The organism is Halobacillus rhizosphaerae, from assembly GCF_046719735.1.
Classification (GTDB): Bacteria; Bacillota; Bacilli; order Bacillales; family Halobacillaceae; genus Halobacillus_B; species Halobacillus_B rhizosphaerae.
Window position 1 is genome coordinate 115,343 of record NZ_JAUTWQ010000014.1, and the last position, 54,356, is coordinate 169,698.

Annotated in this window: 48 protein-coding genes and 1 pseudogene (1 of these 49 cut by a window edge); 19 read left to right on the forward strand and 30 right to left on the reverse strand. The window is 41.7% G+C overall.

Features of this window, described 5'->3' with window-relative positions; translation table 11 throughout:
• The 6 genes from Q7A53_RS15360 to Q7A53_RS15385 form a co-directional block, all read right to left on the reverse strand.
• Positions 1-382, reverse strand: partial view of a response regulator transcription factor gene (locus tag Q7A53_RS15360; protein WP_411790064.1) — the 5' portion only. Its footprint begins 1,169 nt before the window's first position; the window shows 382 of its 1,551 coding nt (coding positions 1-382); its start codon is at positions 380-382; the stop codon falls past the left edge of the window.
• Positions 372-2,135, reverse strand: a complete 1,764-nt coding sequence (locus Q7A53_RS15365; protein ID WP_411790065.1) for a sensor histidine kinase — start codon at positions 2,133-2,135, stop codon at positions 372-374. The genes Q7A53_RS15360 and Q7A53_RS15365 overlap by 11 nt, the downstream gene beginning before the upstream one ends.
• A gap of 34 nt (positions 2,136-2,169) precedes the next feature.
• Positions 2,170-3,048 carry a carbohydrate ABC transporter permease gene (locus tag Q7A53_RS15370; RefSeq protein ID WP_411790066.1) on the reverse strand — a complete coding sequence of 293 codons (879 nt, stop codon included), beginning with the start codon at positions 3,046-3,048 and terminating at the stop codon, positions 2,170-2,172.
• A gap of 15 nt (positions 3,049-3,063) precedes the next feature.
• The gene (locus tag Q7A53_RS15375) at positions 3,064-3,936 is read right to left on the reverse strand and encodes a carbohydrate ABC transporter permease (protein ID WP_411790067.1); all 873 of its coding nucleotides are present in this window, start codon (positions 3,934-3,936) and stop codon (positions 3,064-3,066) included.
• Between the two features lie 59 nt (positions 3,937-3,995).
• Complete coding sequence (locus Q7A53_RS15380) at positions 3,996-5,270, reverse strand: extracellular solute-binding protein (RefSeq protein WP_411790068.1); 1,275 nt, start codon at positions 5,268-5,270, stop codon at positions 3,996-3,998.
• 225 nt (positions 5,271-5,495) lie between these two features.
• Positions 5,496-6,038 (reverse strand): PadR family transcriptional regulator, encoded by a 543-nt coding sequence (locus tag Q7A53_RS15385; protein WP_411790069.1) that lies wholly within the window; start codon positions 6,036-6,038, stop codon positions 5,496-5,498.
• A gap of 119 nt (positions 6,039-6,157) precedes the next feature.
• Between Q7A53_RS15385 and Q7A53_RS15390 the strand changes: the two genes are divergently transcribed.
• Entirely contained in the window at positions 6,158-7,369 is a 1,212-nt protein-coding gene (locus Q7A53_RS15390; RefSeq protein WP_411790070.1) for an MFS transporter, read from the forward strand.
• A 20-nt stretch (positions 7,370-7,389) separates the two neighbouring features.
• Positions 7,390-7,818, forward strand: coding sequence for a universal stress protein (locus Q7A53_RS15395; protein ID WP_411790071.1), 429 nt, complete (start codon positions 7,390-7,392; stop codon positions 7,816-7,818).
• Between the two features lie 854 nt (positions 7,819-8,672).
• Here the strand turns inward: Q7A53_RS15395 and Q7A53_RS15400 are convergent.
• Entirely contained in the window at positions 8,673-10,163 is a 1,491-nt protein-coding gene (locus Q7A53_RS15400; RefSeq protein WP_411790072.1) for a peptide MFS transporter, read from the reverse strand.
• A gap of 389 nt (positions 10,164-10,552) precedes the next feature.
• On the opposite strand from Q7A53_RS15400, the gene Q7A53_RS15405 reads away from it, so the two are divergent.
• Positions 10,553-11,011 (forward strand): YkvA family protein, encoded by a 459-nt coding sequence (locus tag Q7A53_RS15405; RefSeq protein WP_411790073.1) that lies wholly within the window; start codon positions 10,553-10,555, stop codon positions 11,009-11,011.
• Between the two features lie 266 nt (positions 11,012-11,277).
• Here the strand turns inward: Q7A53_RS15405 and Q7A53_RS15410 are convergent, their stop codons facing one another.
• Entirely contained in the window at positions 11,278-12,093 is an 816-nt protein-coding gene (locus Q7A53_RS15410; RefSeq protein ID WP_411790114.1) for a YitT family protein, read from the reverse strand.
• A gap of 805 nt (positions 12,094-12,898) precedes the next feature.
• Here Q7A53_RS15410 and Q7A53_RS15415 point away from each other — a divergent pair.
• From Q7A53_RS15415 to Q7A53_RS15460, 10 genes are all read left to right on the forward strand, one after another.
• Complete coding sequence (locus tag Q7A53_RS15415; protein ID WP_411790074.1) at positions 12,899-13,501, forward strand: hypothetical protein; 603 nt, start codon at positions 12,899-12,901, stop codon at positions 13,499-13,501.
• A gap of 337 nt (positions 13,502-13,838) precedes the next feature.
• On the forward strand, positions 13,839-14,663 hold the full coding sequence (locus tag Q7A53_RS15420) for a M55 family metallopeptidase (RefSeq protein ID WP_411790075.1): 825 nt from the start codon (positions 13,839-13,841) through the stop codon (positions 14,661-14,663).
• Positions 14,664-14,675: 12 nt separating this feature from the next.
• The gene (locus Q7A53_RS15425; RefSeq protein WP_411790076.1) at positions 14,676-15,608 is read left to right on the forward strand and encodes an ABC transporter permease; all 933 of its coding nucleotides are present in this window, start codon (positions 14,676-14,678) and stop codon (positions 15,606-15,608) included.
• A 1-nt stretch (position 15,609) separates the two neighbouring features.
• Positions 15,610-16,563, forward strand: coding sequence for an ABC transporter permease (locus Q7A53_RS15430; protein WP_411790077.1), 954 nt, complete (start codon positions 15,610-15,612; stop codon positions 16,561-16,563).
• Between the two features lie 6 nt (positions 16,564-16,569).
• The gene (locus Q7A53_RS15435; protein ID WP_411790078.1) at positions 16,570-17,568 is read left to right on the forward strand and encodes an ABC transporter ATP-binding protein; all 999 of its coding nucleotides are present in this window, start codon (positions 16,570-16,572) and stop codon (positions 17,566-17,568) included.
• Between the two features lie 16 nt (positions 17,569-17,584).
• Positions 17,585-19,216 carry a peptide ABC transporter substrate-binding protein gene (locus Q7A53_RS15440; RefSeq protein ID WP_411790079.1) on the forward strand — a complete coding sequence of 544 codons (1,632 nt, stop codon included), beginning with the start codon at positions 17,585-17,587 and terminating at the stop codon, positions 19,214-19,216.
• A gap of 72 nt (positions 19,217-19,288) precedes the next feature.
• A complete protein-coding gene (locus tag Q7A53_RS15445; protein WP_411790080.1) occupies positions 19,289-20,242 on the forward strand; it encodes a S66 peptidase family protein in 954 nt (317 codons plus the stop codon).
• The gene (locus Q7A53_RS15450; protein ID WP_411790081.1) at positions 20,223-21,317 is read left to right on the forward strand and encodes a dipeptide epimerase; all 1,095 of its coding nucleotides are present in this window, start codon (positions 20,223-20,225) and stop codon (positions 21,315-21,317) included. The genes Q7A53_RS15445 and Q7A53_RS15450 overlap by 20 nt, the downstream gene beginning before the upstream one ends.
• Before the next feature lie 21 nt (positions 21,318-21,338).
• Positions 21,339-22,274 (forward strand): C40 family peptidase, encoded by a 936-nt coding sequence (locus Q7A53_RS15455; protein WP_411790082.1) that lies wholly within the window; start codon positions 21,339-21,341, stop codon positions 22,272-22,274.
• Between the two features lies 1 nt (position 22,275).
• Positions 22,276-23,301, forward strand: coding sequence for an ABC transporter ATP-binding protein (locus tag Q7A53_RS15460; RefSeq protein WP_411790083.1), 1,026 nt, complete (start codon positions 22,276-22,278; stop codon positions 23,299-23,301).
• Between the two features lie 115 nt (positions 23,302-23,416).
• On the opposite strand, the gene Q7A53_RS15465 is transcribed toward Q7A53_RS15460, so the two are convergent.
• The 5 genes from Q7A53_RS15465 to Q7A53_RS15485 all read right to left on the reverse strand — a co-directional run bounded on the left by Q7A53_RS15465 (position 23,417) and on the right by Q7A53_RS15485 (position 29,024).
• Complete coding sequence (locus tag Q7A53_RS15465; protein WP_411790084.1) at positions 23,417-24,943, reverse strand: tripartite tricarboxylate transporter permease; 1,527 nt, start codon at positions 24,941-24,943, stop codon at positions 23,417-23,419.
• Between the two features lie 16 nt (positions 24,944-24,959).
• Positions 24,960-25,418 carry a tripartite tricarboxylate transporter TctB family protein gene (locus Q7A53_RS15470; RefSeq protein ID WP_411790085.1) on the reverse strand — a complete coding sequence of 153 codons (459 nt, stop codon included), beginning with the start codon at positions 25,416-25,418 and terminating at the stop codon, positions 24,960-24,962.
• A gap of 65 nt (positions 25,419-25,483) precedes the next feature.
• Positions 25,484-26,500, reverse strand: coding sequence for a tripartite tricarboxylate transporter substrate binding protein (locus Q7A53_RS15475; RefSeq protein ID WP_411790086.1), 1,017 nt, complete (start codon positions 26,498-26,500; stop codon positions 25,484-25,486).
• Positions 26,501-26,751: 251 nt separating this feature from the next.
• Entirely contained in the window at positions 26,752-27,429 is a 678-nt protein-coding gene (locus Q7A53_RS15480) for a response regulator (RefSeq protein WP_411790087.1), read from the reverse strand.
• Positions 27,426-29,024, reverse strand: coding sequence for an ATP-binding protein (locus Q7A53_RS15485; protein ID WP_411790088.1), 1,599 nt, complete (start codon positions 29,022-29,024; stop codon positions 27,426-27,428). Before Q7A53_RS15485 ends, Q7A53_RS15480 begins: the two co-directional genes overlap by 4 nt.
• Before the next feature lie 198 nt (positions 29,025-29,222).
• Here Q7A53_RS15485 and Q7A53_RS15490 point away from each other — a divergent pair, with 198 nt between their 5' ends.
• Positions 29,223-30,650: a hypothetical protein gene (locus tag Q7A53_RS15490; RefSeq protein WP_411790089.1), complete on the forward strand. Its 1,428-nt coding sequence runs from the start codon at positions 29,223-29,225 to the stop codon at positions 30,648-30,650.
• A 149-nt stretch (positions 30,651-30,799) separates the two neighbouring features.
• On the opposite strand, the gene Q7A53_RS15495 is transcribed toward Q7A53_RS15490, so the two are convergent.
• On the reverse strand, positions 30,800-31,765 hold the full coding sequence (locus Q7A53_RS15495) for an LCP family glycopolymer transferase (RefSeq protein WP_411790090.1): 966 nt from the start codon (positions 31,763-31,765) through the stop codon (positions 30,800-30,802).
• A 346-nt stretch (positions 31,766-32,111) separates the two neighbouring features.
• Here Q7A53_RS15495 and Q7A53_RS15500 point away from each other — a divergent pair, with 346 nt between their 5' ends.
• The 5 genes from Q7A53_RS15500 to Q7A53_RS15520 all read left to right on the forward strand — a co-directional run bounded on the left by Q7A53_RS15500 (position 32,112) and on the right by Q7A53_RS15520 (position 36,917).
• On the forward strand, positions 32,112-33,848 hold the full coding sequence (locus tag Q7A53_RS15500; protein ID WP_411790091.1) for a carbon starvation CstA family protein: 1,737 nt from the start codon (positions 32,112-32,114) through the stop codon (positions 33,846-33,848).
• Between the two features lie 149 nt (positions 33,849-33,997).
• The gene (locus tag Q7A53_RS15505) at positions 33,998-34,390 is read left to right on the forward strand and encodes a hypothetical protein (protein ID WP_411790092.1); all 393 of its coding nucleotides are present in this window, start codon (positions 33,998-34,000) and stop codon (positions 34,388-34,390) included.
• Positions 34,380-34,646, forward strand: coding sequence for a cory-CC-star protein (locus Q7A53_RS15510; protein WP_411790093.1), 267 nt, complete (start codon positions 34,380-34,382; stop codon positions 34,644-34,646). Before Q7A53_RS15505 ends, Q7A53_RS15510 begins: the two co-directional genes overlap by 11 nt.
• 14 nt (positions 34,647-34,660) lie before the next feature.
• Positions 34,661-35,614, forward strand: a complete 954-nt coding sequence (locus tag Q7A53_RS15515; protein WP_411790094.1) for an ArsA family ATPase — start codon at positions 34,661-34,663, stop codon at positions 35,612-35,614.
• A gap of 259 nt (positions 35,615-35,873) precedes the next feature.
• Positions 35,874-36,917, forward strand: a complete 1,044-nt coding sequence (locus Q7A53_RS15520; protein WP_411790095.1) for a HAMP domain-containing sensor histidine kinase — start codon at positions 35,874-35,876, stop codon at positions 36,915-36,917.
• 412 nt (positions 36,918-37,329) lie between these two features.
• On the opposite strand, the pseudogene Q7A53_RS15525 reads toward Q7A53_RS15520, so the two are convergent.
• The 16 genes and pseudogenes from Q7A53_RS15525 to Q7A53_RS15600 form a co-directional block, all read right to left on the reverse strand.
• Positions 37,330-38,199 (reverse strand): annotated as a pseudogene (locus Q7A53_RS15525) (NAD(P)-dependent oxidoreductase); the annotation flags it as partial.
• A 98-nt stretch (positions 38,200-38,297) separates the two neighbouring features.
• Positions 38,298-39,989: a cell wall-binding repeat-containing protein gene (locus tag Q7A53_RS15530; protein WP_411790096.1), complete on the reverse strand. Its 1,692-nt coding sequence runs from the start codon at positions 39,987-39,989 to the stop codon at positions 38,298-38,300.
• Positions 39,990-40,357: 368 nt separating this feature from the next.
• A complete protein-coding gene (locus Q7A53_RS15535; protein WP_411790097.1) occupies positions 40,358-41,326 on the reverse strand; it encodes a sugar phosphate isomerase/epimerase family protein in 969 nt (322 codons plus the stop codon).
• A 17-nt stretch (positions 41,327-41,343) separates the two neighbouring features.
• Complete coding sequence (locus Q7A53_RS15540; protein ID WP_411790098.1) at positions 41,344-42,381, reverse strand: Gfo/Idh/MocA family protein; 1,038 nt, start codon at positions 42,379-42,381, stop codon at positions 41,344-41,346.
• Positions 42,378-43,421: a Gfo/Idh/MocA family protein gene (locus tag Q7A53_RS15545; RefSeq protein ID WP_411790099.1), complete on the reverse strand. Its 1,044-nt coding sequence runs from the start codon at positions 43,419-43,421 to the stop codon at positions 42,378-42,380. Before Q7A53_RS15545 ends, Q7A53_RS15540 begins: the two co-directional genes overlap by 4 nt.
• Before the next feature lie 17 nt (positions 43,422-43,438).
• Positions 43,439-44,155, reverse strand: a complete 717-nt coding sequence (locus tag Q7A53_RS15550; protein WP_411790100.1) for a ThuA domain-containing protein — start codon at positions 44,153-44,155, stop codon at positions 43,439-43,441.
• A gap of 22 nt (positions 44,156-44,177) precedes the next feature.
• Positions 44,178-45,206, reverse strand: a complete 1,029-nt coding sequence (locus Q7A53_RS15555; protein ID WP_411790101.1) for a LacI family DNA-binding transcriptional regulator — start codon at positions 45,204-45,206, stop codon at positions 44,178-44,180.
• A gap of 338 nt (positions 45,207-45,544) precedes the next feature.
• Complete coding sequence (locus Q7A53_RS15560) at positions 45,545-47,239, reverse strand: CocE/NonD family hydrolase (RefSeq protein WP_411790102.1); 1,695 nt, start codon at positions 47,237-47,239, stop codon at positions 45,545-45,547.
• A gap of 122 nt (positions 47,240-47,361) precedes the next feature.
• Positions 47,362-48,243 carry a glycine betaine ABC transporter substrate-binding protein gene (locus Q7A53_RS15565; protein ID WP_411790103.1) on the reverse strand — a complete coding sequence of 294 codons (882 nt, stop codon included), beginning with the start codon at positions 48,241-48,243 and terminating at the stop codon, positions 47,362-47,364.
• A gap of 21 nt (positions 48,244-48,264) precedes the next feature.
• Positions 48,265-49,095 carry an ABC transporter permease gene (locus tag Q7A53_RS15570; protein WP_411790104.1) on the reverse strand — a complete coding sequence of 277 codons (831 nt, stop codon included), beginning with the start codon at positions 49,093-49,095 and terminating at the stop codon, positions 48,265-48,267.
• Positions 49,092-50,291 (reverse strand): quaternary amine ABC transporter ATP-binding protein, encoded by a 1,200-nt coding sequence (locus tag Q7A53_RS15575; protein WP_411790105.1) that lies wholly within the window; start codon positions 50,289-50,291, stop codon positions 49,092-49,094. Before Q7A53_RS15575 ends, Q7A53_RS15570 begins: the two co-directional genes overlap by 4 nt.
• A gap of 36 nt (positions 50,292-50,327) precedes the next feature.
• Positions 50,328-50,804, reverse strand: a complete 477-nt coding sequence (locus tag Q7A53_RS15580; protein ID WP_411790106.1) for a thioesterase family protein — start codon at positions 50,802-50,804, stop codon at positions 50,328-50,330.
• A gap of 19 nt (positions 50,805-50,823) precedes the next feature.
• Entirely contained in the window at positions 50,824-51,780 is a 957-nt protein-coding gene (locus Q7A53_RS15585; RefSeq protein WP_411790107.1) for an L-carnitine dehydrogenase, read from the reverse strand.
• Positions 51,780-52,676 carry a beta-keto acid cleavage family enzyme gene (locus tag Q7A53_RS15590; RefSeq protein ID WP_411790108.1) on the reverse strand — a complete coding sequence of 299 codons (897 nt, stop codon included), beginning with the start codon at positions 52,674-52,676 and terminating at the stop codon, positions 51,780-51,782. The genes Q7A53_RS15585 and Q7A53_RS15590 overlap by 1 nt, the downstream gene beginning before the upstream one ends.
• A 256-nt stretch (positions 52,677-52,932) precedes the next feature.
• On the reverse strand, positions 52,933-53,469 hold the full coding sequence (locus Q7A53_RS15595) for a TetR/AcrR family transcriptional regulator (protein WP_411790109.1): 537 nt from the start codon (positions 53,467-53,469) through the stop codon (positions 52,933-52,935).
• A 780-nt stretch (positions 53,470-54,249) separates the two neighbouring features.
• Positions 54,250-54,356 (reverse strand): IS3 family transposase (locus tag Q7A53_RS15600; protein ID WP_411790115.1); only part of this gene is annotated, 107 nt, incomplete at its 5' end.

The following is a 54,356-nucleotide window of genomic DNA, read 5'->3' on the forward strand; positions in this document are numbered from 1 at the left end:
CGATGGTGGTTTCATTTTTAATCTTAGTGACCACACGAAGCAGCTCTTCTATATCAACCGGTTTTAGCAAATAGTCTTGCACTCCCAGCTTTAGTGCTCTCTGAGCATACTTGAAGTCATCATATCCACTAATCATCAAGATTTTGATATTAGGATAATTTTCTGCTAGGTAACCAGCTAGCTCCAGACCATCCATGTTGGGCATCCGTACGTCCGTAACCACTAAATCAATGGCCTCGGATTCTCTGATTTTCTTAATAGCATCTTTACCGTCTTCCGCTGTCTCCATCACTTCGATTTGGTTTTCCTCCCATGGGATAGTGGCAGCTAGACCGCGTCTTATAATAGGTTCATCATCGACAATTATTATTTTAAGAGTCATTATTTTCACCTTGCTCTTTGTCTATGATTTTCATTTCTGTTTCCAGCTGGAGAGGCAGCTTCACCCTAATCCACGCACCTTTATCATAAGCCACATTTTCTATTCCAAAGCCTTCACCGAAAGCAATGTCCATTCTCTCTTGAAGGTTTTTAAGAGCAAATCCACTGCCTGACGTTTTCCCTTGACCCTTCACACCGTGACCATTATCGATTACATCGATCCAAACCAATTGGTCCGTTTGATAGCATTTGATTTGTATAACGCCTTTTCGGTCTAAATCTTTAAATCCATGTAAGATACTATTTTCCACGATCGGCTGCAAAAGCTGATTAAGAATGAAAGCTTCTTCAATTCCAGCTTCACAAAATATTGAAAAGTGTAGTCTGTCTCCTAACCTGCTCTTCTGAAGCTCTAAGTAATTTCGCAGGTAATCGAGCTCGTCTTCTAACCTCACCCACGTTTTCCCCTTCGTTAAATTCAGCCGGAAAATTTTAGAAAGCCTCTCAATTAATTGACCGGTTTCCATCGCATTTTCTAACCTGGCCGTCCAGCGGATCATATCCAGCGTGTTGTATAGAAAATGAGGATCCATTTGATTTTGTAATGATTTTAATTCCGATTCCTTTTGACGGATTTTCAATTTATATTCTGTATCGATGTGCCTTTGAATGGTTTTAACCATTCGATTAAAGCGACTTCCCAGCTCTCCAATTTCATCCTTAGAGTTCACATGAACATTTACGGAAAAATCCCCCGTTTCAAGCTGTTCCGTTTGATTTGTTAATTCAATGATCCGCTTAATATTGGAAAAATAAAATCCAATAAAAGCGATAATACCCAGGATTGCTAATAACAGAATCATTGCCACAATCAGACTGCGAACATTATAAAGTTCTTGAACCACTTCTCCTTTATCAACGATGGCTACTGAGTACCATCTGGTGCCTTCAATTTTCTTCTTCACGACTAAATATGTGGTGTTATCAGTGTGATAAGTTGTTGATGCTTGGTTATTATCTACTACTAAGTTGACAATTTTAGAGCTGGGGAACGGCTGGCCAACCTTGGATTCTTCACTGTCCAGTACCACTTCACCATTCTCTGACATTAAAAAATAGTCCCCTTGATTAGCAGATGTACCGGCAGAGTATGATTGATAGAGGTCTTTTTCATCTAATCGTATTCTTACCATTCCAATAGATTGATTAATATGATTCATACTATTAATAACTCTTGTTAAACTTACTATCTTCTTCTCTCCATCCCAGTCACTCGACATTTGATAAGCGTCACTCCAATAAATGCCGCCTTCAAGATCTTCAGCCGAGCGATTTAAGACTTCTTCGTTGCCTGTTACAGGATTACCAAACCTCAGTTCATGACCATCCTTCGCTCTTAAAAGAATGGAATCAATATAATTTTGAGAAGTGATCTGAAAGGTGAAGTAGCCGCGAATTCCGTCTTCTGCCTTTTTGTACTCGGGGGCAGCCATTTTATCCTCAGGTGTTTGGAAGAAAGTACGAAAATCTTCGTCATAGATCATATAGGACGACATACTTTCAATTCCTCGAATAACTGCTTTTAAGCTTTCTTCATTTTTCTCCAGAAGCTCGATGGTATTTTCTTCTGCCTGCTGCTTAAATATCTTCGTTGTTTGATAATAGATTAAACTCGCAAACAATATCGTAGGCAATGTAATCAATATGAAGAAAACGCTTGCAAATTGTTTTGTCAGACCCCAACTTCGAAACATGATGCATCCACCTTTAATGTGTGATACAGCAATTTTATCCCTTTACAGCCCCTGATGTCATGCCTTTTACAATTTCTTTCTCTAAGAACAAGTAGAAGATGACAATAGGAACTAAAGTCATGGTAAGACCTGCCATTTGTGCTCCATAATTGGTTGTAAACTGACCAGCAAAGCTAGCTAGTCCAAGCGGCAGCGTCTGCAACCCGGGATCATTAATTAGGACCAGCGCAAAGGAAAATTCATTCCAGTTATGAATAAAATTCAGTACCAGCACCGTGGCCACAGCGGGACGAGACATAGGTAGAATAATAGACCAAAAGATCCGGAATACCCCGCACCCATCCATGATTGCCGATTCTTCAATATCCTTTGGAAAAGCTTTCATGAAGCTTGTCAATATAAAAATAGTAATAGGAAGATTAAAGGCAATGTAAGGAAAGAGTAAAGTGACTGGAGTATTTAATAATCCTAAGTTTCGGATCAAGATGAACATAGGAACTAAGGTGGAATGAATCGGAATAATCATTCCAAAAATAAACAAAGTATAGATAAGTGTATTCATTTTAAATGAGAATCGGGCAAGGAAATAAGAAGCCAGCGCTCCAATCAATACAGTAATCACAGTTGCAGCTAAGCATATAAAGATGCTGTTCTTAAATAAGATGCCAAAGTTAGCAGCTTTCCAAGCATTCATGTAGTTTTCAAAAACAATTTGTTTTGGGAAACCAAACTGATTAACCGCAAATTCCTGCTCCGACTTAAAGGAGTTAATAACCATCCACAAAATGGGATAAGCATTAATGACTGCAAAAAGTGTTAATATAAGATAAATCATTGTCTTTTTAAAACTTTTTCTTTTATTTCCCTGGTATTTATCTTTCACTTTTGTTTTAGAACTCATGGTTGTTTCCATATGCAAACCTCCTTCCTACACCAGCTTTTGCCCCAGTGCTTTTCTGACGATCATAATTAAAATCAAGCTGAAGAAGAAAATAACTACTGATACCGCGCTGCCATATCCATATTGCAGGTTGGAGAATGTTTCATTAAACATATAAAGTGCCATTACATCGGTTGAATGCGAGGGACCACCATGTGTCATCACATAAATCAGGTCGAAGGTCCGCAAACTACCGGCGATACAAAGAACTATAGCAACAATAATCGTGTCCCAAATCATCGGAACCGTTATTTTCCAAGTGGTGACCCACTCAGATGCGCCGTCCATTCGAGCCGCTTCTAAAACTTCGTTTGGTACGTTCTGAAGAGCTGCCAGGAAAATAATTAAATAAAGCCCGACAAACTGCCAGATCACCGTTATACAAACAGCGATCATTGCCCATTGAGTATCCCCAAGCCAGTTTTGGGCGATCCCTCCTAACCCTATCGCTCGGAAGAATTCGTTAATCATGCCATCTTTTGAGTTGTAAATCAGACTCCAGGTTAATGAAATAACAACAGTAGACAACACAACAGGCAGGAATCCAATCGTTCGAAAGATCTTCGCTCCTTTGAGCTTTCTATTTAGTAATAGAGCGATAAATAATGCAATGGGAACCTGACCTAACACTGAGGCGACGACCACAAAGATATTGTTCTTAACAGAATTCCAAAAAAGCGGATCTTTAAATAGTTCTTTAAAATTATCAAGACCTACAAAAGTCATCGCTGAAAACCCATCCCAGCTCATAACCGAGTAGTAAAAAGACTGTAAGATCGGATAAATCGCAAACACCAGGTACAGTAATAATGCTGGAAGAAGTCCAATCAGGATCGAGCTTTTTTTTCTTGCTAAGTGCATAAACTCACCTCTTTATATAGGAACAGACAGCGTTTTTGTTGCCTGCTCCTTTATTTGCTCTACTCCTTCTCCAGCTCCTTTTGCATTTCTTCAGCTAATTCTTCAGCTGTTTTGTCACCTAAAGAGATTGATTGCAGACCATTGTTAATCGTGTCTGTTAATTCTGGGGTAAGTGTCGCGTCATACACTGGAGCAAGCCCGTTTTGCGCATAGCTATTTGCCTTTTGAAAGACTTGTGGTATTGAATCATCCATCTCTACATCTGCTGGAACAATGATATTAGCTTTGACTAGCTGTTTATACATGTCGTCTCCATAGAAGTACTTTAAGAATTCAAAGGCTGCTTCTTTTTTATCCTTGCTTAAATTACTGTTTAGAGCGATTCCTCCTCCAGCTACCCCAGCAATTTTAGATTGGTCTCCTTCTCCGCCTTCGAATTCAGGAAAAGGGGCAACCCCAATATTTTCTTTATTTTTCACACCGTCGAGGATAGGACCGATCGCCCAGGAACCCGCAAAATGCATCGCTGTTTCTCCACTATTAAATTCACTTCTAGCCTGAGCTTCATCTATGGTGTTCATATCTTCATTAAATGCCTTAAGATTCGTTAATTCATCTATGACTGAAAGTGACTGAACAAATTTATCATTCTCAAATGATCCTTCCCCATCAAGCGTATTCTCCAGGAAATCACTACCAGTATAGCGGTCCGCTATTGTAGAAATATATACGGACTGTAATGGCCACGCTGCTTTATTTCCAAGTGCTATCGGTGTAATCCCTTTATCATTTAAATCGGTTATCAAAGCCTTTAACTCTTTGTACGTCTTCGGAAATTCATCGTAACCTGCCGCTTTTACTTTTTCTTTATTATAGAAAATCAAACTAGTCTCACTGATATTTGCCGGAATTGCGTACTGTTCTCCATCTACAGCGTAGTCTTTCAATATGGCTTCCGGTATCACTCCATCCCACTGATCTTTTATAGAATTTAATGAAAGAAGTGCTCCGCCTTCAACCAATGGTTTGATTCGTGCACCTGGCCAAACACGAAACATATCCGGCAATTGCTTTCCAGCCGCCTGGGTCCGTAATTTCGTTTCATATTGATCATGAGGAATACTTTCAATTTTCACCTCAATATCATCGTGTTCGTTATTAAATTCCTTTATTAGATTCTTATATACAGTATTTTCAGGGCGATCTTCTGTCCAATCATTCCATACCGTCAATTCTGTAACACCATTTCCAGAAGCCTCATTATCTCCCCCGCTGCAAGCAGCTAAACTGATCGTTAATACCATTGCCATCAGCAGCCAACCAATCTTTTTCATATAAATCCTCCCCTTTTGTTAAAGCGCTTACATATAAGTCTAGCAGGTATGATTTTTTACACTATCCTAGAAATCTATAAAAACATCCGAAAAATTACGAAATATTTAAAATAATAACACATTTATTTGACAATCTATAAAAAAGTCCTCTCTTTAAAGGAGAGGACTTAGAAAAGCAAAGCTTATGTGTAAAACTTCGGTCCTTATTTACCGAGAATCGAAAATTTACTCTACCTGTTCTAAAAGTTCAAGCACCCACTCACACCAATCGATTTCTTCCTTATCCATCCGCAGCCTTCTTTTGAACAAAATAAACCTCCCAAACTGCGGTGAAGTTTTCTTCCGCAAGTCCCCTCCAAATTCTTCTTCCATCTCTTTCAGTACAGATTCGTGCTGACTAAGCAAACTCTTATATCTTTCCAGACGCTCCATAATTAATTTTTTCCCTTTCCTTTCATCCGTCAGCCAGATGGCGTAGGCCTTAATCAAAAATTCATCTCGCTGAATGGGCGGTTCTGGCTCGGTTTTCAACCAGTCTTTTAGGACATCCTTTCCACTATCGGTAATGGAGTATATTTTCTTATCGGGTCTTCCTTTTTGCTGAACTTGCTCAAAGGTTACCCAATCTTTATCTTTTAATTTAGTAAGTAATGGATAGATTTGACTGTGTTTGGCTGGCCATAAAACATCTAACAGCATCCTTAATTCGTAGCCGGAGCAGGGTTTTCTTACTAATAAGCTTAGCAGTGCATAACTGAGTGAATTCATATCAAGAGACCTCCTTATATAAATAATTATATATATAAATATTGACATAATAAAGGGTGGAATCCTATACTATGGAAAGATATTTATTAACTTCTATAATTGAAAGGAATGGATAAACATTGGCTTTACAAGAGAATATCCGTAAGCGTGGACGCTTCATTACCGTCCTTGCTACTTTTTTAGCGTTTATGGGAATCGGCGTCGTGGATCCGATTCTTCCCGTGATCGCGAAACAGATTGGAGCGAGCCATTGGCAAGTAGAAATGCTGTTTACTGCTTACATTTTTACTATGGCAATTATGATGATTCCCGCCAGTTTGCTTGCAGGTAAATTTGGTGATAAGAACATGATCAAGTTCGGGCTTGCTGTGGTTACGATTTTCGCCATTTTATGTGGTTTTTCCGGAACGGTGGCTGAATTATCGTTCTTTCGGGCAGGCTGGGGATTTGGAAATGCTATGTTTTTCGCAACAGCCATGACATTATTAATTACCTTATCGAAGGAAATTAGTTCAGCTGTAGGTTTGTATGAAGCAGCGATCGGTCTCGGAATGGCCGGTGGGCCGCTCTTAGGCGGCCTAATTGGTGAAATTTCCTGGCGCTATCCATTTTTCGCAACGGGCGGATTAATATTTATTGCCTTACTTCTTGTCATCTTCTTTGTTCAAGAACCAGAAAAACAAGAAAAACGCAAGGCACCCGGAGTGAAAGAAATGGGCCGCTTACTTAAATATAAACCATTTTCCCAAGGCGCTATAGCAGGAATGCTTTATTACTACGGTTTTTTCACGGTTCTCGCTTATTCACCACTCGTCATAAATTTAACAGCCATTCATCTTGGCTTTATATTCTTCGGTTGGGGGATTTGTCTGGCTTATGGATCAGCAGTACTTTCCCACCAACTGGAAAGAAAGTGGCATCCCATCACATTAATTAAGTTTGGACTTGCAGCTTTTGTTATTCTGCTTGCCCTACTATTATTTGTTGATATTATTTGGCTGGAGATCGTGCTGATCATCTTATCAGGTCTCGTTTCTGGACTAAACAATGCTTTATTTACCAGCTACGTGATGGATATTTCCCCTTATGCGAGAAACGTAACCTCAGGGGTATATAACTTTGTCCGCTGGTTTGGTGCAGCTCTAGCACCACTGCTCTCTGGAATTGTTGGCGAGAGTCTATCAGCTCATGCACCTTTTGGTGTGTCAGCAGCAGTAGTTCTCGTTGGACTACTGCTCATGCTAATCCCAGTTAGCAAGCAAGTAAAGACTCATGAAAATGACACGGAAACAACGATTTTATCTCGAGAAATTGTTCGTGCTCATAAATAAAATAACGGGAGGGAAAGACGATGAATAAATTTCTTGTCCCCATTGACGGTTCCGATCAATCAAAACGAGGATTGAAATCGGCATTAAAACTTATCGAAGGTAAAGAGTCTCAGACAAGATTAATCCTGATTCACGTATCCATAGATAGTGAACAGTACGCCGAAGCAGGGGCTGCGCTAAATGTAAATATCAATCAATCAGCAAAAGCGGAAGGAGAAGAGCTGCTTCAACATGCCCTTCACTCCATTCCTGACGGTGACTTAGAAGTAGAGATCGTTCATTTAGAAGGGCTGATCTCGCAGTCTATCATTGATTTTTCCAATCAGGAAAAGGTAGATTTTATTGTTATGGGAGGAGCCGGAGCGGGATCGATCAGTGAATCGATTCTCGGCAGCGTGAGCCACCAGGTCCTGCATCATGCCGATGCTCCTGTGGTTATCGTAAAATAGTGACTATAACCGGGTAAACTTCCTGCCTATTGAAAAAGAGCGTGTTATCAGATAAACCTGATGCACGCTCTTTTTTTCTATTTCGATTTTGTAACGGCAGATCCCATTAAGATCCGTGAAACCGCCACTGTCTATTTATATATGTAATACACTTGCGCCCTATAATTCGCAAGTAATAAATCCCAATAATCCTATACCTAGGTTTCTCTATATTTTACTTAGAATTAAAATACCAAAAGACTTCTTTAATCGGTAAGGTCCAAATAATTCTATTGGAGTTCTCGAATCTCTGGTGTTTACTTTTACCTTTTGGATCAAGGTATGATAAGTAACAAATCGCTTTAAAGCGTCTTCGGTCATCTGTCTGATTGGTTCAATTACTACAGTGTTATCGATCCGGATACTTACAGACCCTTCCATATTAAGCTGCCAATCATCTAATGTGAGACTGGTTAATTGTGCAATTTTGTCTTCATCCTTTCCTTGATGTCTACGTCAAATTTCAGAAATACTCCACTCTTTTTATCTTTATTTTTCTTTCAGAGGAAGATATTTCCTTTATAATAAACACTTACTCCATCATTTTATCATGCTATGATTTTCCATGCTATTTTGAATCAATTGAAAATACCAGAATAGTTCTTTTGTCTCTCCCTCCTTTAATAGGTTAACCGTTGACTTTTTTATAGGGATAAGCAAGGGTAAATTTGCTATAATCTATTATTCCAAACGGTCATACTGAAAGCGTTTTAAGGGAATAAAACGCTCACTTCTAAACACAGAAAACCCGAACCATTGTAAGTGAATGATTCGGGTTTTCTGATAAACTCTATTCATTTATACCTGTCTTGCAATTAGTGGATCCCTCTCATTAACTTTTGAATTTTTGGAGATAAGACAAGAAGGATAACACCAAGTGCGACTGCAACTCCACCAAGTATGCCGAAGTAAACTACTTCGGTATCAGCATTGTAAAACTTAACAATTTGAGCATTCATCGCCTGACCGCCAGCACTCGTTAAGAACCAAAGGCTCATGGTCTGCGAGGCAAACGCAGCAGGGGCTAATTTAGTTGTAGTAGACAATCCAACTGGTGACAGCAGCAATTCACCTACGACAACTAGGAAGAAACTGAGCAGCAGCCATAAAGGACTTGCCAAATTTTCTCCGCTTGTAATTGCTGGGATCATCATAATCAAGAATGAGAATCCTGCAAAAATAAGACCATAGGAAAACTTCGTTGCCGTGGTAGGCTGTTTCGATCTAAGACGCAGCCATAACCAGGCAAAGAATGGAGCAAGTATGATGATAAACATTGGGTTTAAAGACTGGAACCAGGATGACTGAATATCTAGTCCTGCAAAATCCAGGTTGGTCCGTTTATCAGCATATTGCGCTAGAATGATTGCTCCCTGTTCCTGCAGCGCCCAGAAAACCATCGCAGCAATAAATAACGGGATGTAAGCAAGAACCCGAGACCTTTCCACTTCTGTCGTTTTTTTACTACGATACATTACAATAAAGTAAGCCGTAGGAATAGTAAGACCTAAGAAGCTGACTACATAGGTGAGGCCATTGATCGTGAGAATCCCCGTAGGTATTGTTACAGCAAGCAGTACAGCAATGATAACTGCCCCAATGACGAAACGAGTGATTGTTTTGGATCTCTCGCTCTTTGTTAAAGGGTTGGGAACATTTCTTCCTGCCAATCCAAGACTGTTCTTCTTAGAAATAATGAAGGTAATTAGACCAAAGAACATTCCAATAGCAGCGATCGAAAAGCCTAAATGGAAATTAACTTCTTGACCTACAGTTCCAACTATTAATGGTGCAAGAAGCGCACCTATATTAATCCCCATATAGAAAACACTAAATCCTGAATCGCGTCGATAATCATCAGGAGCATAAAGATCCCCCACTATATTCGAAACGTTCGGCTTTAATAACCCAGTACCAATAACGATGAGTACCATGGAGATGAAAAAGGAGGTTAAACCACCTGGTATCGATAATGCGATATGACCGAGCATAATAAGTACCCCACCATAAAACACGGTTGAGGTAGATCCGAGCAGCCGGTCGGCTATCCAGCCTCCGATAATACCGGACATATAAACTAGCGAACCGTAAATCGCCATTATGGAAGCGGCAGTACCTTCATCAAGGCCCAATCCGCCCTTTGAAACTTCATAATACATATAAAAGATTAATAATGCGCGCATTCCGTAGTAGGAAAACCGCTCCCAGAATTCAGTAAAGAATAAAGTAAATAATCCTTTCGGATGTCCAAAAAATCCTTTTTGGGGTACGCTTTTCACTATTTCTTCTTTGGTGTAATTTGACACTCCCCGAAACCTCCTTGAAAATTACACGACAAATTGTAAGCCTTCTCACTTAATAAAATTTTCAAACAATTTGTCGAATATTGTCCTGACAAAGAAAAATTATAATCCTATCCATGACTGAAAATCAATTGTTTTAACCATATTCCAAATAGAGTTTATTTTCTTATAAGAGTGAATTTTTATACAAATAAGTACTTCCGTCCCTTAAACAAGAATTTAGATGATAGCTGTACCCTATACACCCATTCTTTTGTCACCGAAATTCCCGATTATTACAATTAGAAGACGAAGTGAATAAATATCCATTTCAAACTATTTCTTCTGGGTTTGACGCTATTTCAAAAAGGGGATAGTTACATAGAGCTTTCTATAAGGAGGGTTCATGACAAATGGAAAAATCAAAACGACTACTAGCCAAGCGTTTGTATAAATTCATGAGGAAACGAGCTGTGAAAGTTCTTAAAAATCCCGTCAGAACGAAAAAAATGATCGACACGGCCCGTCATAAATCAGAGGAAAACAAAGGACCGCTGACTCAAGTGTGGAGTGAATTGCAGATGATGTTTAATCTAGTGAGAGACTGGAGAAAAGGAAACTATACGCAGGTTCCTACCGGTTCCATATTAGCAATTGCTGGAGCCATACTCTACTTCATCTCACCAATAGATGCCATTCCTGACTTTATTCCTATCGGCGGTTATCTCGATGATGCATATATTTTAAAATTAGTTTTTGATCAAGTTCAAGCGGATGTCCTGGATTACCGCAAGTGGCTTTCTGAACAGGACCAAACGATGGACGATTCCGCTACTGAGAAGGATGAGGATGCAGTTTTGGATAGAACATAGTCAAGGAGGATAAATGTTGAAGGCTCTCGCAGAGTCACTGGGGAACGACTGTTTTGCTTCTCAAGGAGACTTAGAGCATGCATATGGGAAGATAAGCAGGTGAACGAGCCAAGATCTTTATGTATCTATAAATAAAAAAAGGCATTAAAAGCCGCCAAAAACCCGAACGATGAGGTATCGTTCGGGTTTTTTCACTGTCTGATTAAGCGTTCCTTCCTATCATGGTTCGTCTTAAGAATGACGATTTCCTGATGTCCAACTCTATTTTAATGGATGCTTTTTTTAAATCTTCCTCCCCGAACCTCTGCAATATCAGCAATGGCCAGAAAAGATTTGTGATCGTGTTCATAGACAATATCCTTAAGTTTGGCTTCTTCCAGCCTGGTAATAACACAGAAGACGACCTTTTTCTCATCCCCTGTGTAGGCACCTTCCCCACTTAAATACGTCACCCCGCGGCCTAAGCGATCAATAATTGCATCTCCAATATCTTTATAGTTCTCACTTATGATCCACACCGATTTTGATTCATCTAATCCCTTAATCGTGACATCGATCATTTTATAAGCTACATAGTAGGTTAACAGGGAATACATGGCTCGGTCCCAGCTGAAAACAAAGCCTGCACTGCCGAGGATAAACAAATTCACAAACATAATGATTTCTCCCACAGAAAATGGGAGCTTTTTACTGACTAGAATAGCAGAGATTTCTGTTCCATCCAGACAGCCTCCATAACGGATCACCATACCCACTCCAATTCCCAGCACACATCCGCCAAATAGAGAAGCCAATAAAACATCTGAAGTGAAGGCGGGGACATCATGAAGAACGGCAGTAGAAATAGATAAAATAATAATTCCGTAAATCGTAGAACTCGTAAATGTTTTACCAATTTGTTTATAGCCGATAAAGAAAAAAGGAATATTCAAGATGAAGAGAAACAATCCAAGAGGGATGCTGGTAATATGAGACAGCATAATGGAAACTCCAACTATTCCCCCATCAATGACATTGTTAGGAATCAGAAAGATCTCCAAACCGACCGACATAATAACAGCACCGAGCGTAATGAAAAACATTCGTTTGACGATTTCAGCCAGCGGTATTTTTCTGTGTTCTACTTTTTCAATAACCTGCTCCTCGTAAGCAATCGTATTGGCTTCGCTCATAACGAACCTCCCAATTTCTTTTAAAGAAAGAGCGGCCAGCTCTTCCTGGATTTTCTGTAATCTCATCCGCGGACAGGGCAAAGTATGTTTTTGAACAAATTGGATTGTAATTTAACTTGTATGGAGATTTTCCATCAAGCACTAAGAGGAAGGGACATCAGTATACTTGGAAATCTTCAGCAGAAAATAGAACGAAGTATCAAAGAATGGTATAAAGAGATTTTATTCAGAAAATTCAAGTAATTATATTATATCAATAAATCTTAAAAATAGAAATCCTTTCATGGGGAGCAGTGAGCACCTTAGTAACGTCAGTAAAGGGAAGCGGGAAGGCTGCCGATCTCCATCATAACCCATACAAAAAAACCCTGAAGAAAAACATGCAGGGTTTCGGCCATTCTTATTCAACTGTCAGTTCTATGATTAAAGAATCGTTCGAACAATCTTAATCCAACCAAAAAAGGAGCACCATAAAGGAACGCTTAATAATAATGACCACCTAAGTCCAGTGATAAAATCATTTTCTTTACCCACAGCGATTCCCCTCCCTGTCTTGTCTATACCTTCACTATACCCCATACCTGAATTCTTTATTACACAATAAGTGCCGACTACTTAAAACGCGCAGTTTTTTTATATAAATAACCTTCCTGCTTGATTAAAAAGCCCAATAAATGGAATACTTTTGTTAAGATGAGTGTAGGAGGCGTGATAAATGAACTTAAGGAAAATCAAGCTAATCATTGGAATTACTCTGTTCACGCTTATTTTGGCGGCAGCAGGTACAGCAGCCTATTTTCTTACGATTAAAGATTACGGTGTACAAGATGCAGAAGTCGACAACCTTGTCCAAGACGATTACCAGCTGGACGAACCTGAACTGGCTGAGGAACCTTCTGCTAAAACGGCATCCGCCTCCCCCACTGCAGATTCGAACTCTTCTCCGCAGTCTGCCAGCAAGAAAATGTCCGTTAAGGAAATAAAAGCTGCCTATCAGCCAACGTTTGATGACTTGCAAACTCAAGTAAAAGACCGTCTCGAACAGTTAGCTAATAAGGCAAAGAAAGAGTATAACGACAAGAAGGCAAAGAAAGAGGACATCTCCTATATGTATTTCCTAACGAAATATAAAAAGGCCGCAGATGAACTGGAATCTAAGACAGACAAAGCCTTTAATAAAGTGTACGACAACATGCAGGACGATCTAATGGCCAATGGTCATAACGAAAATGCAGCAAATGAAATGAAAAGAAACTATGAGAATGAAAAAGAGCGATTAAAATCAAAAGTAATGGCCACTGCGCTTAACAAATTTTAAGTTAATTAAAGAATTTTATCATCCAAAAACCCTCACCAATGTATTTATACAGGTGAGGGTTTTTGGATTTTATTGTTTCAAGCAGGGAAAGGTTTTTCTGGCTGTTTCGTATTCCTAAGTCATAGAACCCTTCATCATTTTCCACGAACTTTTTTTAAAAAGGAAGGCTAATTTTCATTCTAACTTCTAATATCATTCCACCCTTATATTTGTAAAAAAATGTATGGTACTTATTCCCCGGGTAAGTTGTCTCTATATTAACCATGAAAATATTGTTAAAATTATTAGAATATTAGTAATTTTAGCACTAAAATCCAAAACAGGAGGATGCCTTTCTATGAAGTTATACTTATCCGTCGACATGGAAGGAATAACCGGTCTCCCGGATTCTACATATGTCGACTCCCATCAACATAATTATGAACGTGCCAGAAGAATCATGACTCAAGAAACAAATTATGTCATTGACTCGGCCTACAAAAATCAAGTGAAAGAAGTCCTCGTGAATGACAGTCACTCTAAAATGAACAATCTTCTCATCGATGAAATTCATCCGGATGCCTATTTGATTACTGGAGATGTAAAACCATTTTCAATGATGCAAGGGTTAGACAGTTCTTTTACGGGAGCAATTTTTATCGGCTATCATGCTCGTGCAGCCCAGAAAGGAGTGATGTCTCACTCGATGATTTTCGGCGTTCGCAACTTTTTCATTAATGATGTGGCGGTTGGAGAACTCGGTCTCAATGCATACGTAGCAGGTTATTTTGGGGTGCCGGTGTTAATGGTAGCGGGCGACGATTGCGCAGCACAGGAAGCTGAAGCTCTTATCCCTAATATTATTACCGCGCCAGTAAAAGAAACCATTTCCCGCACGTCAGTAAAAAGCCTGACGCCTGCCAAAGCAGGCGAATTACTTGAACAGCGTACTAAAGAGGCCTTACATAACAGCCAGAATGTGGCTCCTTTAGTACCACCAGAACACCCTTTACTGCGAATTGAATTTATGAATTATGGACAGGCCGAATGGGCAAACCTCATGCCAGGAACGGAACTTGAACCTGGGACTACCATTGTGAACTTCAGAGCCAAAGACATACTGGAAGCCTATCAAGCGATGCTCGTCATGACAGAGCTTGCTATGCGCGCCACTTTCAGCTAGGAGGAGAGTCTTATGGCCGTCTACATATTAAAACGTTTTGCTCTTATGGTAGTGACTGTATGGATCATTGCCAGCCTCACCTTTTTCTTAATGAATGCAATACCTGGATCTCCATTTAATGAAGAAAGAACGACAAATGCTGCCGTTGAGCAAAACCTTGAGGAACATTTCCACCTGAATGAACCACTTGCTGTACAATATGTACTCTATTTAAAGTCCATAGCCACCTTTAATTTTGGACCGTCAATTAAACAACCGACAGAAACAGTCAATTCTTTGCTGGGGCGCGGCTTTCCCATTTCTGCTGAGCTTGGAATCTGGACCATATTGGTCGCTCTTGTATCGGGAGTCACTCTTGGTGTCTTCGCAGCACTGAAACATAATGGCATGATCGATTATTTAGCTATGACCATAGCAGTTCTAGGGATATCGATTCCTAACTTTGTCCTTGCCACATTGCTCATTCAGGAGCTTGCCGTGAGCCATCCGCTCTTTCCTGCCGCAACTTGGAGCAGTCCCAAGCATATGGTGCTGCCTATTCTAGCACTGGCTACCGGCCCCATGGCGATTATAGCCAGGCTGACCCGCTCGAGTATGCTGGAAACATTAACTCAAGACTATATTAAAACGGCACGGGCGAAAGGATTATCCCCCATCAAAATTGTCGTCAAGCATGCTTTAAAGAATGCCCTGATGCCTGTCGTAACCATTCTTGGTACACTGCTCGCAGGCATATTGACCGGAACGTTTGTGATCGAGAAGATCTTCGCCATTCCCGGCATGGGGAAATACTTTGTGGAAGGAATTAATCAACGGGACTATCCCGTCATTATGGGAACCACCGTTTTTTACAGTGTATTTCTAGTCTTTATGCTTTTCCTTGTTGATATCGCTTACGGCATTCTCGATCCAAGAATCAAACTACATAAGGAAGGAGGGAAATGATGTGATTCCTACAGCTAAAGATGAACAAAAATCCCCATCTTCCATACCTGATGAGTGGTTTAAACCGAAAGAAAAAAATTTAGGAGAAGCAGAGTCTGTAGTACGCCCTTCCCTTTCCTATTGGCAGGATGCCTGGAGACGGATCCGACAAAACAAGCTAGCCATGTCAGGACTGGTTTTTCTGATCTTGCTCGGAATAATGGCTATTATTGGACCCATGATTTCTCCGCATAACGTGTCTGAACAAGCGTTAGCGAATCAAAACCATCCCCCTTCCACAACGCATTGGTTTGGAACCGATAATTTAGGGCGTGATGTGTTTACACGAACGTGGTATGGAGCCCGAATCTCTTTGTTTGTAGGACTAATGGCGGCCCTTATCGATTTTTTCATTGGGGTAGCTTACGGAGGAATTTCCGGATATAAAGGCGGAAGAACCGATAATGTAATGATGAGAATTATTGAAATACTGTATGGTCTTCCCTATTTACTTGTGGTCATTCTGCTCCTCGTCGTTATGGGGCCGAGCTTAACCACCATCATTCTTGCCTTAACTGTAACGGGCTGGGTGGGGATGGCCCGAATCGTCCGCGGGCAGGTACTGCAAATGAAGCATGACGAATTCGTGCTGGCTTCGCAGTCTTTCGGCGCAAAAACAAAACGGATTATCCGTAAAAACCTGCTTCCCAATACGATGGGGCCAATTATCGTGCAGATGACCCTAACCGTCCCCACTGCGATCTTTGCAGAAGCGTTCCTGAGTTTCTTAGGTCTAGGAATCCAGTCTCCTTATGCAAGCTGGGGGATGATGGCGAACGATTCACTTGGAGTGATTTTATCAGGTCATTGGTGGCGTTTATTCTTCCCGGCCTTCTTCATCTCGGCAACGATGTTTGCTTTTAATGTCTTAGGTGATGGATTGCAGGATGCGCTCGATCCAAAGCTTAGGAGGTAAAAAAACATGGAAAAAATATTAACCATCCAAGATCTTCACGTCTCCTTTGTAACCTACGGCGGGGAAGTACAAGCCGTACGAGGAGTAAATCTACACCTCAATCAAGGGGAAACACTCGCAATCGTGGGAGAATCAGGATGTGGAAAGAGTGTGACTGCAAACAGCATCATGCGGCTGATCCCTTCCCCCCCGGGAAAGATTACACACGGGACCATTACTTTTAAGCAAAAGGATTTAACAAGACTACCGACTAAACAAATCCGTAAGATCCGCGGCGTTGACATTTCCATGATATTTCAAGATCCTATGACCGCTCTCAACCCGACTTTAACGATTGGAAATCAGCTTACAGAAGGACTTAAGCAGCACCAGTCCATTAGTTCAAAAGAGGCGCAGCAGAAGGCCCTGGACATGCTCCATCTCGTCGGTATCCCTAACCCGATGGAACGAATGAAACAGTACCCTCACCAGTTCAGCGGCGGTATGCGGCAGCGGATTGTGATTGCTATGGCACTGATCTGTGAACCGGAACTCTTAATTGCTGATGAACCGACTACCGCGCTTGATGTCACAATCCAGGCGCAAATTCTGCAATTATTTAAAAAAATTCAATCCGAGACAGGGGTTTCCATCATTCTAATTACGCATGATCTGGGCGTAGTTGCTAAAATTGCCGACCGCATTGCAGTCATGTATGCCGGCAAAATTATCGAAACTGGAAATCGCAGAGAAATTTTTCATCATCCGCAGCATCCCTATACGCAGGGACTCTTGAATTCAGTCCCCCGCCTGGATCGAAAAGGCAGGAAACTGGTTCCCATCGACGGCACACCACCTGATTTATTTTCACCTCCGGCAGGGTGCCCGTTTACCGCCCGGTGTCCTCAAGCCATGGAAGTGTGCAGCAAAATTTATCCTTTTCATTCTGAACTGAGTGACACCCATGAGGTCGACTGCTGGCTTCAGGATGAAAGAGCTAAAAAATATAGGAAGATTAATACATGATGAGAGGGGAAGTCTTATGAAAAAATGGTTAGCTATTTTATTGGGAATTCTGCTGATTGGCTTGCTGACTGGCTGTACGACTGAAAGCTCAGGGGACAGTGATCAAGACAACAGCAGCGATCAGGAGCAAGCGAGTGGAGATTCCGCCACATTAAACTTAAACAACAGCGAGGAACCTACCTCCCTTGATCCTCCGCAAGGATTTGATTCTGTATCCTGGAATGTCCTGAATAATCTAATGGAAGGATTAACTAGGTTAGGCAAAGATCATAAGCCTCAACCTGCTACAGCTGAAAAATGGGACTTATCTGATGATGGAAAAGTCTATACCTTCCACATACGGGATAATGCCAAGTGGTCTAATGGCGACGATGTAACCGCAGGGGACTTTGAATATGCCTGGAAACGATTATTAAATCCAGAAACCGCCTCTCCGGCCGCATTTCTCGGCTATTTTATTGAAGGCGGAGAAGCTTACAATAATGGTAAGGGTTCTGCAGATGACGTCATGGTCAAAGCGGTTAACGATAAGGAATTGAAAGTCACCTTAAAAGCGCCAACAGGGTACTTTCTTAATATCATTTCCAACCCTGCTTTCTTTCCGGTTAATCAAAAGGTAGCGGAAGAAAATGAGGAATGGTATGCAGATGCCTCAAGCTTTGTAGGAAATGGTCCCTTCACTCTGGCTGAATGGAAACATGACAGCGAGATACTAATGAAGAAAAATGATCACTACTGGGACAAAGGTACGGTCAAACTTGATCAGGTTCATTGGGCGATGGTCAATGACGTGAATACAGAATATCAAATGTACAAAAGCGGAGATCTTGATACGTCAGGCATTCCGCCAGAATTGGCCGATAAACTGCTTGATAGTGACGAAGTGAAAATTCAAGATCAAGCTGGTACGTATTTTTACCGGTTTAATGTCAATAAAGAGCCTTTTCAAAACAAGAAAATTCGTAAGGCATTTGCTATGGTCATCAAACAGAAGGATATCGTTGATTACGTCACAAAGAATAAAGAAGAGCCCGCTTACGGATTCGTTTCTTACGGATTTACCAGCCCTTCCGGGGAGGATTTCCGCAAGCATAATGGCGATTTAGTTCAATACGATCCCGAACAAGCCAAAAAGCTTCTAAAAGAAGGCATGAAGGAAGAAGGCTATGATGAACTGCCGCCTATTACTCTTTCCTATAACACAAGTGAAGCGCATAAAGCGATTGCTGAAACCATTCAGCAAATGTTTAAAGAAACGCTAGGTATTGAAGTTTCTTTGGAAAACACGGAATGGAATGTATTTTTACAGAACCAGAAGGACTTAAAACATCAATTGTCCAGAAGCTCCTTCTTAGCTGATTATGCAGACCCTATCAATTTCTTGGAAAGCTTCATTACCGATTCTTCTATGAACCGGACAGGATGGTCGAACAAACAATATGATCAGCTGATTGAACAAGCCAAACAGGAAACAGATGAAGCCAAGCGCTGGGAAGATATGTATCAAGCAGAAAAAGTATTATTTGATGATATGCCGATATTCCCGATTCATTTCTATAACCAAGTCGTTTTGCAAAAAGACTCTGTGAGCGGCATTGTCCGCCATCCGGTCGGTTATCTGGAATTAAAATGGGCAGATAAAAAATAATAGGATTAAGAAAAGAGGCGCTTGCACATTGGCTGCGAGTCCGCCTCTTTTCTCCATGAGGAGAGAAATAACATGATTAAACCGCGCCAATTACACAAGGGGGATACCGTTGGTGTCATCGCTCCGGCAAGTCCACCTGACCTTAATAGACTGGAGAAGGCCATTTCCTTTCTAGAAAGTCTCGGAGTAAAAGTCGAGCTGGGCTCCCATCTTTCTGATACTTACGGCTATTTGGCAGGCAAAGATGACGACCGGCTGGCAGACCTTCATTACATGTTTGAAAACCCCGAAATTAAGGCGGTTATCTCAGCAGGCGGAGGCTATGGGACGAGCAGAATCGCGGGATCGATCAATTACAGATTGATTGAAAACAATCCAAAAATCTTCTGGGGTTACAGCGATCTAACTTTCTTACATACGGCGATCCGCCAAAAAACCGGATTAATCACTTTTCACGGTCCTATGCTGTGCTCAGATGTGGGAAAAGAAAATTTTGATTCTGTTTCTAAGCAAATGTTCGATCAGCTGTTTCATCCTCAAGAGCTGCGTTACTCAGAGGATATTTCTCCGCTTGTGACAGTGTCCGAAGGAAAAGCTGCCGGAGAAATTGTCGGTGGAAACCTTTCTCTACTCGTAAATTCTCTCGGTACCCCCTATGAATTAGATACGAATAATAGATTATTGTTCATCGAAGATATTGGTGAAGAACCCTACCGCATCGACTCTTTTCTATGTCAGTTACAACTAGCCGGCAAATTAGAGGAGGCAGCGGGCGTTATCATTGGAGATTTCAGTGACTCAGAACCTGTAAAACGAAGAGAGTCTTTACCTCTCGAGGAAGTCTGGAATCACTATTTCGCTTCATTAGAGAAACCCGTCGTTTCCGGGTTTAAAATGGGGCACTGTCTGCCCCACTTTGCTATTCCTTTGGGAGCAGAAGCTGAGTTATGCGCCTATAGTCAAACACTCTCCATCGAACCAGGAGTTACCGGAAAGGAAGCGAATGATGAAAATCCAAAAAATTGAAACTTACCGTGTTGCAGTCCCTCTTCACACTCCTTTTAAAACAGCGCTTCGGACGGTGACAGTTGCTGAATCCATTTATGTGAAAATAATATGTGACAAAGGCATAACCGGCTGGGGAGAGGCACCACCCACTCATGTCATCACGGGAGAGAGTCTAAGCAGCATTGAATATGCCATTCATTTTATGATTGAACCCGCTATAAATGGGGAATCCGTATTAAAACATGAATCGGTGTTTGAAAGATTGCAAACCTGCTGTGTTGGGAATAGTAGTGCAAAAGCTGCCATTGATATGGCCATCTATGACTGCCTGGCTAAAGCTTGTGATCTGCCCTTGTTTCAGCTGCTTGGCGGTTATCGGAGCACGCTTGAAACAGATTACACCGTAAGTATAAATGACAAGGAACAGATGCTTGCTGATGCTCAGAATTATGTGAACAACGGTTTTGTGATTTTAAAAATTAAAGCAGGTAAAGATGACATTGAAAAAGATCTCGAACGTATTCGCACCATAGGTTACAGCTTAGGAAATCAAGTTTCCATCCGCTTAGATGTGAATCAAGGATGGACAGTGAAAGAAGCTGTTTATGCGATTCGTAAAATGGAACAGGAAAACCTTCCTATCGAACTTGTAGAACAACCTGTAAAGGCATGGGTCATCGAAGGACTAAAACAAGTAAAAGAACAAACCTCCCTTCCTATTATGGCTGATGAAAGTGTTTTTTCTTTTTATGACGCACGTCGTGTACTTGAAACAAGAAGTGTTGATTTAATCAATATTAAGTTAATGAAAGCTGGAGGTATTCATCAAGCGCTTAAAATTAATCATTTAGCAGAAGTCTATGGAGTCGAATGCATGGTGGGAAGTATGATTGAAACGAAACTTGGAATTACAGCGGCCGCCCACTTTGCAGCGAGCCAGAAAAACGTGACCCGAGTCGACTTTGATGCCCCGTTGATGCTTAAGAAAGATCCGATAGCGGGGGGTGTCAATTATAATAAAAGCACCCTCACATTTCCGGCAGACTCTGGACTTGGTCTTAAAGAAGTCCAGCTTGATCGAGTACTTTCTTAATATTCCTTAGGAGGTAAACTGATGACGAACACTACCGCTTCACGAACCACTTGGGTCGTCCAAGTCCCCGTAGCCACAGTTTGGACTTCCCCGGAAGCACCAAGAAAAATAGATGAGCCTGGAGTTTCCGTACCACCATTAATTAAGGAATGGTTAAGTAAACTCACTCACGAAACGAGACTTGCTTTAAGTGAGGAAAATTTAGTTCAATCCCAGTTATTATACGGCGAAGAAGTGATTATGGATGATCAATCCGGAGAATGGGCAAAGATTATTATCCCTACTCAACCTTCTAAGAAGGATGAGCGAGGCTACCCTGGGTATGTTCCCATCCGGCAATTAAAGGAAATTCCCGAAACCAGCTGGCAGGGGGAAGGAATTGCGGTCGTAATTGCCCGCCACAGCATACTGCTCAACAGTCAGCGCGAACCAAAGTTTGAAGTCAGTTACCTCACTTCTCTTCCCGCACTGGTGGAAGAAGGAGAATTGATTAAAGTATGTACTCCTGACGGCGAAGGCTACCTCCCAACTAAGGATGTTTCACTCTACCCTTCTCGGGAAGCGATACCCAAAGGAAGCGGAGAGGATATATTGAAATCAGGGGAAGCATTCGTCGACCTTCCCTACTTCTGGGGAGGCATGAGCTCGTACGGCTATGATTGTTCAGGGTTTGCCTATGCCATGCACAAGGCACAAGGCTATGAAATTCCTCGTGATGCCTCTGATCAGGCGAAAGCAGGAGAAGAAGTACCCCTTGATCAACTGCATCCGGGAGATTTACTGTTCTTTGCTTATGAAGACGGTTCGATCCATCATGTAGGATTTTATTATGGGGAAGGCAAAATGCTTCATTCCCCAAACACAGGAAAAAACATTGAAATCATTGATATCAATGGCACCATCTATGAAAAAGAACTTTGTTCAGCCAGACGCTATTGGGGGAAAACGGAGGAATAGCATGGATAAACAGAAAACGCTAGAGGTGAAAAATTTAAAGAAATACTTTCCTGTAGGCAAAGGAAAAACTCTTAAAGCTGTCGATGGTGTCAGCTTTGACATCTATCAAGGAGAAACATTTGGGCTCGTAGGAGAATCTGGCTGTGGGAAATCAACCACCGGTCGTACGATCATGAATTTATATGATCGTACGGATGGAGAAGTGATCTATGAAGGGCAAAGCATCTATGAAATGTCTACACAAGACCAGTTTCAACTGAAACGGAAACTGCAAATGATTTTTCAAGATCCATATGCCTCCTTAAACCCGCGTTCTACAGTAGCAGAAATCATTGCAGAACCGATGGAAATTCACCAATTATTTTCTTCCAAACGGGAACGAATGAACAGGATTTACGAGCTGTTAGAAGAAGTAGGTTTAAATCGCGATCACGCCAATCGCTATCCACACGAATTCAGCGGCGGGCAGCGGCAAAGGATCGGCATAGCCCGCGCTTTAGCCTTAGAACCTAAAATGATTATCGCTGACGAACCCATTTCTGCTCTGGATGTATCCGTTCAGGCCCAAGTCGTAAATTTACTCGAACAACTGCAGGAGGAGAAAGGTTTAACGTATTTATTTATTGCCCATGACTTATCCATGGTACAGCACATCTCTGACCGGATTGGTGTCATGTATTTAGGACACATGGTTGAATTGACGAGCAGCGATCAGCTTTACAGTCGTCCAATGCACCCTTATACGCAAGCGCTGCTATCGGCCATTCCCATTCCTGACCCCGACATTGAAGATGAAAGAGAACAAGTCATCATTGAAGGAGAAATCCCCAGTCCCATCGATCCGCCAAGCGGCTGCGTATTCCGCACCCGATGCCCGATGGCTATGGATATCTGTGCTGAAAAGAAACCCAAGTGGCAGGAAGCAGAGAAAGATCATCAGGTCGCCTGCCATTTATACAATGATGAAATTGCGAACGATTCACCGATCAAAAAACTCCAAGATCGTGTTACGTTAAATATTCGCTAATTGCTATAATTATCCTCGGCAGTGCCTTACTTGTATCACTAAACACAGAAAACCCGAACCCTTGTAAGTAAATGAAGGTTCGGGTTTTCGTATTATTTCGTTCCAGCTTTTTTATTCAGCCTGTGTGTTTGGATTCCATGCTTTCCTCCCCACTAGCCTTCCTTTTCTTCCATTGGCTACTGAGAAAAGGAACTAAGAAAGATAAGAAACTTAGAATTAATAACGTCAGAGATATGGGCTGTGTCACAAATATCTTCCATGACCCCCCAGTTGAAGTTAATGCCTGACGAAGAGATTGTTCCATCATCCCGCCAAGGATAAAGGCAAGAATAAACGGAGCTGCCGGGAAGGAGAATAGCCTCATCAGATATCCGATGACTCCAAATGCCAGCAGTACATACAGATCAAACGTATTGAAGCTGATGGAATACACACCGATCAAACTGAAGATAATCACCAGTGAAATAAGTAACGGACGCGGAATCTTTAATAGTTTGGCGATATACGGAATCAGCGGTAGATTGAGTAACAATAAGATAATATTCCCGATATACATACTCGCGATTATTCCCCAAAACACATCGGGATGATCCTGTACTAACAATGGCCCAGGCTGTATTCCCATTACCATAAAGGCACCGAGCATGACTGCAGTGGTTCCTGACCCGGGTATCCCCAGGCTCAATAAAGGAACAAACGCCCCGCTCGTTGCTGCATTGTTCGCCGTTTCCGGCCCTGATAATCCTTTAATTGATCCTTTACCGAATTCTTCAGGATGCTTGGCTATTTTTTTCTCTGTAATATATCCAATGAAAGAGGCAATTGTCGCACCGGCTCCGGGAAGCACTCCTAGAAGAAATCCAATGATCGACTGCCGTGACATCGGCCCTCGCATCTCTTTCAAGTCACTTTTACTCAGCTTCAAGTTGCCGATATTGGATTGCTCGCTTAAGGAAGAATCTTTCCTATTAATAATCAAAGAACATACTTCTGCAAGAGCAAATAATCCAAGAGCAATGACTAAGAAATCAAATCCTTCAAGCAAATTGGGATTGCCAAACGTAAATCTTGATGTACCCGTCTGGGCATCTATTCCGACAGTCACTGCTATAAACCCCATTGTTGCTGAAATCAATGCTTTAACTGTGGAACCTTCCGACAAACTTGAGATCGCCGTGAGACCGAGGAACATTAAAGCAAAATATTCAGCTGGTCCAAACGAAACGGCTACTTGAGCTAATGCAGGAGCAAAAAGCATGAGCAAAACAACAGAAACCGTTCCTCCTACAAAAGAAGAAATGGCTGCAATGGCTAAAGCCTTTCCCGCCTCCCCTCGCTGCGCCATCGGATACCCGTCAAACGCAGTAGCTACAGTTCCGGAAATTCCTGGAGCATTTAATAAAATTGATGAAGTAGATCCGCCAAAAACAGCCCCGTAGTAAACCCCTGCCATCATCACCAATGCGGTAGAAGGGTTCATCCCATAAGTCACGGGTATCATAATCGCTATCGCACTGATCGGTCCCAGACCAGGCATCATGCCAATAAATGTACCAATAAAGACTCCAATAAACACAAATAAAATCCCTTGTAAACTGAAAGCAACGTGAAAGCCTTGCATCAAACCATCGAATGCACCCATCTGTTATCCACACCTTTTAAAATGGTAATATTCCCTGAGGTAATTTAATCTGCAATAAGTAAACGAAAATATAGTAGAGTGCCGTAGGAAAAAGCACGGATACTAGCAAGTTCGAAATCCATTTCCGGTATCCTAGAAATGCAGAACAGCCAAATATAAATAGTGCCGTCGTTAATAAGAAGCCCAAAATTTCAAACAACAAAATATAAAGGAAAATAATGGCCCCAACAGCAAGGATCACCAAAATCTCTTTCCCCGGTACCTGCCGTTTTTCTTTTTGCTCCGTTGTTTCTGATGATCGATCAAAAAACAGTAAAACAGCTAATCCGAGTAATAAAAACCCTAATACTTTTGGAACTAAATCAGAATCTACAGGTACATAGGGATACTTCTTAAGGTTATAGCTTAAGTATAAATATCCGGCTGCAAATAAAATTAAAAAGATACTTACCTTTTGATTTAATGTTCTCAGCATTTTGTATCACCTTCATATAGAGAAAGGATGACAAAGAATCTTCATCGTCATCCCTTCCTGATTATTTATTTTCCAAGTCCCAGTTCATCAAGCAAGCCGCCTAATTCTTCTGTTTGCTGCTTTAAGAAATCCTTATATTCTTCACTGTCCATATACATTTCTTCCCAGCCATATTTTTTTCTAATATCTGCAAAGGCATCGGATTCACTGACTTCTTTAAATTTATCTTCATAATACTTAACTTCAGCTTCACTCATATCTTTGGGGCCGAAGAATCCTCTCCAGTTTACGAATGTCGCATCAATTCCCTGTTCTTTAGCCGTAGGGAAATCAGATAGAGTATCCCCTTTTAACCGTTCTTCAGAAGTGATACCAAGTACTTTGATCTTACCAGCTTTTACTTGTTCGACCGTTTCGGCAACACCCGCTGAATACACGTCCGCACTACCGTTTAAAATCTGTGTTAGGGCACCACCATCCTGGGCAGAAACATATTTAATCTTTTTAATATCTACACCAGCTGCCTTTGCTAATTTCACAAATTGCATATGGTCCATAGATCCTGGTGAAGAAGCTCCAACTACAGTGACACTGGAAGGATCTTTCTTCATATCTGCGAAAAGATCGTTCAAGTTGTCCCACTTGGCATCAGCTTTGACTGCAAAAGCGCCATAGTCGGCAATCATGTTGGAAAGCGGTGTGAAGTCTGTATAATCCAGTTTAGACTGACCGTTTAGTGGAACAAAGATTAACGGAGGAGAAGAAACAAAAATGTGATTCGGCTTGCCTTTCATACTGTTAATATACGCCCAGCCAATGGCTCCACCACCACCAGATTTATTCACAACCCCAATGTCATCCTTTATGATTCCTTCCTCCTGCATGACTTTAGCTACGCTTCTGGCTGTGGTATCCCAGCCGCCGCCAGCTCCGCCCGGCGCTACAAGCTCTATCGGCTGCTTCGGTTTCCATTCTCCATTTGAATCACTTGATTCCCCGCTGGAATTGGCGGACGAGTCATTGCTGCAAGCTGCCAGCATAAGCATAAGAATTAAAAGTCCAAAAATACTCCACTTCTTCATAAATCCCTCTCCTTTTTAGAATAATTTGAATGTTTATAATTAAATCTTAAAGGACTATTCTCGCTATGTAACCGTTTTCAAAATTAGTTTCTTTTAAAAAATAAACCGAATAAAAATCATAAAAATTATGACCCTAGTGTGGAAGTGCCTCGGGAGACATAACAGGATAAGACTTGAAGCGACCTTCTTACCCATTGCTGGAACTATCCTTTACCAAAACAATAAAAAAACTAGACTCCACTGACTGAAGTCTAGTCTTTATAAAAGTATTTTCGTTCTGGTCTGCCAACTTTCCCGTATTTAGTCTCCGCCTTCCCTTCTCCGACAGAAATTAAATGTTCTAAATATCTTCTTGCGGTTGTTTTGGAAGCCCCCATGTGATCGCTTGCTTGTTCTGCTGTAATTCCTTCACTCGCATTATCTTTTAACAGCTTTCTTACTTTTTTTAACGTAATTGTATCAATACCCTTCGGCTCAGGCTGCCTCATTGGATCTGTTTGCTGTTTGCCTATAAGCTGATCGACTAGACTTTGATCAAGAGTCCGATGCTGATCAATAAGCTTCCGTTTCTCCTGGTAAGCTTCAATCGTAGACCGAAAGCGATCCATTGAAATAGGTTTTATAATATAATCCAGCACCCCGTAATTAAGCGACTGTGAAATCATAGCCTTATCTGTAGCGGCGGTTATCATGATAATATCGAGCTCGTTCGTAATCTGTCTTATCTCATGCAATAAATCCGTCCCCAGCCGATCTGGCATATACACATCCAGTAAAAGCAAATCAGGCTGCATTTCTTCTACTAATTTCAGTGTATCTTCTCCATTTAGAGCTTTACCTGCAATTTCAATATGATCTATTCCATGCAAAAATTTCTCATGCAGTCCTGCTACTCGGAAGTCATCTTCTGCAATTACAACTCGTGTCATCCTGTCCGCTCCTCTCTTTGCTTTTGGAGAAATATAGTAAAAGCCGTTCCCCCTCCAGAAGGCTGACTGATTTCAAATGTACCACCTAACTCATCGATAATTTCTTTCACATTGGACAGCCCGTACCCTCTTTGGCTTCCTTCTTTCGTAGAGAATCCTCTAAAAAATATATAAGGCATAATGTTGTCTGAAATTCCCGGGCCATTGTCTGTAATCTCAAAGATGATCTCATTGCCGATATCTGCCGCTGAAAACTGTACATGTTTTTCCTGCTGATGACTTACAGCTTCAAAAGCATTATCTATTAAATTCCCTAAAATGGTAATTAACTTTGAACGATTGATATGGGGAGGCATCTCCTCTAAATAGGTTTCTTCATCAATCGTAAAATCAACTTTTAACTCTGAGGCTTTACTTAGTTTTCCCAAGATAATCGCTTTCACTGTCTCATCCATTATGGGGTCTAGACTTCTTGTATGAGATTGTGAGGTTTGAAATTCAGATTGAATGACATCCATTGCCTCTTGATAATTTCCTAACTGTAATAAACCTAACAACACGTACATTTTATTTGTAAATTCGTGGGTCTGGGAACGCAGTCCCTCGGAATAACGTTTCACTTCGGACAAAGCTTGAACCATTTCCCTTACTTCCGTCTTGTCTCTGAAGCTTGCCACCACCCCGACAACTTTGTTTCCTTCAAGTAAAGGCGTGCGATTAACAATAATAGTGCGATCATTTAATGAAAGCTCCCGATCCTTTTCGCCCACACCAGAATGCAAGACTCGGGTCATCTCTGTTTTAGGAAAAACGTTTTGAATGAGCTTCTTTGTTACATCTTCATCAATCGATAGCATGTTTCTAGCGGATTGATTAATCATAGTAACTCTGCTGTCTTGATCAATCGCAATAATCCCTTCCCTTATAGAGGAAAGCACGGCTTCTCTATCACGAAATAAGGATGCGATTTGATAAGGTTCCAGCCCCATCGTGTCTTTCCGTATGCTCCGAGTAAGCAGCAGACCACCGCCGATGCCGATGACTAAGACTATGATAGATATCCAGGCAATCTTCTTTAATTTTTTGATAAACGCTGTATGAATGTCTTCAATCAAAAATCCAACAGAAACAATTCCTATTACTTTCCCCTGATCATTAAGGATGGGAGCTTTACCTCTTAGCGAAGGACCAAGTGTTCCAACTGCTTTTGATATGTAATACTCTTTACCTTCCAAAGCCCGTTTATTATCTCCCCCCACCATTTTTTGTCCAATTTTCCATTCATCCGGATGTGCATATCGCACGCCCTCTTTATTTCCTACAACGATAAATTCGGCACCTACTTGCTTCTGAACTCGTTGAGCAATCGGCTGAATGACTGAGGACGGGTTAGTCGTCTGAAAAGCTTCACGAATGGAGGGAATAAAGGAAACCGTGGTGGCCACCTGGAGAGCAAGCTCGCCCATCTGCTTTTCCGTCTGTTCTTTCTCCCAATAAGCGAATATTCCGGCAAGAGAAATGATGATGATGATAATGAGCGTGAGGATCAGTCCGAGTATTTTAGTTTTAAGAGAAACCTGGAGTTTATTTTTCATGGTGGGACAGCCCCTTATGAGAACGCTTTATATTTTTTATAGTTTAACATACTATACTTAAAGCCTGAACTTGGAAAATATTTAGAGTACTATAATCCTCTCAATCTCATTGCGTCCCTTTGCCCCTCCCCTCCTCACCGGTCCGTCTCTTACAGCATAACCTACTCCTAGAGTATTTGAGCTCAAGGAGGATACATTATGGAATTAACTCTCTCCCATTGGATATACGGATTTTTTACATTGCTTATTATTGTAACCATGATCTTCCGTAAAGGTGTGGTGCTGCCGACTTTACTTGGAACGTTTCTTGTCGCCTGGGTTTTTAACGGCAATTTAGTTAGTGGGTTCACGGGTGTATTTATGGCGAATTTGGTGGCAGCGAAAGAACTTTTCAACATCTTTCTAATTATTACGTTCATGGTTGCTTTACTCCATTCGTTAAGGGATCTTGGTGCTGATCGGCGCATGATTCAGCCCTTGCAAAAGATTATGGTGAACAGCCACATCTCTTTCTTTGTATTGGTTGCCGTCACTTATGTTATCTCTTTGTTTTTCTGGCCCACCCCTGCTGTACCCCTTATTTGTGCGCTGCTCGTGCCTGCCGCGATTCGATCAGGACTGCCAGCTATGATGGCAGCTGCAGCGGTGACGCTTGCTGGTCAAGGAATGGCCTTATCCTCAGATTATGTCATTCAAGTAGCGCCAGGTTTATCAGCTAAAGCCGCAGGGATTCAAACAGCAGGTGTTATGGATAAAGCTCTTATCCTCTCCCTCATAACCGGAGCTATCGCTATTGGTCTTGCTTACGTTCTTAACAAAAACAGCTTTAGAACGAAGAATGATCCACTTAATGAAATAGAAATACGCTCCATGCAAGGACTCAAAGATGAAGGAAAGCATACCGAAAATGGTAAAAATCTAACATTATGGAGTAAAGTATTTGCTCTATTAGTCCCTGTTTCTATGCTTGCAGTTATGATTTATATGGTTTACGCAAAACTTAATTCAGGAAGAATGGGAGGCTTTGAAGGCGGATCCGGGGCGGCTTTAATCGGGGGAGTTGCGGTTATTCTTTTACTATTATCGACGGTTGCATTCGGCAAGCATCGTTCCTTAGATTACATTAGCGATCATATTACGGAAGGTTTTGTATTCGCCTTTAAAGCCATGGGTCCAGTCATTCCCATTGCCGGTTTCTTCTTCTTGGGCAGTTCCGATTTTGCAGGTGAGATCCTGTCTTCTTCCACAGATAAAGCACCGGCGCTCTTATTTGATTTGGTCGAATCTACGCAAAGCTTTCTCCCTCAAAGCGCGTTCTTAGCAGCTTTCAGTATCCTTATCATCGGGATGATTACCGGCCTTGACGGTTCAGGGTTTTCCGGTCTTCCACTTACCGGAGCTTTATCTGCTTCTTTAGCCAATAGCCACATTGACCCGTCTGCCTTAGCAGCGATTGGACAGATGGGCTCCATCTGGACGGGTGGAGGTACAATAATTGCCTGGTCTTCTATGATTGCGATTGCCGGATTCTGTGGCGTCCCAGTGATGGAACTAGTAAGGAAAAATTTCTTTCCTGTCATGATTGGTTTGATGATATCCACTTGTGTCGCCATGATTATTTTTTAGTTTGGATTAGATTCATGAAAAAATGGCGGCTTGGCCATCCTTTCGATCAGCTGGAGGAAACCGCATCTTCATTACCATCAAAACAAAGAAAAACCCGAACCAATATCTATCATTGGTTCGGGTTTTCTCTGTTTTACAGATGTTTGATTTTAAGAATTATAAGCTTTGATTTTATCATGAACCTTTTGGATTTCCTCGTCTGGTACTTGATAGTAGAATATCCCGTCAATTCTTTCATTCTTGCCTGTCATTTGATAGGTTGTCAGGTTCTCTTTTGCGCTTCGATAATTCAACAGCATATCTTTCATCGTATCAAAGTCCATGTTGGTAGCCATATTATCCCCCAGGACATCCAGCATATCGGACATCCGACTGACGGACTTAATACTGGACCCTTTATCTATTATGGCTTTAATGACCTTCCGCTGCCGTTCATTTCTTCCTACGTCTCCCTTAGGATCCTCGTGCCGCATTCTTACGTAACCCAGGGCCTGATCACCATCTAACTGTATCGGTCCTTTTTCATAGTGATAGCCTTTTTTATAATAGCCTTCATCATACCAATCGATCTCATTATTAACGGTAACTCCGCCAACGGCATCCACCATCTCAGTCACGCCTTCCATATTCATCTTCACATAGTAATCAAGATCAATATCCAGCAGGTTCTCCACGGTGTTAATCGACATATCCGCACCACCGTAAGCATACGCGTGATTGATTTTATCTCTAGTTCCTGAGTGCGAAGAATTCCCGCCAACTAAAGTAGCTCTCGTATCACGTGGAATGCTGATCAGCTGGCTTCGATTATGAGCGGGATCAACTGACAGGACCATAAGAGCATCCGATCTGCCTGAGTCCCCCTCCCGCTCATCCACTCCCATGAGTAAGATATTTAGCGGTTTTTCATTTTTAATTTTCTTTTGAGTCTGTTCATGATCAATAGAGGAAACTTGTTTATGAATTTTGTCATTTACTGTACTTTTTGCTTCTGCATAAATGCTGTACAGGTAGGCACCTACAGCTAAAAACAAAATGAGAAAACTAGTAAATATCACTTTCCACTTTTTCTTCAATCGTCTCTTTCTTCGTCTTCTTATGCGTTTCTGTTCCATTGTTTCACCTCGTTCAATAGATAGCTGTAATTAGACAATTTACTACAAAGTATTGCAATTTATTTTCTTATCATACCGCAACTCGCTTCAAATGTGAGTTACATTTTATTTAAAATTTTGTAACAAACCCTTCCTTTTTATAGAAATCTATTCAAAATTCGATCTATCTGGACAATTTACTATCATATTTCCCGGGAAATATCTGCTGCTTTGTCGATAATAAATATTTATCCTCATATTGTCTTATTTTCGGAAAAATCAGTAAACTAGTTTGCTAGGGTTAAAAATATTGTTGTATAATGGTAAATGATTGGAAACGCATACATATTTTTAGAGGAGGGTTTTGATGAGTGGTATTTGGTTAGCCATAGCTGGCGGTATTGTGTTTATTTTAGGTTATAAGTATTATTCCAAGTTTCTTGCAGAACGAATCTATCGTTTAGATCCAAACTATGTAACACCTGCTCATAAATACGAAGACGGGGTGGATTACGTTCCTACTAATAAATTTGTGCTCTGGGGACACCATTTCACATCCGTAGCAGGGGCTGCGCCAATTGTCGGGCCAGCGATAGCTGTTTACTGGGGCTGGCTTCCTGCCATACTATGGGTGCTGCTTGGAACTATGTTTGCAGCAGGCGTTCATGATTTTGGAACATTAGTCTTGTCTTTGCGCAATAAAGGCCAATCGGTGGGAACCCTGGCCAGCAAATTGATTGGGCAGCGTGCTAAAGTGTTGTTCTTATTCATTATTTTATTACTAGTGTTAATGGTGAACGCAGTGTTTGCCTGGGTTATTGCTAAGCTGTTCATATCCTTTCCAGCGAGTGTTCTCTCGGTATTTATTCAGATTCCTCTAGCGGTTTGGATTGGCTATAGTGTTTATAAACGGAAGGGCAATATGCTCCTTCCATCCGTAGTGGCTCTTGGAGTAATGTACGCAACTGCGATTCTTGCGAGTTATGTCCCGGCATTACAGATTGATCTCGTTAAATACTTTGGAGGTGAGGGGGCCACATCATTATTTGGAATGGATGCCACTTCTTTAGCGTTTTTCGCTTGGATTATCGTTCTTATGGTTTACGTTTACATCGCTTCCACCCTTCCAGTATGGAAATTGCTTCAACCTAGAGATTATATCAATTCTCATCAATTAATAGTTGGGTTAGGTTTACTCTATTTAGGTCTCTTATTTACAAATCCACAAATAACGGCTCCTGTAAGCAACAGTAATGCGGATACGTCCTGGTTTCCGCTTTTGTTTATTACCATTGCCTGCGGGGCGATTTCAGGATTCCACGGGTTAGTTTCTTCGGGAACCTCTTCTAAGCAGCTCAGCAATGAAAAGGATGCAAGATTTGTTGGTTATTTAGGAGCCGTCGGCGAAGGTGCTCTTGCTTTAGTAGCGATCATTGCTGTGATTACCTTCTTCCCTACTGCTGAGGAATTCCGTGCAACTTACAGTGGCTTTACAGCTGCTAGTGATGCCGGACTAGGAGTGTTCATTAAAGGGGCAGCTCAGCTTGCAGCTGGCTTAGGAATTCCGGCAACGGTTGCTTCCACTATTGTATCTGTTATTGTTGTAAGCTTCGCAGCGACAACGCTGGATTCATCCGTAAGGTTAATGAGATATATCATTGCTGAATTAGGAACAGAATATAAGATTAAACCGTTAACAAAAGCACACGTGGCCACTACAACTGCTGTAGTTTCCAGCGCAGCCCTGACTATACTGCCTCAGGGACCCAAAGGATTTGGCTCTGGCGGCTACTTGCTTTGGCCGCTATTTGGTACTTCTAACCAGCTGCTGGCGGGCATCAGTTTACTCTTAATATCTATATGGCTGAAGCGTCAGGGACGAAATTATTGGCCGACTATGATTCCGATGTTGTTCCTCATGTTCGTAACTCTATGGGCTATGATTACGCAAGTTCTAACCCAGTGGGCACCATGGGGGTCAGGGAGCGACTGGATGTTGTTCAGTTTCGGTGCCATCATTCTTGTTTTCACCTTCTGGATATTACTGACCGCTTTTTCTGCCATTCGCAAAGGAGCGGACGACAGTGTCAGCAAGAGTGCTTAGAGCGCATGAACACGAGGAGGAAGGACCTGGAACAGAATATGCCGTTTATCCGCAATAAATTTATCACCCGTAGACCATTAATAGTTCCAGATAACAAGAAAGTCGTGCCACTTTGCACGACTTTCCCATTGATCAGGAGGTGATCCCCGATGGTTGAAGTGTTAATTATCCGACCGGAGAAGGAAATCGGGATGGGTTGCTGCGGAGGTATTTGCGATGATGAAGATGGTCTCGTCTCTATGAAAGATGCGTTCAATCACCATAAGGAAGACCGTGAAAATCTTGGAAACTTATATAATAAAACCAGGGACAAATATGGGAATGAAGTGTCCGTAACTTTCGTAGACCCGCGAAATTTACTGGCAATCAGCGTGTATTTTGTAAAAAGGATTCGAAACCGTCACATTTCTTTAGCTGAAGCAATTAAGCATATCTTGTTGGATATTAAATACAATGCTGTGTTTGTGGATGGTACCCGCACAGACAATTTAAGTAACTATGATCAACTGATCCAAGAAAGGCTGTATCAATATGAAAGATAAGAAATTCTCTTTTAAGCGATTAGCCGCCTATTATGATGAAGTGTTAAGTCTGCCTCATAAAATGGAAGTCGCACGAGAACTAAGGGACGAGGAAGATCTGTTTATGCTGCTAGTCTATTCAGATATGCTCGGCATCCCTAACCCTGCCTTTTATTATACGCTTGAACTTTATCCGCACATGATAGAGAAATTCCACGATTGGCATCTCCGCATGGGGATGGAAAAGTCGCCTCTCGATGGAATTCGCTGCTGTTAGAAAGGAGCTTCTTCATGAATACAGAAAAACAAAGCCCTCATATCCTCTTTGTCGGAGGAAAAGGAGGGGTCGGCAAATCGACGACTTCTGCCGCCCTTGCGCTTGCCTTTGCGAATGCCGGCCAGCGGACGTTAGTCATATCCACAGACCCTGCGCATAACCTTGGGGACATTTTTCATAAACCTCTTGGACATGGCAAAACGAAGCTTGCTGAAAATCTCTGGGGCAGTGAAGTAGATCCAGTTCGAGAATCTAAACGATATATCGAAGGGGTAAAAGATAATCTAGAGGGACTGGTTAAATCGAGAATGGTAGAAGAGGTTCACCGGCAAATTGACATGGCAGCCGCCTCTCCGGGTGCAGATGAAGCCGCTTTGTTTGACCGCCTTACTTCTATCATTTTGGAAGAAGCAGATCAGTTCGATAAAATTGTCTTTGATACGGCTCCTACCGGCCATACCATACGGCTGCTTACTCTGCCTGAACTCATGAGCGTTTGGATGGACGGGATGATTGAAAGAAGAAAAAAAACGAACGACGATTATACTCAACTGCTCAATGATGGAGAGCCAGTGGATGATCCTATATTCGACGTTCTTCAAAGGAGAAAACAAAAGTTCGCTGCGGTGAGGGATATTATTTTAGATGAATCAAAAACTGAGTTTATGTTTGTACTGATTCCTGAACGCCTGCCGATATTAGAAACGAATAATGCCCTTAACCAATTATCTAAGCACCGTCTTCCAGTTAAAACTCTCGTCGTTAATAAAGTACTCCCCGACTATGCGGATGGAGAATTTTTAGCAAAACGCCGGCAGCAGGAACGAGAGTATTTAAAGCAGATTGACGAAACCTTTACAAAGCAGAAAAAAATCAGGATCCCCCTATTCGAGCAGGATGTTTCTGATATGGATAAGCTGTCAATAGTAGCAGAACATTTTCAGCCCTTTATTACTAATCCTGCATAACAATAGTTAACGGAAGCTGTGTCCGCGGAAAGCGAAAGAAGCAGGTAAAGCGTGATCCTTGAATATCAAACTCAGAAAACCCGAACCAGTGTAAATCAATGGTTCGGGTTTTCTAGCGAATAAAATCCATCCTCTTTAATGTTCACAGACTAAGAGAGCAGCTTTCCAAATATCTCCACGATCTGTTACAATTTATAGACTCATAGAATTCAAATGGTATATGCTAAAGATAATACATACATAAAGGAGCGGGACCACCGTGATTCGTAAGCGATTTATAGGTTATACAATAGCGATGACACTTCTAACACTTCTATTATTTGGACTAGTAGAAGCTGCAATTCAATACTTCCCAATCAACATGAATGAGGAAATCCTTCGTATGGCTGCATTAGCGATTATTTTAGCCCTTACAATTGGTCTATTTATGCATCGAGCTTCCTTTGGTGTCACTACTCCTTTGCATAGACTGCTGGCATCAGCGAAGCAAATCAACGAAGGCAAAACGGACCAGTATATTGAACGTTTACGAAGAGATGAAATCGGACAGCTTGCAGAAGATTTTGAAACGATGCGTATCAAGTTAAACGAATCCAAACAGCTGGAAGCACACTTTGAAGAGAACAGAAAAAAATTAATGGAAAATATCTCAAAGGATTTAAAAACACCGGTGACTTCAATTAAGGGATGTGCAACTGAACTGCGGGATGGTACTGTGGTTTCTCAGGAGGAAGTCAGCCGTAACGTACAAACGATTCATACAAAAGCACTGGTGATCGATAAATTAATCGATGATCTTTTCTTGTTTTCCCAATTAGATCTAGGGAAATTAGCGTTCCGCTTTAAGAATATTGATTTAAGAGGATTCTTTATGGATATTATGGAAGAATTCGAGAAAGAGTGGGATGAAGTTTCTTTTACTTTTTCTGCTGATCAAGAAAAGTCTTTTGAAACAAGAGTAGACCCGGACCAAATCCGCCGTGTGTTCGTAAGCATTTTGGACAATAGTTTAAAGTATATTGATAAGTCAGATAAAGCGATTGAAATTCATTTGGAAGAGAAGCTTGGAGAGATCATCGTGACTATGAAAGACAATGGGCCGGGGATGTTGGATCAGGACCTGCCTCATATTTTCGAGCATTTCTATCGGTCTGATATGGCCAGGGATGTCGCACCAAGAGGCAGCGGCCTGGGACTTACGGTAGCGAAGCGTGTCATTGAAGAGCATGACGGCAGAATCACAGCTTCCTGCAGGAAAGGTCACAGCACCACGATTACCTTTACTCTACCTAAGAAAATATAAAAAAGCTGGCCTTTTGAGGCCAGCTTACAGAATATAAGTATGCCTTCACTTAGACGTTTAAACCATTTCCTTAATCAATTTAAGCCAGCCAATAAAAGAACACCATAACGGGATGCTGAGAAGGAGCGCCCATCTAAACCCTGTTATAAAATCATTCTCTTTAAACATTGGATGACCTCCATTCCGTCCATACTCCACTTTTACCTGTGGTAATTTCTATCATGACACAAAAAAATCCTGACGTATGTATGCCATACGTCAGGATTTTTTTACAATTCTAACCGCGTAAATATCTCTTAATCTTTAATCTACGGCGCCGTTTGGAAAGAAATAGAACGAACCTGAAAAGATCTTAGCGATTCATTGAATCCTCCTCCAGTCTCGTCTAGTTCCTCAGACTCAAAAGAAGAATCTATTGATAATATTTATACAGAGCCTGAGTTCCGCTGTCCGCTTCCCCATCTTTGGCTATTTGATCATACATTTGCTTGGCAAGCTTAAGTCCAGGTAAATCAATCTCCATTTTTTCTGCCGTTTCAAGCGCAATTCCCATATCTTTAATAAAATGCTTCACAAAAAATCCCGGAGAAAAGTCTCGTTTAATAACCCTTGGTGTAAGATTACTAAGCGACCAGCTTCCGGCTGCCCCTCCGCTGATACTTTCAAGCAGGGTATCCGGATCCAGGCCGGCAGATTCTGCGTAGACTAGTGCCTCTGTCACACCAATCATATTGGTGGCAATGGCGATCTGATTGGCCATTTTTGTATGCTGACCTGACCCCGACGGTCCCTGAAGTACGATTTGACTGCCTAATACCTCAAAGATTCCGAGTACGTGTTCAAAATCGGCTTGATCTCCACCGGCCATGATCGAAAGCTTTCCATTCTTTGCCCCGATATCTCCGCCAGAAACAGGAGCATCAAGCGTATGAATTTCTCTCTTTCTTGCTTCCTGATCAATCTGTTTTGCCAGAGCTGGAGAAGAAGTAGTCATATCAATTAGATAAGCGGAAGGGGCAGCATTTTCAATTAATCCCTGTTCGCCAAAATAAACTTCTTCCACATCTTGCGGATAACCGACCATCGTAATGATAACCTCAGACTCTTTGGCCAGACTTTGGACACTATCTTTCCAGGTAGCTCCCTGTTCAAGTAATGATTCAGCTTTTTCATATGTACGGGTAAATATATTAAGTTGATAACCTGCCTCTAGTAATCTAGCAGCCATGCTTTTTCCCATAACGCCTGTACCGATGAATCCAATAACTGGTTTGTGCATATTATTCCTCCTCTTTCTATTCCTCTACCCTAATTATAAAAAAAACACACGAAAAAAGCCTGTTCCCAGCTTAAAAAACAAGGAATAGGCTTTTAAGATCATTATTGTTCTAATTCATAAGATAACCAGGCAAGCTTCTGTTCATCTTCGAATGGGACAGGTCCTGTTCCGCCTAATAAGACGAATCCGTGAATGACGTTGTTCTTAATTACGCTTTCTGTAGAAGTTGTTAACTGCTTACCCTTTACTAGAAGTAACGGAGCTTCTTCCTTTGCTGCCAAAGCTGCACCCGTTAAAGCGTCTGCAAAGTCTTCCCCTGTGGCCACATATGCTTTATCAGTCTTAATATTTCCATATTTAATACTGTAGTCTACAATCGCTTTAGCAGTTTCGTAGCGATTTGTTCCATTTTTTCTGATTGGCTGAGGGAGTTGACTTTCTACTTCCTCGCTAACTGCATTGAGCCCGCCTGTTACTAAAGTATTTTGAACGCCTTTCAAGGCTTCCTTAGTACTAGCAGGTAATTGGTTTGGTTTTGTTAATAAAATGGGGATTTCATTTCTCGCTGCATAAGGCGCTGCAGCTAAGGCATCTGGGAATTTATCCCCTGTCGCTACGACTGCTTTACCACTTTTGGAACCTAATTCTTCTGCAATAGCTTGCGCGGTTTGATAACGATTAGATCCGCTGATTCGTTCATGCGTGATACCGAGGTCGGTTAAACGGTCTGCAATGGTTGGGAGAAGTGCGTGTTTGGATCCGCCTAATAAAATCACATGCTGAGCCCCTAATTCTTGGATAGCTTCTTCTGTACCCTTCGAAAGTTCTTTTGAATTCGTTAATAATATTGGAGCATTGAATTTGTGCGCTAAAGGCGCTCCTGCTAAAGCATCTGGAAATTCGTCGGCACGTGTTAGTACGACCGTGTCCGCACCATCTTCCCAGCCGTCTTTTGCAATCTCTATTGCTGTTTCAATACGATTATCACCCTTCAATCTCTTCGGTAACTGTCTGATTGCATTTGAGGTTATATAACCCGAATTGTCTCCGTAATTAATCTTGTAGTACACGAAGTGATTAAACCTATTTTCATTTTTTAAACCAAAAACGGGTTTACTATTGATTGTAACCACTTTATCGTGAATTTCACTTCCCTGCCCATCATTTAAGCTTTGCTTTAAATTGGCTGCGGGGATATAGTATTGCTCTTTTCCACCTTTATACATTTGAGTAGATTCTGTCAGCAAAAGGGAAACATCATAATTCAATTTATTAAAGATGATATTTGCATCTGAATCACGATCATAAGTAAAGTCTTCCTTTTTAAAAGGTAAATTTGCTAGTTTGTGATCCAGACTGGAATTTTCAATTCTTTGAAATACTTTATACTGATAGCTATCCACATTAACATTCCCGTCACGGTCAATCGGACTATTAACTGGCTTTAAACCATTGTAAGCCATCACTGCAAAGTACCATGACTCAATTTTGTGGCGGTCATTACCTTCAATTGTCGGGATCGCTCCTTTGCCGCCGAGCTTCCACTTCTCATTTAAAACTTCCACGCCAGCATTAATATTATACTGGATATCATTCTTTAGCTTATCTTCATCGTAACAGCCATTAGCTTCTGGAGTTTGATCATCGTCACAGATATTAGTTGTCACCTGCATGATTCCGATGCCGCCATCGCTGCTTATCAAATCCTGCTTCCATCCGTTACTTTCCACGAAGGCAATGGCCTTAACAACTTCTGGTGGAACATCTGCCTCATTCGCTGCCTCTGTCAGCATCTGATTAATCTCTTTAGTTGAGTGCGTCTCTGCATGGGCTGTGTACGGCAAGGAAAAAACAAACAATCCTGCCACCGCAAGAGCACATACTTTTAATAATTGTTTAATGATAAGGTCCCCCTTTAAAAATGGAAAGCTTTTTTGCGTTTTTTTAGATTTATTTGCGGATAATGAGATTTATTTGCATAAATCATCCTATATTTGCGCATTATAGCTTTTTATTTGCGAAAATAACGATATATTTGCTTACCAGGACGTAGGTCCTAGTAGAACTATCTCTTAGTCTATCATTTATTCCATCAATTACCAACAAAACCCATTAAAAGACCAGCATTCTATTAAATAGAATGCTGGTCTCATCGCACAAATTAAGCCCACCACATCTCTGCTGGCTCTTCTTCAATAATAACGGATTTCAAATTCTTCACGGCTTGGCTGAATCCTTCATTTATAGACATGATCGGATCCTCATGTTCAATGCTGATCACATAATCATAGCCGTATGTTCTTAATGCACTGATAATGTTAGACCATTCCTGAGTACCATGACCATATCCTACAGAACGGAAGGTCCATGCTCTTGTTTTCACATTGCTGTAGGGCTGCATATCGGTTAGCCCATACATGTTCACATTGTCTTGGTCAATGTATGTATCCTTCGCGTGGAAATGGTTAATAGCGTCTTCATTTCCCAGGATTTTAATAGCAGCTACCGGATCAATCCCCTGCCACCACAAGTGACTTGGATCAAGGTTAGCTCCCACGGCAGGACTGGTTGCTTCCCGAAGCTTCAGCATTGTATAAGGGGTATGAACAAGGAAACCAGCGTGAAGCTCGAGTCCAATCTTCACTCCATGTTCCTCGGCAAATTTCCCTTGTTCCTTCCAATAAGGAATTAGCTTCTCATTCCACTGCCAATCCAAGGTATCCGAATATTCACTCGGCCAAGGGGTGACGGGCCAATTCGGTGATTGATCGCCCTCGTGACCGCCTGGAGTTCCCGAGAACGTATTCACCACAGGAACATCTAGTAAGCTCGCAAGTTTTACAGTTTTCACAAAATCCTCATGGCATTGATTCGCAAACTCTTCATCAGGAGAGATTGGATTCCCGTGACAACTGAAAGCGCTGATAGAAAGACCTCGGTCCTGCACTTTCTTCATATATTCCTTTCGTTTATCTTCGCTGTCTAATAACTCATCCACATTACAGTGAGCATTTCCAGGGTAGCCGCCCGTCCCAATTTCCACTGCTTTTAAACCAGATTCTTTGGCACGATCAAGCATCTCTTCAAATGATAAATCAGAAAATAATACAGCAAATACACCTAGTTTCATTCTGCATTCCTCCTACCTTATAATTTAATGCTCGTTCCTTTCTCGCTGCTTTCATAGATCGCTTCTATGAGCTTTGTTACTTTTAAAGCTTGCTCTGGTTCAACAATCAAATCTGCATGACCTAGACAAGCATCCACAAAGTTGGCCGCCTGGGCAACTCCTGGATCGTCCATTTCATTTCGCATCTTCACGGTACTATCCCACAGCTCACCATACTTAGTCTGGTACAATTCAAATGGATAGACGCTTAGTCCTCCGTCCACTCCGGAAATCGTTAATTTGGTTTCATCCTCTTTAATATTTGCTGCCCAGGAGCATTCAAATTGCATAGACAGCCCATTTTCGAAAGTAATATAACTCGTTACATGATCATCTACATTAAACGATTCGTGATCAAAAGCTCCCCAGTCATTGACCTGGCCCGGAGTTTTACTCAGTCGATCATAAGTTCTTCCAATCACCTCGACCGGCTTAGGATCGTCGAGCAGCCAGAGAGCCAAATCCAGCAGATGGCATCCAAAATCAATTAAGCTTCCTCCGCCTTGAAGATCTTTATTCGTAAACACTCCCCACCCAGGAACCTTTCTCCGTCTCATCGCTTGGACTCTTGCAACCAGAGGTTCGCCAATTTCCTGATTGATCATCGCTTTTTTTGCTACTTGAGCTTCCTGCATATGCCTGAAGTGATAGCCTATGGAAAGCACGCTATCATAACGATTCGCTGCTTCAATCATGTAATGACATTCACGGGTCGACATCGCCATCGGCTTTTCACACAACACATGAACTCCAGCTTCTAGCGCAGCAATGGCGATTTCCGCATGGAACTTATTCGGCGTACAGATGGTTACCGCATCTACTTCTTTAAACAAGTCTTGATATCGATTAAAGGATTTCGGGATGTTAAATTTATCCGCGACTTGTTGTGCCCTTTCCTCATTCACATCTTGAACTGCGATAAGTTCTACTCGGTTGTCTAAACTTTGATAGGAAGGGATGTGCCTATCCTGAGCAATCCCTCCCACTCCTATAATCCCCATCTTCAACTTTGTCATTTGGCAACCTTCTCCAAGCTGCTGATTTGACGAGTTTCTCCTGACTTGAGTGCCCCAAGAATGACTTCTAGTGACTTCAAACCTTCTTCACCGTTAATAAGTGGTTCAAGGTCATTCACGATGCTTCCGACAAAGTGTTCAACGACATGGGAATTGCTTTGGCCGCCGTCATCATTGGACTGAATCTGTCCCAATTCATATTTAACGACTTCGCCATTTGCATACTGCGCAACAAGGGAATGTACCGGGTCATCTTCAAGTCGCAGGGTAGCTTTTTCTCCATAAATGATCGTCGAGTTATCCTCTTGAGGTTTGTATGCCCAGCTGGCAGTTAGTGTTCCAACTACCCCGCTTTCGCTTCTTAAAATGCAAACCGCGTTATCATCCACTGTAATATTTTCTTTAGCATTATTTTCAATAAAGCCGGCAACATCTGTAAATTCTTCTCCCAGAAGATAGCGGAGTAAATCTGCCTTATGCACGCCCAGATCCCCCATAGCTCCAATGAACGCTTGTTCCTTTTTAAAGAACCAGGTATCTTCGCCTTCTGCACTCCATCCTTCAGGACCGCCGTGACCGAAAGTAGTCCGGAAACTGTAGATTTTGCCGAGTGCTCCAGCTTCAATTAACTCCTTCGCCTTCTGATGAGAGGGTACAAATCGTTGATTATGACCAATCATCAGTTTCTTACCACTTTGCTTCGCTGCCTTGATCATGTTCTCTGCTTCTTCTCGAGAAGTGGCCATTGGCTTTTCACAGAGAACGTGACAGCCTGCGTTCAACGCATCAATAGAAATCATTGCGTGAAAAGCATTCGGGGTACAAACGCTTACTGCGTCAACGTTTTCTTGTTTTAAGAGATCTTTATAATCCGTGTATACGGCTGACACACCGTACTTTTCCGCCACTTGCTCAGCTCGTTCCTCGACAATATCGCAGACGGCCGAAATTTCTACTTCAGGATGAAAATCATATTCCACAAGATGACGATGCTGCGCAATGCTTCCACAGCCAATAACAGCAACTTTCAATCTAGACATTAGAAAAAACTCCTTTATTAATTATTAATGGTTTCAAGCGGCTGAGCATTTCCGTAAACCGGTGCAGGAGTGCTCGTATTCTTCACCCAGTTGACACCATTTTTGATCACCTTCTGCACTTCTTTGTTGTAGTAGGTAGGATATGTCTCGTGACCGGGGCGGAAATAAAAGATCTTCCCTCTTCCTCGTTTAAAGGTAGCACCGCTTCGGAACACTTCTCCACCCTCAAACCAGCTGAGAAAAATGAGTTCATCAGGGGCTGGAATATCAAAGTGCTCTCCGTACATTTCTTCTTTCTCAAGCTCAATGTACTCCCCAATTCCCTCCGTGATCGGATGGGTAGGATCCACTACCCATAATCGTTCTTTCTCATCCGCTTCTCTCCATTTCAAATCACATGAGGTTCCCATCAGCTTTTTAAATACTTTAGAAAAGTGGGCCGAATGCAGAACAACCAGTCCCATTCCGTCAAGCACACGCTGCTTAACCTTTTCGGCAACTTCTTCGGTTACTTCTTCATGAGCCTTGTGTCCCCACCAGACTAAAACATCCGTTTCTGCTAGAACTTCATCAGTTAGACCATGCTGTTCTTCATCCAATGTTGCAGTTGTAACGCTTACATTTTCTTCATTTAAAAAGTCGGCAATCACTCCGTGAATGCCTTCAGGATAAATCTCTGAAACTGCTGGATTAGATTTTTCGTGACGGTTTTCATTCCATACTACGACGTTCATATAATCTCTCCTCTTTGGTTTATCATTTAACTTTCATCGGTTTACAGGACTCTCTCTTCACAATGCTTGCAGGAATAATGACAGGTTTTCTTACTATATCAGGGTGCTGTAATTGCTCGATCAAATTCCTGGCAGCTTCATAACCGAGCTTGCTGGACTGGGTATCTACGGTCGTAAGCTTGGGACGGGAAAGTCTGGTAATCATCGTGTTGTTAAACGTGATCACACTCATTTCCTCAGGCAGAGATATATTTTTCTCTTGTAAAGCAGCAAGCACGGACAAGGCATTATAATCGTCTGAAATCACTAGACTAGTTGGAGGGTCTGACAAATTAACAATTTCAGAAACGATCTGATAGGAGCGGGTGGTTTCAAACTCTAGCGTCTTGATGTAGGATTTATGAACAGGAAGATTTGCTTCCCTCAAGGCTTGTATGTACCCTTCCAATCGGTCACTAGTGACTTCAAAATGTGAATCTCCTCCGATAAATCCAATTTTTGTATGCCCTAATTTAAGCAGATAATTCGCCGCTTCTTTACTTGCCTGAGTGTTATCATTGTCGACATATAAGATTTCCTTGTCCCTCCCAGCTGGAGTACCAACCATGATAAAAGGACAGCCGGCCTCCTTTAAATAAGGAACGACTTTATCGTCTTTCTTCGAATACAGTACAATGACACCGTCTACTCTTTTCCCTTGTACCATTTTAACGACATCTTTAAAAATTGCTCCCTCAGAATCACCGGTCGTAAGATTAATACTGAAATCGTTTTCATGACAGGAAGCACTGATTCCCCTCAATAACTCTGAAAAGAATGGGTTGTCTAGAGAATGACTGGACGAGTACTTCATTACAATCCCAATAGTCTGGGTGGATTTGCGGACGAGGACCCGAGCATTAAAGTTAAGGTGATACCCCATCTCTTTCATAACGCCTCGAACTTTACGTTTGGTTGCTTCGCTAATCCGCGGACTGTTTGAAATCACTCGGGACACTGTAGAGGGTGCAACATTGGCTTTCTTGGCGACATCTTTGATTGTGACCGACATGCTCCCCCTCCTTGGAATAAGTGAATCCGCTTTCATAAATGATTAAAAAAATAGATCCATAATCTTTTCAAATAGCTTGCGCATACGTTTGCACATTCCTATTGGTAAAAAGATTATGTAAATAATAACATGAGTACTTGGCAAGGACAACAGAAAGCTATCAATATTACAGAAAATTTAATAAACAGTATACTTCTCCAAGCAAGTCTTTCCTAAGATTATTATCCTCGCTTATTAATAGGAAGCTATTTGTAAAAAAGGTCGGATCACAACTTCTTTTCACCTATGATAGAGAGCCGCTCAAATTACAATGGTTTTTTGAGCGGCTCCTTATTATTCTATTGGATTTGAGCAATGACCGGTAATAGAATGTGGGAAGGATATTTCTCTCCTTGATAAATGACTTGTCTCGCCTTCTGCATTTCGGTACTTTCCAACGTTGAACCTCCAGTATTAGGATTTACATCATACTGAGGGAAACTGCTTGAAGAAATCTCCACTCTAAGTGAATGTCCAGGAAAGAACACATTACTTGTGGACCCTATCTCAATTTCATAACGCTGAACCTCTCCAGAACTAACAGCTACCCGATTGATCCCATCGGTTAAATTATAGGCGTTCCCTTCTGGACAAACATCAATCAGTTTAGCCGTGAAGTCAGTGGATGGAACATCGGACGCAGCATAGAGAATTACTTTCACTGGACCGGTGACTTCCAATGGTTCTTCCAATACGCTGGAGGTGTAAACAAGTATATCTTCCCTGCGTTTCCAATCCTGTTGATCTACAGGACCGCTGTTCATTCCTAAATAAAACAGTGTCCCACCTCCTCTAGTCGACACAGGATTCTCCGGGTCATAAATGTAAGAATCATATCCCACAGACGAAGGAAGCTGAGGGGTTAACTTAGCCGAATACTGATGGGCATTTCCATCACTCGATAAATAATAGGGCGTATACTTCGTTCGAGCTAATGGCCATTCTTGTTCTCCCCGCCATTCGTTAACGCCCATAATAAATAGTTGGACAGGCTCTGTCTCTAAATCTGTCTCTCCTTGATTTTTGAGCCATCGATCAAACCATTTAATGTGAAGTGACGTAAGACTTTCTTTGTGTTCAATCGAACTTCCTGAACTTTGATTTCCAAAGAATCTCTCGCCAATTAACGCTTGGAAATTCCCATGACTCCATGGACCTACAATAAGTTTTTGAACGGAAGAGGATTCTTTCATCTCCTGATAATTTTTTAAAGAAGACTCTAAAAAGCAATCGTACCAGCCCGCTAAGTGGTAGGCAGGCAGATCCAAAGCCTTCGCTTCTGATTTCCTATGCACTTCATCTATGATTCTCTCATTCGCATATAAATAACAAGTAAACAATTTTCCCAGGGACGGATGAATATGAAGCGGCGGCCAATCTTTCATTGGTTTGTAGGCGTACCAATCGAAAATTCGGTTTAGATCCTGATGAATAGTTTTCATATGACTCTCAGGGTTCTGGATTCTATTTAAATAATCCGGAGCCACAGAATCTAGCAGCCATGTAGTAAACAGGCCAAGATGAAAGATGCTACCCGTGGAAATCAGGGCATCATAAAAATATCTCCCTGACATCGCAGGAAAAATCGCCTTCAAGGATGGGGGCCGCTCTGATGCTGCGTACAATTGCGTAAACCCGTAATAGGACAAACCAAACATCCCCACATTTCCATCACTATACGAAAGGTTCGCAGCCCATTCTACTGTGTCATACCCATCCTTTGGCTCTTGAATAAAAGGCTGAAACTCTCCTTCAGAAGCAAACCTGCCCCGTACGTCTTGGATAATAACAACATAGCCGGAGCGTGCCAATTCTAGTGGATCTACATAACGATGAGAAAAGTCAGGAAGATTCTTGTTGTAAGGGTGACGGGTAAGCAAGACGGGGTAAGCCTCATTTGTTTGGGGCCGGTAAATATTAGAGTATAGAATTGTCCCATCTCTTAGTTTACAAGGTACATCTTTATCTATAATAATAGAGGGATTTTCTAGCATTTTTCACCCTTCTTTCCTCTTATTGAAAAGGTACTATTTAACCAATCTACACACGTATGATTCCATTTAGGAGGAATTATGAAAGGACCTGCATATCACTATACAGGTCCTATCTCTGCTTCTTATTTACCCATCATTTTATCTACTTTATCCTGATGGTTATTGATCCATTCACGAGCCACTTTCTCCGGATCTTTCCCTTTTTCTTCGATCTGGACGATCATTTCCTCTACATCGTCAATTGAAATACTCCAATTGCTTAAGAACTTGTAGGCATCAGGAGCACGATCTTTAAGCTTGCTGTTCGTGATGACATGAACGGAAGAGGATTCAAAGTACCCTTTGTCGTTTTTCAGAACTTTGAGATCAAACTTGTTGAACATGCTGTGTGGACGCCAGCCAAAGAATACGACCGGCTTCTTCTGAGCAATTTTACGAGAAGCTTGGGCGATCATGCCGCCTTCAGAAGAATTCACCTGTTTCATATCCAGTCCGTAGTCTTTGATCATATCGTTGGACTCTTCTGTGGCACTAGCGCCTTCTTCAATGCCATAAAATTTGTTGTTAAACTCATCTTCTTTTCCTTTTAAATCGGAAACAGAATTGATATCTTTCATATAAGTTGGAACAACCCAGCCAGTAGCAGCTTTCGGATAACTGACGGCAGTATCATCTAATTTATCTCCGAACTTATCCAAATATACTTTGTGCATTGGAAGCCATGAATCCATAAATACGTCAAGATCTCCGCGTGAAAGACCCATGTAAACTCCACCGGCATCGGCTTTCGTTTCTTTCACCTTATAACCCATGTCTTCTAAAATCAGCCCGGCAATCTTAGTCGGAGGCACCGTACTTGTCCAAGGGGTTACGCCGAAAGTAATTGTCTCTCCCTTACTTGATTCATCTGAAGATTTGCTGCTTGCCTCTTTATCTGAGGAACAAGCTGCCATGATCGATAATAATAAAGTAGTGATTACTGCTAATACTATACGCTTTTTCATTAGTCATCTTCTCCTTTAGTTTTATACTTTTCTTCCTAAACCTTGAGTAATTCGGTCAAGAATAATCGCTAAGACCACGATTCCTAATCCACCTGTTAATCCAAGACCAACATTCACTTTGGAGATTCCTGAAAGCACGGTAGAACCAAGACCGGGTGCTCCAATCATGGAAGCAATAACTGCCATGGACAGAGCTAACATGATTGTCTGATTAATTCCTGCCATAATGGTCGGTACTGCCATTGGAAGCTGAACTTTAAACAACAGCTGTTTAGAAGTCGATCCAAATGCTCTTGATGCTTCCACAACATCAGCAGGGACTTGTTTAATCCCTAAACTCGTCATACGTACGGCAGGGGGAGTTGCGAAGACAAATGTTGAAATAACTGCGGGTACGCCGCCAAGTCCAAATAATAGAATGGCAGGTATTAAATATACAAAGCTTGGCAGGGTTTGCATGAAATCTAAAATTGGACGAATAATTTTGTCAAATACTGAGTTGGTTGCACTTAAAATCCCAGCCGGCACACCGACGATAATGGATAAAATCGTAGAAACAATGACCACGGCCACTGTCTGCATCGCTCCATCCCACAGATTGACCGATCCTAGGTAAATGCAGCCGATTAAAGTAAATAAAGCAATTCCTTTCCCAGCTGCTCTCCACGCGAGTAACATAAGAACAAGAGTAATAATTTCTGGAGGGATCGCCATGAGCAGATTCGTTACTCCTGTAATGAACGCTCCCAGCGCAATGCTAATTTGATCAAAGAAGCCGCCCAATACAGGGAGAAGCCAACTATTCACAAATGTATTCGTCCATTCTTCTAATGGAAAATAGAAATAATTCATGATGCATCCTCCTCTGTTTGATCTTTACCGAGTACTAAGCCTGAAAGAATAGAAACTCTTGAGATAATCCCCATCAATTTTCCATCTTCAAGGACCACAATCGGATATTTCGTCTCCGCGGCAATTCCTATTAATTGATTGAGCGGGGTGGTAAGAGATGTTGTATCTACGTCTTCAATCAGAACATTTTCTAAAGGTGTCCCGTTTTTATAAGCATGAATGGCGTCGTCAATCGTCAGCAGTCCTTTGAAATTGTCTTCTTTATCGACGACGAAAATACTAGAGGCACCGACTTCTTCCATTTTTCTAACGGCTACACGCGGACCATCTTTATAGGTGGTTAACACCTCAGGTTTCTGCATGACATGATTCGCTTCAAGAACTTTCGAACGATCAACATCTTTTACAAAGTTTGAGACGTAATCATTCGCCGGATTTTCAAGGATTTCTTCCGAGGTACCCACCTGAACAATCCGCCCATCTTTCATAATGGCAACACGGTCCCCGAGTTTTAAAGCTTCATCCAAGTCATGGGTAATAAATAAAATCGTTTTGCCTAATTTCTTTTGCAAATGAAGCAATTCATCCTGCATCTCTTTACGAATGAGCGGATCAAGCGCACTGAAGGCTTCGTCCATCAACAGAATGTCCGTATCATTGGCAAGCGCTCTTGCCAGGCCGACACGTTGCTGCATTCCGCCGCTTAATTGATCGGGATAGCTTGTTTCATATCCTTTTAGCCCAACATCCAAGATTGATTTTCTCGCTTTTTCTTCTCTTTCCGCTTTCTTCATCCCTTGAATTTCTAGACCGTAGCCTACGTTATCCAGGACGTTTCTATGGGGAAACAGACCAAATTTCTGGAATACCATGCCAAGCTTCTTCCTTCTTGTATCAATAAGCTTGTCCTGAGTCATTTTCGTAATATCATCGCCGTCAATGTAGACTTCACCAGCAGTAGGTTCAATAAGACGGTTCACCAAACGAATCAAGGTAGACTTACCGCTTCCGGACAGTCCCATAATGACAAAGAATTCGCCAGGCTTAACGGCAAAGGAGGCTTGGTTGACCCCTACCGTTAATCCTGTTTCTTCAAGAATTTGATCCTTTTGTTCTCCTTTATTTAAACGTTCCAGCCCTTTATGGGGATGAGCTCCGAAAATTTTCGTCATATTATTGACTTCTATCTTATTCATAAACATTCTCCTCTATATTCCTGATCAAGTGATGACTTATCGTCTTATCCTAATTTGTCTGCCCACTTGTTTAGGTGTATCTAAATGTTCATGCGCTTTACTTATTTGCTGAATAATATGAGCTACTGTTTCAGGGAAGGGCGCCGGCCGGTTCTCTGCGGTACTCATTCCCATTAACATTTGCTCACTAGTTGCAAGTGAATCGCCTTTGCCGTTTTTCATAGTAAAAATAACGTGCATCCTTTTGGAATCGTGATCTAATACTTGGATGGAAACATTAACTTCTTCCTGTTCATGCGCTTCCTTTAAGTAGCAAAGGTGTGTTTCCAAAGTAAAAATCGTATATTCATAGGATCCACGGGCACGTTCATCTAAGCCAATGTAATCCATGAATTGATCCACCGCGTGACTAAAAACAGCGGCATAGGCTGCGTCATTCATATGTCCGTTATAATCGACCCATTCATGTCGGACATGATCCTGATAATTAAATGCAGATTCAAGCACATTCATCACTCCATCTTCTATTTTTTTACTCTTTAGCAAGACTTTTAGATGCTGGCCAGTAATCTTCCACTAAATCTAGTAATTTCACGAGGAACTCATTGCGTTTCGCTTCTAGCTCAGCGACAGATTCATCACCAGCATAGCTTTCACAGCCTTCAATGACACGTTCCTTTAGCTCATCCGTTAATTCTGGTGCCTCCAGTTTCGTCCAAGGCAGCTTAAGGGCAGGGCCGAATTGTTCTAGCATGTGGCGCATTCCTTGTTCTCCACCTGCTAAGTGGAAAGTTAAGAATGGTCCCATTTGTGCCCAGCGTAATCCTGCTCCATAAATAATAGCTGTATCGATTTCTTCCGTTGTCGCCACACCATCATTGACAAGGTGCAGAGCTTCGCGCCACAAAGCTTCCATTAAACGGTCAGCCACGTGACCATCAATTTCGCGGTGAATAACAAGAGGTTTCATAGCTGCTGACTCAAAGAAATCGCACACTTGTTTGATAGTGGCAGAGGATGTATTCTTTCCTCCAACAACTTCTACAAGCGGGAGTAAATATACGGGATTAAATGGATGAGCAACAATGAATCGCTCTGGATTCTGCATACCGGATTGCAGCGTACTCGGAATGATTCCTGACGTACTGGAAGCAATAATAGCTTCCTGTTTACTATGCTCATCGATCTGCTCAAGGACGCTTTTCTTCAGTTCTTCACGCTCTGGCACGTTTTCTTGAATGAAGTCTGCATGAGAGACTGCCTCTTCGATCGTCTGTGCAAATGTTAAACGATTCTGGTCTGCCCCTTCGGCAAGACCTCGTTCTTCTAGAGAAGTCCAAGCAAGCTGGACGGCATTCCGAGTACGTTCTTCAGCACCTTCTGCTGGATCAAAAGCGATAACATCATAACCTTGCGCTAGAAAACGAGCGATCCAGCCATTGCCAATGACCCCCGTTCCAACTACGGTAATATTTTTAATTGTTGTCATTAGGATTGACCTCCCTTGTATGGATTTCTAAGGTTGAATTGTTCGCGTGCTTCCTGCGGTGTCATAATATCGATGCCATTTCCGTGAAGCATGCCAGCTGCTTTATCAACCAGTTGTTCATTTTTTGCCATAACACCTTTTTTCAAGTAAATATTGTCTTCTAAACCTACTCGTACGTTACCGCCTATTAATGCTGCTTGTGCTGCAATCGGCATTTGCATCCGGCCGATTCCAAAGGCAGACCAATTTGCATTCTCAGGAAGACGATTCTTCATATATAACATCGTTTCAGCGTCAGCTTCAGCTCCCCAAGGGATTCCCAGGCAGAATTGAAACATCGGATCGCCGTCAACCAGACCTTCAGCTATTAACTGTTTAGCAAAACGAATATGGCCAGTATCGAAGCATTCCAGTTCAGGCTTGACGCCGCTTTCCTGGACAAGTTTCGCCTGCTCACGAAGCCAATCTGTCGGGCTAAGATAGATCATATTTCCGAAGTTTGTACTGCCGCAGTCCAGCGTGCACATTTCCGGAAGCAGCTCTCCAACAGGCTCGTGTCGTTCTGCCGGTGTTTGCATATCCGTACCTTCTCCACCTGCTGCCGGCGTAGCAAGACTTGGAATAAAGTCACCGCCGCCTCCAGAAGTAATATTAATGATCACATCGGTTTCTGACTCTCGAATCCGGTCGACAATTTCACGGTAATGTTCAGGATCATGACTGATGCCGCCCGTTTTTGGATCCCTTGCATGCACATGGGCAACTGTTGCCCCTGCTTTAGCCGATTCAATTGCTGAATCCGCGATCTCCTTAGGCGTAACCGGTACGTGAGGATTTTTTTCGGTCGTATCTCCGGCCCCTGTAACAGCCGCAGTGAGTAATACTTTTTGAGTCATATTGACTGCCTCCTTCTGCTTAATTATCTATATAAAAAAAATTACTGTACCATCCAGACGGTTTTTCAACACATTCAAAACTGTACCATCCAGACGGTTTTGTTTCAAGGGGGTCTTGCCAAACTATTGAGGAAGTAATTATGTAGAAAAGGCTTACAATTCAGTTATACGGCGTGGTTTAGAAGACTGGTACAAGAAAGGATTTTTCCACGCAAAAAAAGCTCCACCCGGTTGGGTAGAGCCAATAAAGCTTGGATTATTCTTCTGTCAGAGCTTTCAATGTTCTATACACTTCATCTTTTTTCGTAGTCTCAATTTGATAGATATCAAATAGTTCTGATAACCAAATACCATCAATAGCCAGACGGATAATAGTAGCCTGAACGGGATCAAGTCCGTCATTTTCAATCTCATGCTGCCAGTTAGAATAAGCTTCGCGAATGGGATGTAATAAATCAGAGTTAACCGCCTTTGCTGCCATCAGGCCCGCATTCATATCCTTATTTTCATAACTTTGATTAAAGGTGACATCAAGAAAAGAACGGGTCCATCTCCCTTTTTTCACGGGGTCCGCTTCAGCGTTCTCTCTGATTTTCTCTTGATAGTTGGCAGCCAAATGCTCAACCATTCCTTTAACTAATGCTTCTTTAGACGGAAAGTGATAGAGCAAACCCCCTTTAGAAATGCCTGCTTGTTTGGCAACGGCTTCTAAAGTTAAATTGAATATACCCTCTTCACTGACGATCTTTGAAGCAGCATGAAGAATTTCTGTTTTCCGAGAACTTCTGCCCATTCGAATCTCCCTTAACTTACAAATTTATGCTGTTAACTATACAAGCAGGATGGTATAGTTTCAACTACTTCTTCTATACCCCGTTCTCATTTACATATTCATTCAGCTAATAAAAATTAATGTTAGATCTTAGTGCTAGTAGTTATACGAGAGCCTGATTATAGGAATTCATTATTCCAGTTTAGCTCCCGTTTCGAGATATTTAGAAAATTTCCTTTACGATTACCAGAGAGTGGAGGTCGGCTTATGACGCGAGTGTCTGGGCGATGCAGCTGGCCGAGTCATTTCCAAGCAATCCCTTCATGAAAGTAAATCATAGGGAACAATATTCTTTATCCCATCAAATGAACATTATGAACAGGAAAAAAGTAAGTCGTTGGTCGATTTCTCCCCTTTTACTGAAGAATCGAGAACAAAGAAATCTTTTAAATTTCCAACTCATTTTTAGGTGGTGACTTGAAATGATTTCTAGAGAATGATGATGCGAAGTCTGGAAGGAGTCCCTTGATTTCCCACCTCTCTTTTTGATTAAGGAGAGAAAGGAAATATAAAAAGAAGTGTGACAATAATAAGCTCTACATGTACAAGGTAGAAATGGACCTCACATTTATAATCATGATTTTATAAGAGTAAGAAAATGGATTCAGTGACTTGGAAAAGGGGCCGTTCACTATTTAAACGTAGGGGTGGCGAAGGAAATGACGAGACTCCCGTGGGAGAAGGTGCTAGGCGAGACCCCACAGGGAGTGAAGTGACCCCTTATATTTGGACACTATGTAATTAAGCTATTTCTTGAAGTTTTTCACGATATTGCACAGGACTCATTCGAAGTTTTGATTTAATTCGTTTGTGATTATAGTTGATGATGAATTTCTCAAGTTCTATTT

Bases quoted from the DNA above. Each gene is read 5' to 3' on its own strand.
- Q7A53_RS15450 (WP_411790081.1), top strand. From the start codon at position 20,223: ATGAAAATCCAAAAAATTGAAACTTACCGTGTTGCAGTCCCTCTTCAC.
- Q7A53_RS15420 (WP_411790075.1), top strand. From the start codon at position 13,839: ATGAAGTTATACTTATCCGTCGACATGGAAGGAATAACCGGTCTCCCG.
- Q7A53_RS15405 (WP_411790073.1), top strand. From the start codon at position 10,553: ATGGAAAAATCAAAACGACTACTAGCCAAGCGTTTGTATAAATTCATG.
- Q7A53_RS15380 (WP_411790068.1), bottom strand. From the start codon at position 5,270: ATGAAAAAGATTGGTTGGCTGCTGATGGCAATGGTATTAACGATCAGT.
- Q7A53_RS15395 (WP_411790071.1), top strand. From the start codon at position 7,390: ATGAATAAATTTCTTGTCCCCATTGACGGTTCCGATCAATCAAAACGA.
- Q7A53_RS15585 (WP_411790107.1), bottom strand. From the start codon at position 51,780: ATGACAACAATTAAAAATATTACCGTAGTTGGAACGGGGGTCATTGGC.
- Q7A53_RS15590 (WP_411790108.1), bottom strand. From the start codon at position 52,676: ATGACTCAAAAAGTATTACTCACTGCGGCTGTTACAGGGGCCGGAGAT.
- Q7A53_RS15480 (WP_411790087.1), bottom strand. From the start codon at position 27,429: ATGACACGAGTTGTAATTGCAGAAGATGACTTCCGAGTAGCAGGACTG.
- Q7A53_RS15440 (WP_411790079.1), top strand. From the start codon at position 17,585: ATGAAAAAATGGTTAGCTATTTTATTGGGAATTCTGCTGATTGGCTTG.
- Q7A53_RS15570 (WP_411790104.1), bottom strand. From the start codon at position 49,095: ATGAATTATTTCTATTTTCCATTAGAAGAATGGACGAATACATTTGTG.
- Q7A53_RS15410 (WP_411790114.1), bottom strand. From the start codon at position 12,093: ATGTTTTTCATTACGCTCGGTGCTGTTATTATGTCGGTCGGTTTGGAG.
- Q7A53_RS15490 (WP_411790089.1), top strand. From the start codon at position 29,223: ATGGAATTAACTCTCTCCCATTGGATATACGGATTTTTTACATTGCTT.
- Q7A53_RS15510 (WP_411790093.1), top strand. From the start codon at position 34,380: ATGAAAGATAAGAAATTCTCTTTTAAGCGATTAGCCGCCTATTATGAT.
- Q7A53_RS15375 (WP_411790067.1), bottom strand. From the start codon at position 3,936: ATGCACTTAGCAAGAAAAAAAAGCTCGATCCTGATTGGACTTCTTCCA.
- Q7A53_RS15555 (WP_411790101.1), bottom strand. From the start codon at position 45,206: ATGTCGGTCACAATCAAAGATGTCGCCAAGAAAGCCAATGTTGCACCC.
- Q7A53_RS15500 (WP_411790091.1), top strand. From the start codon at position 32,112: ATGAGTGGTATTTGGTTAGCCATAGCTGGCGGTATTGTGTTTATTTTA.
- Q7A53_RS15535 (WP_411790097.1), bottom strand. From the start codon at position 41,326: ATGAAACTAGGTGTATTTGCTGTATTATTTTCTGATTTATCATTTGAA.
- Q7A53_RS15485 (WP_411790088.1), bottom strand. From the start codon at position 29,024: ATGAAAAATAAACTCCAGGTTTCTCTTAAAACTAAAATACTCGGACTG.
- Q7A53_RS15385 (WP_411790069.1), bottom strand. From the start codon at position 6,038: ATGAATTCACTCAGTTATGCACTGCTAAGCTTATTAGTAAGAAAACCC.
- Q7A53_RS15460 (WP_411790083.1), top strand. From the start codon at position 22,276: ATGGATAAACAGAAAACGCTAGAGGTGAAAAATTTAAAGAAATACTTT.
- Q7A53_RS15580 (WP_411790106.1), bottom strand. From the start codon at position 50,804: ATGAATGTGCTTGAATCTGCATTTAATTATCAGGATCATGTCCGACAT.
- Q7A53_RS15530 (WP_411790096.1), bottom strand. From the start codon at position 39,989: ATGCTGACAGAGGCAGCGAATGAGGCAGATGTTCCACCAGAAGTTGTT.
- Q7A53_RS15365 (WP_411790065.1), bottom strand. From the start codon at position 2,135: ATGTTTCGAAGTTGGGGTCTGACAAAACAATTTGCAAGCGTTTTCTTC.
- Q7A53_RS15575 (WP_411790105.1), bottom strand. From the start codon at position 50,291: ATGAATAAGATAGAAGTCAATAATATGACGAAAATTTTCGGAGCTCAT.
- Q7A53_RS15415 (WP_411790074.1), top strand. From the start codon at position 12,899: ATGAACTTAAGGAAAATCAAGCTAATCATTGGAATTACTCTGTTCACG.
- Q7A53_RS15595 (WP_411790109.1), bottom strand. From the start codon at position 53,469: ATGGGCAGAAGTTCTCGGAAAACAGAAATTCTTCATGCTGCTTCAAAG.
- Q7A53_RS15455 (WP_411790082.1), top strand. From the start codon at position 21,339: ATGACGAACACTACCGCTTCACGAACCACTTGGGTCGTCCAAGTCCCC.
- Q7A53_RS15370 (WP_411790066.1), bottom strand. From the start codon at position 3,048: ATGGAAACAACCATGAGTTCTAAAACAAAAGTGAAAGATAAATACCAG.
- Q7A53_RS15560 (WP_411790102.1), bottom strand. From the start codon at position 47,239: ATGCTAGAAAATCCCTCTATTATTATAGATAAAGATGTACCTTGTAAA.
- Q7A53_RS15545 (WP_411790099.1), bottom strand. From the start codon at position 43,421: ATGTCTAGATTGAAAGTTGCTGTTATTGGCTGTGGAAGCATTGCGCAG.
- Q7A53_RS15515 (WP_411790094.1), top strand. From the start codon at position 34,661: ATGAATACAGAAAAACAAAGCCCTCATATCCTCTTTGTCGGAGGAAAA.
- Q7A53_RS15565 (WP_411790103.1), bottom strand. From the start codon at position 48,243: ATGAAAAAGCGTATAGTATTAGCAGTAATCACTACTTTATTATTATCG.
- Q7A53_RS15465 (WP_411790084.1), bottom strand. From the start codon at position 24,943: ATGGGTGCATTCGATGGTTTGATGCAAGGCTTTCACGTTGCTTTCAGT.
- Q7A53_RS15475 (WP_411790086.1), bottom strand. From the start codon at position 26,500: ATGAAGAAGTGGAGTATTTTTGGACTTTTAATTCTTATGCTTATGCTG.
- Q7A53_RS15540 (WP_411790098.1), bottom strand. From the start codon at position 42,381: ATGACAAAGTTGAAGATGGGGATTATAGGAGTGGGAGGGATTGCTCAG.
- Q7A53_RS15470 (WP_411790085.1), bottom strand. From the start codon at position 25,418: ATGCTGAGAACATTAAATCAAAAGGTAAGTATCTTTTTAATTTTATTT.
- Q7A53_RS15445 (WP_411790080.1), top strand. From the start codon at position 19,289: ATGATTAAACCGCGCCAATTACACAAGGGGGATACCGTTGGTGTCATC.
- Q7A53_RS15495 (WP_411790090.1), bottom strand. From the start codon at position 31,765: ATGGAACAGAAACGCATAAGAAGACGAAGAAAGAGACGATTGAAGAAA.
- Q7A53_RS15425 (WP_411790076.1), top strand. From the start codon at position 14,676: ATGGCCGTCTACATATTAAAACGTTTTGCTCTTATGGTAGTGACTGTA.
- Q7A53_RS15505 (WP_411790092.1), top strand. From the start codon at position 33,998: ATGGTTGAAGTGTTAATTATCCGACCGGAGAAGGAAATCGGGATGGGT.
- Q7A53_RS15435 (WP_411790078.1), top strand. From the start codon at position 16,570: ATGGAAAAAATATTAACCATCCAAGATCTTCACGTCTCCTTTGTAACC.
- Q7A53_RS15550 (WP_411790100.1), bottom strand. From the start codon at position 44,155: ATGAACGTCGTAGTATGGAATGAAAACCGTCACGAAAAATCTAATCCA.